The sequence below is a fragment of the Actinomyces culturomici genome (assembly GCF_900499005.1).
GTDB classification, from domain to species: Bacteria; Actinomycetota; Actinomycetes; order Actinomycetales; family Actinomycetaceae; genus Pauljensenia; species Pauljensenia culturomici.
Genome location: NZ_LS991316.1, coordinates 746,876 through 804,546, shown reverse-complemented (window position 1 = coordinate 804,546; position 57,671 = coordinate 746,876). Strand labels below are relative to the sequence as shown.

General features: G+C 67.8%; 49 protein-coding genes and 2 pseudogenes (2 of these 51 running past the window's edge). 13 read left to right on the top strand and 38 right to left on the bottom strand.

Going from position 1 to position 57,671, the window contains the following annotated elements; translation table 11 throughout:
- From sufD to DY157_RS03435, 5 genes are all read right to left on the bottom strand, one after another.
- Positions 1 to 707, bottom strand: the 5' portion of a protein-coding gene (gene sufD / locus DY157_RS03455; protein ID WP_115727232.1) for a Fe-S cluster assembly protein SufD. Its footprint begins 472 nt before the window's first position; only the first 707 of its 1,179 coding nucleotides appear in the window; the start codon lies at positions 705 to 707; its stop codon lies off the left edge, out of view.
- Between the two features lie 2 nt (positions 708 to 709).
- Positions 710 to 2,158 carry a Fe-S cluster assembly protein SufB gene (gene sufB, locus DY157_RS03450; RefSeq protein ID WP_115727231.1) on the bottom strand — a complete coding sequence of 483 codons (1,449 nt, stop codon included), beginning with the start codon at positions 2,156 to 2,158 and terminating at the stop codon, positions 710 to 712.
- A 14-nt stretch (positions 2,159 to 2,172) separates the two neighbouring features.
- Positions 2,173 to 2,886 carry a helix-turn-helix transcriptional regulator gene (locus DY157_RS03445; protein WP_115727230.1) on the bottom strand — a complete coding sequence of 238 codons (714 nt, stop codon included), beginning with the start codon at positions 2,884 to 2,886 and terminating at the stop codon, positions 2,173 to 2,175.
- Between the two features lie 134 nt (positions 2,887 to 3,020).
- Entirely contained in the window at positions 3,021 to 3,671 is a 651-nt protein-coding gene (locus DY157_RS03440) for an NUDIX domain-containing protein (RefSeq protein WP_115727229.1), read from the bottom strand.
- On the bottom strand, positions 3,668 to 5,389 hold the full coding sequence (locus DY157_RS03435) for a CTP synthase (protein ID WP_407923452.1): 1,722 nt from the start codon (positions 5,387 to 5,389) through the stop codon (positions 3,668 to 3,670). Before DY157_RS03435 ends, DY157_RS03440 begins: the two co-directional genes overlap by 4 nt.
- 240 nt (positions 5,390 to 5,629) lie before the next feature.
- On the opposite strand from DY157_RS03435, the gene DY157_RS03430 reads away from it, so the two are divergent.
- The 4 genes from DY157_RS03430 (at position 5,630) to DY157_RS03415 (ending at position 11,396) form a co-directional block, all read left to right on the top strand.
- Positions 5,630 to 6,991: an ABC transporter substrate-binding protein gene (locus DY157_RS03430; RefSeq protein ID WP_115727227.1), complete on the top strand. Its 1,362-nt coding sequence runs from the start codon at positions 5,630 to 5,632 to the stop codon at positions 6,989 to 6,991.
- Between the two features lie 113 nt (positions 6,992 to 7,104).
- Positions 7,105 to 8,001 (top strand): carbohydrate ABC transporter permease, encoded by an 897-nt coding sequence (locus tag DY157_RS03425; RefSeq protein ID WP_115727226.1) that lies wholly within the window; start codon positions 7,105 to 7,107, stop codon positions 7,999 to 8,001.
- Between the two features lie 43 nt (positions 8,002 to 8,044).
- The gene (locus tag DY157_RS03420; protein ID WP_218938047.1) at positions 8,045 to 8,863 is read left to right on the top strand and encodes a carbohydrate ABC transporter permease; all 819 of its coding nucleotides are present in this window, start codon (positions 8,045 to 8,047) and stop codon (positions 8,861 to 8,863) included.
- A 4-nt stretch (positions 8,864 to 8,867) separates the two neighbouring features.
- Positions 8,868 to 11,396 carry a GH116 family glycosyl hydrolase gene (locus DY157_RS03415; protein WP_115727224.1) on the top strand — a complete coding sequence of 843 codons (2,529 nt, stop codon included), beginning with the start codon at positions 8,868 to 8,870 and terminating at the stop codon, positions 11,394 to 11,396.
- A gap of 18 nt (positions 11,397 to 11,414) precedes the next feature.
- Here DY157_RS03415 and DY157_RS03410 read toward each other — a convergent pair whose 3' ends face one another.
- Positions 11,415 to 12,272 carry a substrate-binding domain-containing protein gene (locus tag DY157_RS03410; RefSeq protein WP_235827056.1) on the bottom strand — a complete coding sequence of 286 codons (858 nt, stop codon included), beginning with the start codon at positions 12,270 to 12,272 and terminating at the stop codon, positions 11,415 to 11,417.
- A 33-nt stretch (positions 12,273 to 12,305) separates the two neighbouring features.
- Positions 12,306 to 12,434: pseudogene (locus DY157_RS11965) on the bottom strand (LacI family DNA-binding transcriptional regulator); the annotation flags it as partial.
- A gap of 96 nt (positions 12,435 to 12,530) precedes the next feature.
- Between DY157_RS11965 and DY157_RS03405 the strand changes: the two are divergent.
- The 3 genes from DY157_RS03405 to DY157_RS11910 all read left to right on the top strand — a co-directional run bounded on the left by DY157_RS03405 (position 12,531) and on the right by DY157_RS11910 (position 15,840).
- Positions 12,531 to 13,673, top strand: a complete 1,143-nt coding sequence (locus DY157_RS03405) for a glycoside hydrolase family 172 protein (protein ID WP_115727914.1) — start codon at positions 12,531 to 12,533, stop codon at positions 13,671 to 13,673.
- A gap of 583 nt (positions 13,674 to 14,256) precedes the next feature.
- Positions 14,257 to 15,213, top strand: a complete 957-nt coding sequence (locus DY157_RS11875) for an IS1634 family transposase (RefSeq protein WP_268876488.1) — start codon at positions 14,257 to 14,259, stop codon at positions 15,211 to 15,213.
- Positions 15,214 to 15,249: 36 nt separating this feature from the next.
- The gene (locus DY157_RS11910; protein ID WP_328587396.1) at positions 15,250 to 15,840 is read left to right on the top strand and encodes an IS1634 family transposase; all 591 of its coding nucleotides are present in this window, start codon (positions 15,250 to 15,252) and stop codon (positions 15,838 to 15,840) included.
- A 350-nt stretch (positions 15,841 to 16,190) separates the two neighbouring features.
- Here the strand turns inward: DY157_RS11910 and DY157_RS03395 are convergent, their stop codons facing one another.
- Genes DY157_RS03395 through DY157_RS03370 form a run of 7 tightly spaced genes read right to left on the bottom strand, consistent with a single transcriptional unit; the run spans position 16,191 to position 23,710 of the window.
- Positions 16,191 to 17,102, bottom strand: coding sequence for a copper transporter (locus DY157_RS03395; protein WP_115727222.1), 912 nt, complete (start codon positions 17,100 to 17,102; stop codon positions 16,191 to 16,193).
- Positions 17,103 to 17,112: 10 nt separating this feature from the next.
- A complete protein-coding gene (gene steA / locus DY157_RS03390; protein WP_235827055.1) occupies positions 17,113 to 18,306 on the bottom strand; it encodes a putative cytokinetic ring protein SteA in 1,194 nt (397 codons plus the stop codon).
- Positions 18,303 to 19,973, bottom strand: a complete 1,671-nt coding sequence (gene recN, locus DY157_RS03385; RefSeq protein WP_115727221.1) for a DNA repair protein RecN — start codon at positions 19,971 to 19,973, stop codon at positions 18,303 to 18,305. The genes steA and recN overlap by 4 nt, the downstream gene beginning before the upstream one ends.
- Positions 19,970 to 20,818: an NAD kinase gene (locus DY157_RS03380; RefSeq protein ID WP_174232123.1), complete on the bottom strand. Its 849-nt coding sequence runs from the start codon at positions 20,816 to 20,818 to the stop codon at positions 19,970 to 19,972. The genes recN and DY157_RS03380 overlap by 4 nt, the downstream gene beginning before the upstream one ends.
- Complete coding sequence (locus DY157_RS03375; protein ID WP_115727220.1) at positions 20,815 to 21,645, bottom strand: TlyA family RNA methyltransferase; 831 nt, start codon at positions 21,643 to 21,645, stop codon at positions 20,815 to 20,817. Before DY157_RS03375 ends, DY157_RS03380 begins: the two co-directional genes overlap by 4 nt.
- On the bottom strand, positions 21,642 to 21,794 hold the full coding sequence (locus tag DY157_RS11320) for a hypothetical protein (RefSeq protein ID WP_218938046.1): 153 nt from the start codon (positions 21,792 to 21,794) through the stop codon (positions 21,642 to 21,644). The genes DY157_RS03375 and DY157_RS11320 overlap by 4 nt, the downstream gene beginning before the upstream one ends.
- Positions 21,795 to 21,814: 20 nt before the next feature.
- Positions 21,815 to 23,710 carry an HAD-IIA family hydrolase gene (locus DY157_RS03370; protein WP_235827054.1) on the bottom strand — a complete coding sequence of 632 codons (1,896 nt, stop codon included), beginning with the start codon at positions 23,708 to 23,710 and terminating at the stop codon, positions 21,815 to 21,817.
- On the opposite strand from DY157_RS03370, the gene DY157_RS11315 reads away from it, so the two are divergent.
- Entirely contained in the window at positions 23,627 to 24,538 is a 912-nt protein-coding gene (locus DY157_RS11315) for a hypothetical protein (RefSeq protein ID WP_160159434.1), read from the top strand. The genes DY157_RS03370 and DY157_RS11315 overlap by 84 nt on opposite strands.
- A 250-nt stretch (positions 24,539 to 24,788) precedes the next feature.
- Here DY157_RS11315 and DY157_RS03365 read toward each other — a convergent pair whose 3' ends face one another.
- The 13 genes and pseudogenes from DY157_RS03365 to pheS form a co-directional block, all read right to left on the bottom strand.
- Positions 24,789 to 25,325 carry an IS1634 family transposase gene (locus DY157_RS03365; RefSeq protein WP_328587399.1) on the bottom strand — a complete coding sequence of 179 codons (537 nt, stop codon included), beginning with the start codon at positions 25,323 to 25,325 and terminating at the stop codon, positions 24,789 to 24,791.
- Positions 25,262 to 26,363, bottom strand: a pseudogene (locus DY157_RS03360) (IS256 family transposase); the annotation flags it as partial. The pseudogene DY157_RS03360 and the gene DY157_RS03365, both read right to left, overlap by 64 nt.
- Positions 26,364 to 27,100: 737 nt before the next feature.
- Positions 27,101 to 28,363, bottom strand: a complete 1,263-nt coding sequence (tyrS, locus tag DY157_RS03355) for a tyrosine--tRNA ligase (protein ID WP_115727219.1) — start codon at positions 28,361 to 28,363, stop codon at positions 27,101 to 27,103.
- Between the two features lie 44 nt (positions 28,364 to 28,407).
- Positions 28,408 to 29,838: an argininosuccinate lyase gene (argH, locus tag DY157_RS03350; protein WP_115727218.1), complete on the bottom strand. Its 1,431-nt coding sequence runs from the start codon at positions 29,836 to 29,838 to the stop codon at positions 28,408 to 28,410.
- The gene (locus DY157_RS03345; RefSeq protein WP_115727217.1) at positions 29,835 to 31,241 is read right to left on the bottom strand and encodes an O-antigen ligase family protein; all 1,407 of its coding nucleotides are present in this window, start codon (positions 31,239 to 31,241) and stop codon (positions 29,835 to 29,837) included. Before DY157_RS03345 ends, argH begins: the two co-directional genes overlap by 4 nt.
- 78 nt (positions 31,242 to 31,319) lie before the next feature.
- Positions 31,320 to 32,543 carry an argininosuccinate synthase gene (locus DY157_RS03340; protein ID WP_115727216.1) on the bottom strand — a complete coding sequence of 408 codons (1,224 nt, stop codon included), beginning with the start codon at positions 32,541 to 32,543 and terminating at the stop codon, positions 31,320 to 31,322.
- A 36-nt stretch (positions 32,544 to 32,579) separates the two neighbouring features.
- Positions 32,580 to 33,092 (bottom strand): arginine repressor, encoded by a 513-nt coding sequence (locus DY157_RS03335; protein WP_115727215.1) that lies wholly within the window; start codon positions 33,090 to 33,092, stop codon positions 32,580 to 32,582.
- Complete coding sequence (locus DY157_RS03330) at positions 33,089 to 34,327, bottom strand: acetylornithine transaminase (RefSeq protein WP_115727214.1); 1,239 nt, start codon at positions 34,325 to 34,327, stop codon at positions 33,089 to 33,091. The genes DY157_RS03335 and DY157_RS03330 overlap by 4 nt, the downstream gene beginning before the upstream one ends.
- Positions 34,324 to 35,493, bottom strand: coding sequence for a bifunctional glutamate N-acetyltransferase/amino-acid acetyltransferase ArgJ (gene argJ, locus DY157_RS03325; protein WP_115727911.1), 1,170 nt, complete (start codon positions 35,491 to 35,493; stop codon positions 34,324 to 34,326). Before argJ ends, DY157_RS03330 begins: the two co-directional genes overlap by 4 nt.
- Before the next feature lie 20 nt (positions 35,494 to 35,513).
- On the bottom strand, positions 35,514 to 36,581 hold the full coding sequence (gene argC / locus DY157_RS03320) for an N-acetyl-gamma-glutamyl-phosphate reductase (protein ID WP_115727213.1): 1,068 nt from the start codon (positions 36,579 to 36,581) through the stop codon (positions 35,514 to 35,516).
- A 63-nt stretch (positions 36,582 to 36,644) separates the two neighbouring features.
- Positions 36,645 to 37,139 carry a flavodoxin domain-containing protein gene (locus tag DY157_RS03315; protein ID WP_115727212.1) on the bottom strand — a complete coding sequence of 165 codons (495 nt, stop codon included), beginning with the start codon at positions 37,137 to 37,139 and terminating at the stop codon, positions 36,645 to 36,647.
- A 99-nt stretch (positions 37,140 to 37,238) separates the two neighbouring features.
- Positions 37,239 to 39,887, bottom strand: coding sequence for a phenylalanine--tRNA ligase subunit beta (pheT, locus tag DY157_RS03310; RefSeq protein ID WP_115727211.1), 2,649 nt, complete (start codon positions 39,885 to 39,887; stop codon positions 37,239 to 37,241).
- Between the two features lies 1 nt (position 39,888).
- Positions 39,889 to 40,974 (bottom strand): phenylalanine--tRNA ligase subunit alpha, encoded by a 1,086-nt coding sequence (gene pheS, locus DY157_RS03305; RefSeq protein WP_115727210.1) that lies wholly within the window; start codon positions 40,972 to 40,974, stop codon positions 39,889 to 39,891.
- A gap of 177 nt (positions 40,975 to 41,151) precedes the next feature.
- Between pheS and map the strand changes: the two genes are divergently transcribed.
- The gene (gene map, locus DY157_RS03300; protein ID WP_115727209.1) at positions 41,152 to 42,039 is read left to right on the top strand and encodes a type I methionyl aminopeptidase; all 888 of its coding nucleotides are present in this window, start codon (positions 41,152 to 41,154) and stop codon (positions 42,037 to 42,039) included.
- An 82-nt stretch (positions 42,040 to 42,121) separates the two neighbouring features.
- Positions 42,122 to 42,883: a polyphosphate--glucose phosphotransferase gene (gene ppgK / locus DY157_RS03295; protein WP_115727208.1), complete on the top strand. Its 762-nt coding sequence runs from the start codon at positions 42,122 to 42,124 to the stop codon at positions 42,881 to 42,883.
- Positions 42,884 to 43,185: 302 nt separating this feature from the next.
- Here the strand turns inward: ppgK and DY157_RS03290 are convergent, their stop codons facing one another.
- The 7 genes from DY157_RS03290 to DY157_RS03265 all read right to left on the bottom strand — a co-directional run bounded on the left by DY157_RS03290 (position 43,186) and on the right by DY157_RS03265 (position 53,032).
- Entirely contained in the window at positions 43,186 to 43,971 is a 786-nt protein-coding gene (locus DY157_RS03290) for a hypothetical protein (protein WP_160159433.1), read from the bottom strand.
- Positions 43,972 to 43,990: 19 nt separating this feature from the next.
- A complete protein-coding gene (locus DY157_RS11310; RefSeq protein WP_160159432.1) occupies positions 43,991 to 44,629 on the bottom strand; it encodes a DUF6318 family protein in 639 nt (212 codons plus the stop codon).
- Positions 44,630 to 45,038: 409 nt separating this feature from the next.
- Positions 45,039 to 47,729, bottom strand: coding sequence for an aconitate hydratase AcnA (gene acnA / locus DY157_RS03285; protein ID WP_115727206.1), 2,691 nt, complete (start codon positions 47,727 to 47,729; stop codon positions 45,039 to 45,041).
- Between the two features lie 189 nt (positions 47,730 to 47,918).
- The gene (locus DY157_RS03280; protein ID WP_115727205.1) at positions 47,919 to 48,515 is read right to left on the bottom strand and encodes a GNAT family N-acetyltransferase; all 597 of its coding nucleotides are present in this window, start codon (positions 48,513 to 48,515) and stop codon (positions 47,919 to 47,921) included.
- Positions 48,512 to 49,504 carry an alpha/beta hydrolase gene (locus DY157_RS03275; RefSeq protein ID WP_160159431.1) on the bottom strand — a complete coding sequence of 331 codons (993 nt, stop codon included), beginning with the start codon at positions 49,502 to 49,504 and terminating at the stop codon, positions 48,512 to 48,514. Before DY157_RS03275 ends, DY157_RS03280 begins: the two co-directional genes overlap by 4 nt.
- A 55-nt stretch (positions 49,505 to 49,559) precedes the next feature.
- The gene (locus DY157_RS11570; RefSeq protein WP_235827052.1) at positions 49,560 to 51,011 is read right to left on the bottom strand and encodes a class I SAM-dependent RNA methyltransferase; all 1,452 of its coding nucleotides are present in this window, start codon (positions 51,009 to 51,011) and stop codon (positions 49,560 to 49,562) included.
- A gap of 8 nt (positions 51,012 to 51,019) precedes the next feature.
- Positions 51,020 to 53,032, bottom strand: a complete 2,013-nt coding sequence (locus DY157_RS03265) for an APC family permease (protein WP_115727909.1) — start codon at positions 53,030 to 53,032, stop codon at positions 51,020 to 51,022.
- A gap of 200 nt (positions 53,033 to 53,232) precedes the next feature.
- On the opposite strand from DY157_RS03265, the gene DY157_RS03260 reads away from it, so the two are divergent.
- Together DY157_RS03260 and DY157_RS03255 are read left to right on the top strand one after the other, a co-directional pair.
- Complete coding sequence (locus DY157_RS03260) at positions 53,233 to 53,883, top strand: potassium channel family protein (RefSeq protein ID WP_115727908.1); 651 nt, start codon at positions 53,233 to 53,235, stop codon at positions 53,881 to 53,883.
- Between the two features lies 1 nt (position 53,884).
- Positions 53,885 to 54,604: a potassium channel family protein gene (locus DY157_RS03255; protein WP_115727203.1), complete on the top strand. Its 720-nt coding sequence runs from the start codon at positions 53,885 to 53,887 to the stop codon at positions 54,602 to 54,604.
- Positions 54,605 to 54,682: 78 nt separating this feature from the next.
- Here the strand turns inward: DY157_RS03255 and DY157_RS03250 are convergent, their stop codons facing one another.
- The 4 genes from DY157_RS03250 to DY157_RS03235 are packed head-to-tail and all read right to left on the bottom strand — an operon-like array spanning position 54,683 to position 56,715.
- Positions 54,683 to 55,375, bottom strand: coding sequence for a DUF3159 domain-containing protein (locus tag DY157_RS03250; protein WP_115727202.1), 693 nt, complete (start codon positions 55,373 to 55,375; stop codon positions 54,683 to 54,685).
- Positions 55,372 to 55,746, bottom strand: a complete 375-nt coding sequence (locus DY157_RS03245; protein WP_115727907.1) for an OB-fold nucleic acid binding domain-containing protein — start codon at positions 55,744 to 55,746, stop codon at positions 55,372 to 55,374. Before DY157_RS03245 ends, DY157_RS03250 begins: the two co-directional genes overlap by 4 nt.
- Positions 55,747 to 55,762: 16 nt before the next feature.
- A complete protein-coding gene (locus DY157_RS03240) occupies positions 55,763 to 56,407 on the bottom strand; it encodes a DUF3710 domain-containing protein (RefSeq protein WP_115727906.1) in 645 nt (214 codons plus the stop codon).
- Positions 56,408 to 56,412: 5 nt separating this feature from the next.
- Positions 56,413 to 56,715, bottom strand: a complete 303-nt coding sequence (locus DY157_RS03235; protein ID WP_115727201.1) for a DUF4193 domain-containing protein — start codon at positions 56,713 to 56,715, stop codon at positions 56,413 to 56,415.
- 175 nt (positions 56,716 to 56,890) lie between these two features.
- Here DY157_RS03235 and sepH point away from each other — a divergent pair, with 175 nt between their 5' ends.
- Positions 56,891 to 57,671, top strand: partial view of a septation protein SepH gene (sepH, locus tag DY157_RS03230; protein ID WP_115727200.1) — the 5' portion only. Its footprint extends 425 nt past the window's final position; the window shows 781 of its 1,206 coding nt (coding positions 1–781); the start codon lies at positions 56,891 to 56,893; its stop codon lies off the right edge, out of view.

Below are 57,671 nucleotides of genomic sequence, written 5' to 3'. Positions count from 1 at the left end.
ATCGTGAGCTCGCCGCCGGTGCCGCGGAAGTCGGTGTCGGAGCAGATCCTCACGGTGTCGCCGCCGAAGGTGACGACGATGTGGGTGAGCTTCGCGTCCTTGCCGAGGGCGAGGCGGTGGTTCGACGCGTGGAGGGTCGACTCGTCCCACTCCTGGATGGAGACGAGGGTGACGTTCGAGGCGTCGCCCGCGGAGAACTCGATCGTCTGGTTGAGGGCCGCCTCGGGCGAGCCCCGGTGGGAGACGATGATCGTCGCCTCGGCGAGTTCGCCGACGTCGATGCGCAGGTGCTGGGGGCGGGTGCCCTCGACGGCGTCGACCGCGATGCGGATCGGCTCGGCGAGGACGGCTCCCTTGGGGACGGTGACGACGGTCGAGCTCGTGAACGCGTTCCACGCGACGACCGAGGTGCGGTCGCCGGGGGCGAGGACGGTGCCGAGGCGCGCGTCCTCGCGGGAGACGGTCTCGACGCCGACGCCCTCGGGGGCCTCGACGGCGATGGGCGCGTCGCCCTCGTCGTAGTTGGCGGGATCGAAGAGGCGCTCGACGCGGCGCATCGGGGTGAAGCGCCAGTCCTCCTCGCGACCGCGGGGGACGGGGATCGCGTCGAGGTCGAAGGAGACGGGGCGGTCGGCGCGCGAGGCGTGCCCGCCCTTTTCGACGGCTCCGTGGGAGTGCGGCTGGGCCATAGCGTGTTCGGTCGTCATTTTCAGCCGACGGATCCTTCCATCTGGAGTTCGATGAGGCGGTTGAGCTCGAGGGCGTACTCCATCGGGAGCTCCTTGGCGATCGGCTCGACGAAGCCGCGCACGATCATCGCCATCGCCTCGTTCTCGTCGAGACCGCGGCTCATGAGGTAGAAGAGCTGGTCGGCGGAGACCTTCGAGACCGTCGCCTCATGGCCCATCTCGACGTCGTCGGTGCGGACGTCGACGTAGGGGTAGGTGTCGGTGCGCGAGATCTTGTCGACGAGGAGCGCGTCGCACAGGACGTTCGACTTCGAGTGGCGGGCACGGGCGTTGATCTGCACGAGGCCGCGGTAGGAGGTGCGGCCGCCGCCGCGCGACACGGACTTCGAGACGATCGACGAGGACGTGCGCGGCGCCATGTGGACCATCTTCGCGCCGGTGTCCTGGTGCTGGCCGGGGCCGGCGAAGCCGATCGAGAGGGTCTCGCCGCGGGCGTGGTCGCCCATGAGGAAGCACGCGGGGTACTTCATCGTGATCGCGGCGCCCATATTGCCGTCGATCCATTCCATCGTGCCGCCCTCCTCGACGATCGCGCGCTGCGTGACGAGGTTGAGGACGTTCGTCGACCAGTTCTGGATCGTCGTGTAGCGGACGCGGGCGCCCTTCTTGACGAAGATCTCGATGACGCCGGAGTGGAGGGAGTTCTCGTCGTAGATCGGGGCCGTGCAGCCCTCGACGTAGTGGACGTAGGAGCCCTCGTCGGCGATGATCAGCGTCCGCTCGAACTGGCCGAGAGCCTCGGTGTTGATGCGGAAGTACGCCTGGAGGGGGATGTCGACGTGGACGCCCGGCGGCACGTAGACGAAGGAGCCTCCCGACCACGCGGCGGTGTTGAGGGCCGCGAACTTGTTGTCGCCGGAGGGGACGGCCTTGCCGAAGTACTCCTGGAAGATCTCCGGATACTCCTTGAGGCCGGTGTCGGTGTCGAGGAAGATGACGCCCTGGCGCTCGAGGTCCTCTTGGATCTGCTGGTAGACGACCTCGGACTCGTACTGGGCGGCGACGCCGGCGACGAGACGGTTCTTCTCTGCTTCTGGGATGCCGAGCCGATCGTAGGTGTTCCGGATGTCCTCGGGGAGGTCCTTCCAGTCCTTCACCTGGCGGTCGGTCGGGCTCACGTAGTACTTGAAGGCGTCGAAGTCGATGCCCGAGAGGTCGGGGCCCCAGGTCGGCATGGGTTTGCGGTCGAAGATCTCGAGGGCCTTGAGGCGGCGCTCGCGCATCCACTCGGGCTCGTTCTTGTGGTCGGAGATGGAGCGGACGACGTCGGCGTTGATGCCGTACTCGGCGTTCTTCGAATAGTCGTCGTTGTCGCGCCAGCCGTACTCGTAGGCGCCGATCGACTCGATGATCTCGTCATCGGTCAATGGACGGTCATCGAGGTCAGCGACCTGCGGTGACTGGGTCATATCGTGTCAACCTCTCATTCATGGGTGGACGGCTGCTTGCGCAGCGCCGCCCTCGTGGCCGGTCGGAGCACGGGCGCGCCCACGGGGATGTGGGTCGTGCAGACGTGCTCGCCCCCGGCGAACGTGGCGAGCCTCTGGACGTGGACGTCGAGAAGCCGGGCGAAGGCCTGGGTCTCCGCCTCGCAGAGCTGGGGGAAGTCCCCGGCGACGTGCTGGATCGGGCAATGGCCCTGGCAGAGCTGGACGGCGAGGCCGCCCCCGCCGATCTCGCGCACGGTCGCGGCGTACCCGTCCTGCGTGAGCGCGTCGGCGAGCGCCTGCGCGCGCACGCGCGGATCGGATCCGGCGGCGCGGACGATCGGCGCGTAGCGCCTTTCGATCTCGCGCGAGCGCGCGGCGGCGAAGGAGTCGATGGCCTCGCCCCCGCCGACCTGCCCGAGGTAGCCGAGGGCCTTGACGGCGAGCTCGGAGTAGCCGTCGGGAAGCTTCGAGTGGGCGGCGTCGGTCGCGACGTAGTGGCGCGCGGGCCGCCCCCTCCCCCGCTTCCCGATGAGGCCGGGCTCGTGCTCGACGATCTCGCGCGAGTCGAGGAGCAGCGTGATGTGCCGTCTCACGGCCGCCGTCGTGAGCCCGAGGATCCTCGCGATGACGGTCGCCGTCACGGGGCCCTTCTCGACGATGAGGTCGAGGACCTGCTCACGGGTGCACGCGTCCTGTTGCTCCGACACAGCGCCTCCGATCGTCTCGACGGGTTTAGACTCCCAGAGTCTACGTCTCTTTTCGTGCGACCCGCTTCACGAAATTACATCGTGAGCCGAATCCCACGGCCGAGATCGGAACGAGGCCGGGACGGGGCGCTTGGTCAGCGGAGCCAGTCGGCGTCGAGCGGGCGGAGATCCGTCCATCCCCTGGCGCGCGCGGCGTTCGCCGCGAGGATGCCGAGGGTCGCCGAGGGGTTATGGATCCTCCCGGCGAGGACGTGGCCGACGGCCTCGTCGAGGGGGATCCACGCGCACACCATGTCCGCCTCCTCGTCGAAGCGCTCGAACACCTCGTCGGCGTCCGAGATGCCCCGCGCGAGGTAGATCCGCAGCGACTCGACCGAGCCGCCCGGCGAGGTGAAGAAGTCGACGAGGACGTCCCATCGCTCGGCAACGAGGTCGGTCTCCTCGGCGAGCTCGCGCGCGGCGGCCGCGACCGGGTCCTCCCCATCGATGTCGAGGAGGCCCGCGGGGATCTCCCAGAGCTCGGCGCCGACCGGATAACGGTACTGGCGCTCGAGGAGGATCTCCTCGGCGCCGGGCTCGCCGCGCAGGGCGACGACGGCGACGCCGCCCGGATGGTCGGTGTACTGCCGGCTGATCGGCTTTCCCCCGTCGACGAGGCGCACGAGATCGTCCTCGACGGAGATGATCCGCCCCTGCCAGATGTGGCGGCGCTCGACGACCTCGCGCTCGACCTTCCGGTCGGCGAGCTCGCGCTTCTCGTCTTCGCTGATCTCCCGCAGGCTCATCGGTTCTCCCCTTCGCCCTCGACGGCCTCCTTGCGCGAGGAGTAGCGACCCTTGTGACGGGCGAGCGCGGCGGCGACGAGCCCGGCGAACAACGGGTGCGGGCGCGTCGGGCGCGACTTGAACTCGGGGTGGGCCTGCGTGGCGACGTAGTACGGGTGGAGCGATTCGTCGAGCTCGACGAACTCGACGAGGCCGCCGTCGGGCGAGGTGCCGGAGATCCTGAGGCCGACGGACTCGAGGCGATCGCGGTAGGCGTTGTTCACCTCGAAACGGTGGCGGTGGCGCTCCGACACGGACGTCGACCCGTAGGCGCGCGCGACGATCGAGCCCTCGGCGAGGACCGCGTCGTAGGCGCCGAGGCGCATCGTCCCGCCGAGGTCGCCCTCGCCCGAGACGATCTCGCGCTGGGAGTCCATCGTCGCGACGACCGGATCGGAGGTCTCCGGGTCCATCTCGGTCGAGGACGCGCCCTCGAGCCCGAGGAGATTGCGCGCGGCCTCGATGACCATGCACTGGAGGCCGAGGCAGAGGCCGAGCGTCGGGACGCCGTGCTCGCGTGCCCAGCGCAGGGCGCCGAGCTTGCCCTCGATGCCGCGGACGCCAAAACCGCCGGGCACGACGATCGCGTCAACGCCGGCGAGCTCGCGGCTCGCGCCCTCGGGCGTCTCGCAGGTGTCGGAGGCGACCCAGCGGATGTCGACGCGCGCGTTGTTCCCGAAGCCGCCGTGGCGGATCGCCTCGGAGACCGAGAGGTAGGCGTCGTGGAGGTCGACGTACTTGCCGACGAGGGCGACCTCGACGCGGTACTTCGGGGAGTGGACGCGCTCGAGGAGCCCGTTCCACTCGGTCCAGTCGACGTCGCGGAAGGAGAGGCCGAGGCGCTGGACGAGGTAGGCGTCGAGGCCCTCGCGGTGGAGGGTCGGCGGGACCTCGTAGATCGACGAGACGTCCTTGCACTCGACGACGGCGTCGCGGTCGACGTCGCACATGAGCGCGACCTTGCCCTTGATCCCCTCGGGGAGCGGGCGGTCGGTCCGCAGGACGAGGGCGTCGGGCGCGATGCCGATCGAGCGGAGGGCGGCGACGGAGTGCTGGGTGGGCTTCGTCTTCAGCTCGCCCGCGGCCGGGAGGAAGGGGATGAGGGAGACGTGGACGAAGGCGACGTTGTCGCGGCCGAGGTCGGCGCGGACCTGCCGGGCGGCCTCGAGGAAGGGCTGGGACTCGATGTCGCCGACCGTGCCGCCGATCTCCGTGATGATGATGTCGGGGACGTTCCCGTCGGCGTCCGGGGTCGCCTGGGAGCGCATGACGCGCTTGATCTCGTCGGTGATGTGCGGGATGACCTGGACGGTGTCGCCGAGGTACTCGCCCCGGCGCTCCTTCGCGATGACGGTCGAGTAGACCTGTCCGGTCGTCGCGTTCGCGTCGCCGGAGAGGTTGACGTCGAGGAAGCGCTCGTAGTGGCCGATGTCGAGGTCCGTCTCGGCGCCGTCCTCGGTGACGAAGACCTCGCCGTGCTGGAAGGGGTTCATCGTGCCCGGATCGACGTTGATGTACGGATCGAGCTTCTGCATGACGACCGAGAGACCGCGGGAGCGGAGAAGGCGGCCCAGGCTCGAGGCGGTGAGCCCCTTGCCGAGAGAGGAGACGACGCCGCCGGTCACGAAGATGTGCTTGGGGACCATGTGATCTGCACCCGAGGTGCGCATTGAACTCATCACCATGGAACTCCAGCATATAGGACGGTGCACATCCTGACGCCAATTGTTCCACTGGCCAAGAGCACATCTCGACCAGCTCAGTTGGCCGGATGAGGCACATCTGCACTCAAGATGCTTGCGAATGTAATCGATTACTTGTAGTCTCAATCACGTCGGCGTAACTGAGCGACGTTGCAAGATCGCCACTCGCGCCGCCTCTTCTTCTAGGGCAATCGCTTGGTAGTCAAGGAGGACACCATGAAACGCTCAGCGCATCCCCGCGCATCAGCTCTCGTTGCGATCGGCATCGGCCTTTCCCTAGCGCTCTCCGCTTGCGGATCCGCAACGCCGGGTCAGTCAGCGACGCAGAGTACAGATACGAGTGGAGCGACGACGATTGAATTCTGGCATCGCACTTTCACTCCAGTGGAAAACGAGTGGTACAAGAATATCGTTCAGCAGTTCAACTCATCCCAATCGGAAATCGTCGTCAAGGATACAGAGATCCCAGCGGATTCATGGGATCAGAAGCTCAAGGCCGCCCAAGCCGCAGGGAACGCGCCCGACGTCTACACTCATTCAGGATCCCTCGACGACGCCGTGAACGCTCAGCAACTTCACGACCTCGATTCGATCGTTTCAGCGGACTCACTTGGTCAGATCATCGACTCAGCAAAGTCGATCTCGCAGAAGAATGGAAAGTTCTACGCCTATCCTCTTCTTCTCGAGCCCCAAGCAGCACTCTTCTCGAATTCTTCAATTCTTGAGAACGCGGGCCTTCCCGCCGACTATGCCCCCAACAGCTGGGATGACTTGCTTAGTGCCTGCGCAAAGATTAAGCCGACACTATCCGAAGGGCAGTACTGCATCGCTCCCGCCCAAGATGCCCAAACTTTTGCTTGGGCCTCCGTCGGCCAGCAATACAACTTCCAAGGCCACACAGCACTCACCGACGACTGGACAGCACCCAACATCGACAATGCTGGTTTCCGCACACTGATGAACTACTACAAGCAGCTTTGGGACAACGGTTATATGCCCAAGCAGCTTCTCAATCCCTACGTTGAAGGAAAGGAATTCGGCCAAGGAAAGGTTGCCTTCAAGGTTTCCGGATCGTGGATGTTCTCGGAGATCGCCTCAGACTATCCTGACACGCTACCGGTAACGAAGATCCATCCGTTCCCGTCGGCACCTGCCGCTCTGGGTGACACAACAACTACACTTGGAAACTTCACGTGGGTTGTTGACGCCAAGTCCGACAACGCGGACGCTGCCGGCAAGTTCATCGAGTGGGCAATTGGCGGCGATCCCCAGAATCTTGTTCCCTTCTTCGTCAACACCCAATTCACCAAAGTTCCGGTTCGCGAATCTGTCCAAACAGCAGTCAAGGCTTCTAAGAAAGCTGCTGCCGCGCCATGGCAGGACACAATCGTCAACGAAATCGCACCCACAGCAATTCCCGAACCGACCTATCCATGGGACATCTCACTCGCTGTTGGCACTGCAATCGAATCTGTCATGACCGGCGCATCTTCCCCTGACGACGCCATCAAGACAGCCGATACCGCAATTCAGACGGTCATCGACCGCGAGAATCTCCCGAACAAGGCCGCAAACTAGTCGAACCGTTGGTGGTGGGCACCGAGCTCGTTCGGTGCCCACCACCGACTGAGACTCATCTTCATCATCCAATCAACGAGGAATACATAGGATTCATTGAACGGAGCAGTGGCATGACACACTATCCCCGCGTTGTGACGCATAAGCCACAGGACAAAATCGCCTATGCCTTCCTCGCCCCAGCGCTTATACTCCTCGGAATCTTCGTCATTTGGCCCGCCATATATGCCGCCTATCTGTCGCTCCACAACTGGAGTTTCTACACTCCACCGACCTTTGTTGGGCTCGACAACTTCGCTGCCGTCCTGCATGACGAACTCTTCTGGAAAGCCGTAAAACGAGGCTTGATCTTCGTACTTCTTACAGTGCCTCCAATGATGATACTCTCTTTTCTATTCGCTTCACTTACTGTCTCCGTATCTTCGCGGTTGGCAACGGTACTCAAGGTTTCAATCTACATTCCAACGATCATTTCGACCGTCATCACGTCCATCGTGTTTGCACTCATCTACAACTACTCGGGAGGAATCCTCAACTGGTTCATTGCCCACTTCGGAGTATCACCAATCGCTTGGATCGGCGACCCGAAATGGGCGCTCCTCGCCATTGCGGTGCCCGCGATTTGGCTCGGCATGGGTCTTATGTCTCTCATCATGGTCGCCGCAATGCTCGACATTCCGAACGAATTCTTCGAGTCGGCCGCCCTTGATGGCGCAAACTGGTGGCAGAAGACCATCTACATCACCATTCCTCAGATGAAGAACATCCTGCTGTATCTACTCGTTACAGGATTCGTGACAGCCATCCAGCAGTATGAGCTCCCTCTCGTCATGACCGGCGGCGGCCCAGTCGATTCAACAACACTCCCCAACTTGTTCATTTTCAACCACTTCAGGAACGACATCAACGTCTCATATTCGGTGGCGGCTGCGCTTGTCATGTTCGTCGTCCTCGGGAGCATCTCAGCATTGGTTTTCAGATTCGTGAACTCAGAAAGGTCGGTGGATTGAAATGTCGAGTGGACCAAGGCGCAATTCATCGGCGAAAACTATGTTGGCAAGTGTCATCCCACATGCCGCCAAAGCCATTGCCATCGCAGCAATTCTCTTCTCAGCACTCTTTCCTCTACTGTGGATGCTGATCGCCGGATTCAAGTCTAAGACTGAGGTAATTGAAACCCCCTTTCAGTTCTTTCCAGAAGTTTGGAAGTGGCAGAATTATCGGCAGATTCTCGCCGACCCAACTTTCGTTCGGACAATGGTGTGGACGTTTGTCGGCGCTGTTCTGTACACAATCCTATCCCTTACCGTCAACTCTCTTGCAGCCTACGCGTTCGCACGACTTGACTTTCGTTTCAAGCGATTGCTCTGGGTAGTCACCATCACCACCATGTTCATCCCGGGAATGACGATTCTCCTCACGAGCTTCATCGTAGTTACCAAGCTGGCGATGCTCGACACCTTAGCCGTGCTCGTAATCCCAGGTGCAGCAAACGCCGCATCAATATTCTTCATTAGACAGTTCTATCTGAACATCCCGCAGAGCCTCGAAGAGGCAGCAATGCTGGATGGTTGCGGCCGCTTCAAGATTTTCCTAAAGGTCTTTCTTCCACTATCGCGCCCACCTTTTGTCGTTCAAGGAATCACCGCATTCCTCGCCTATTGGAATTCCTATGTTTGGCCTATCCTTACAATTGCATCGCCGAAAAACTTCGTAATCCAGCAGTATTTGGCCGGCTTCCGATCGGAGCGGACCACGGAGTTGGGCCTATTGATGGCTGGCTCGGTACTTGCAGCCGCTCCGGTGGTCATCATCTTCCTCATTTTCCAACGCCAGATCATTGGCAACATTAAGATGTCTGGGATGAAGTGAGTCGATGGTTCATAGTTTCGGAAAGCACGGTTCGGAGGAATTCGGAGACGTTTCTCGGCCGATCTACTCGTCGAGCGATACGACCTGGCGATTTCCACTTGGGGGCGTCTGCACGGGGGGCGTGTCATTCGGCCCGCGGTGTGAATTGACAGATTGGCAACTTTGGAACGGCCCTCGCTTCGGCGGGAAGAACGGATATTCGTTCTTCGCTATTCGAACTACAAACCCGATCGGCGTTCCGACGTCGAGGATCATTGAGTCACAATACTCGGCCCCGTTCGACTGGCAAGGCGGATCTCCATTTGCAGAGTTGGCGGGTTTACCGCGTTTCACCACCGGAACGGTCTCCGCGTTGTTCCCGTTCGCGTTCGGGGAACTCGCCGACCCGGAGTTCCCTGCAAGCGTGCATATTCGCGCAGTCACGCCCTTCATTCCACTCGATCTTGATTCTTCGTCGCTCCCGCTGGTCGAGTTCAGAATCAGCGTGGAGAATACGTCCGCCACGCCTTTGTCATTTTCGGTTGTTGGAACAACGAGCTACGATCCATCGCTCTTCGCCGACACTGTCGATTCAGGTCTGGCGGCTCCGTGCTCGACTGTCATTCGAGAGCATGGGTGGTCAGGAGTAGAGCTGGCGGGGGCAGCGTCCGGTGGGAAGTACTCGTCGATTGCCCTTGCGATTGGCGACGAAGGTGCAGAGGTACTTCCCGCTTGGAGTGTCGACTTCTGGCCGGATGCTTCAGAGCAGTTCTGGACGGAGTTTACGACTACCGGTCGACTTCCGAGCGAGGGCTTGCCAACACACGAGTCGGAACCGCTACCGCTATTTTCCTCAAACTTTGATCCAGCGCACCATGACATTTGGGACGTACTGCCAAAGGAGAGGACCGCTTCCGTGGCCTCCACCCAAGAAATTGCTCCTGGTGATATTGGAGAGTTCGTATTTGTACTCGCGTGGCTGGTTCCATACCGATTGGCAGAGTGGAATGGCAACATCGGGCTCGAGGGAGGAGAGACTCACCGGAGAGTCTTGAATTCCTACGCCGAGAGATGGGCGAACGCGCATGAAGTCATCGCGCACTATTTCGGCCATCGTGACGACCTCCTCGCTAGTTCTTCGCGATTCGCGGTCACGCTGTGTGACTCGACGATTCCAGCAGCATCCCAGAGGTCAATCGCGGCTTCTCTTGCAGCGTTGCGCACCCCGCTCGTCTTCGCAATTGAGGATGGTGCCCGACAAGGTCCCGTACTTGGAGCTTGGGAAGGTCTATTTGAAAGTGTCGGTTCCTGCGAGGGAAGCTGTACACACGTATGGTCATACGCGCAGACGCTCGCCTGGGTCTTCCCCGAGCTCGAGCGCAGCGCTCGAGAGCTTGAGTTTGACGAGGAAACTTCCCCGGAGGGCTCCCAGCGCTTCAGATCCAATGCACTATTCAGAAATCCCCAGTGGTTCATGGCTCCGGCAGTCGACGGTCAGCTCGGCACCATCCTGCGCCTATATCGCGAGTGGCGCTTTGCGGGTGATGACACATGGCTCTCCCGCCGATGGCACTCCGCGGCCCGCGCCCTCGACTTCGCACTAACCAATTGGGTCGATCCAGAGACCGGCCTTGTCAATGCTCGGGTCCACAACACATACGACATCGAGTTCGAGGGAAGTGAGCCGCTCGCAAACTCCATGCTCATCGCCGCTCTCGACGCGGGTGAGCGCCTCGCAAGACGTATGCATGACACTATTCACGCTGATACCTGGAAAGAAGCGCGCCTGCGATGTCGAACCGCATTCGGTGAGCTTCTCTTCAATGGCGAGTACTTCCAACAGATCGGATGCTCCGAGGCCGCGCGCCACCAGTTCGGTAGTGGTGTGCTTTCAGATCAACTTCTTGGACAGTTCCACGCGCTCGTGAATGGCCTTGAGCAGATTACGAACAACGCGTCACTTGATTCTGCTCTCGACGCGATCTTCACCCACAACTTCGTTGCCGACCTTTCCTGCGTCCCCTCCACGAGGCGCGCCTTTGCTCTTCCCAGGGAAGCTGGTCTTCTGTTGGCATCTTGGCCCCACGGGGACCGACCCCAAGTGCCATTTGTTTACTCGGACGAAGTTTGGACGGGAATCGAACATGAAGTTGCAACGCTGTTGCTTTCTCGCGGTCGCATTGCGCAATGCGACCGTATCGAATCGGCAATTTCCGAACGCTACGACGGCGTGAAAAGAAATCCATGGAGCGAGATTGAATGCGGGCGATACTATGCCCGGTCAATGTCTTCTTGGGCTCTCCTGTTAACCGAATCCGGGCAGCAATGGGACGCTCCTCATAGACGGCTAGATTTTCATCCAGCTCGACCTGACGGCTACTCGGGACTCTTCATTACCAATAGTGCCTGGGGGCGCGTGACGATCAATCCAAATGAGTTCAAGATCCGTGTACTCCAGGGCACCCTTGACAAGGTCACAATTGTTTGCAATGGATACGTACTCTGGCACAACATCACCCTCGAACGCGAGCAGTATCTTCACACCTTCAGGTGATGAGCCGTTTCGAGAGCATCATCTAGTTCCACGGAGCCCTTCCTGTTGCTGCTTCGGCATAGACCTCAGCGAACCAATATCGTCGCCAACTTCAACTATCAGCGCACGCGGTTCGACGCGCGAGCCCCTAATCCGATCGAGGAGCAACTCAGCTCCTTCCCAACCGATTCGGTATTCATGTAGATCCACTATCGACACGTTTCTAAGAGACAATGTCGAATAGGGAAGATTGCCGATCACAGCCGCCCCAATTCGCGGCGGAAGGATCTCCCGTTCGGTCAACGCCTGCAGCATACCTACACCAATCAGACTGTTGGCGGCGACTATCGCCTCTGGAGGATCCGCTCTATCGAGAAGCTCAAGGGTCGCTCGATATCCGCCACCGACCTTAAAGTCAGTTTCAACCTCAATCACAGTGGAGAGAGAGCCCTTGGCTTCGCTCATCGCATCCATCCAACCCCGACGGCGCTGGCTCGCAGTATCGATGTAGCCCGGCCCACCGATGAAGGCGATTCGCCGATAGCCCTGATCAATTAGCGACTTCGTCGCAATCCGACCGGCATCGGCGTTTGCGGAGATCACAGAATCAACGGCGATGTCGGGTGCACGGTCCACCACGACTACTGGCATACCAAGCCTCTCAAGCTCTGCAGGAGGATGCGCAGTGTCAGCGACCACCATCATTAGACCCGCCATTTCTTGGGCACGCGAAATTCGCAAATAGCTCCGCTCCTTCTCTTTGGAATCGTCAGTATTGCAAAGCACGAGCGAGAAGCCGTCTCTAATCACTCGATCCTCAACGCCTCTTGCCAACTCAGTGAAGTATGGGTTCGCAAGATCAGGAATGATGAGAGCGATCAGGTCCGATCGACGCATACGGAGATTCCGAGCTGCCCGATTCGGAGTGAATGAGAGCTGCTCGGCGGCAGCCAGGACTGCGCGCGTCCGAGCGTCGGACACTCGTGCCCCATTGAAGACTCTCGAGACAGTCGCTACAGAAACATTGGCCAGGCGCGCAACGTCCGAAATCGTCGCCATTCATTTCCCTTCGATACACGATCATCTTGCCGACGCCAACTGTAATCGATTACACTGGCGGCGGAACACCAATCCACGTCGTCGATGAGGTCGCTCATGGATCTGTCATCCCTGTACATCCTGCCCGAATCCGGTAGCGTGCACACGCGTTCGATCAGTCCGGAAAACTTTGATGGCTCGAAGGGAGGTGGTGCAAGGGCCACGTCAGGTACCGGTGCTGGTTGTGCTCGAGATCTCGGGCCCGGCTGGAAAGTGTCACCGAGCGTTGACATCGATCCAGGAGCTACGTTTGTTGTCGCAGACATCGAAGGGGCTGGCTGCATCTCCCACATTTGGGCAACGACACATACGGACAACTGGCGCACACTCGTCTTGCGTATGTACTGGGACGGTGATCCGGAGCCTGCAGTGGAGGTTCCTTACGGCGACTTTTTCTGCAACGGATGGGGAGTCTTCTCCCAAGTGAATTCGCAGACGGTTGCAGCCAATCCGCATGGCGGATTCAATTCATACTGGCCGATGCCCTTTCGAAGAGGTGCTCTCATCACACTCGAGAACACCTCGGAAGCATCCGCCAGAGTCTATTATCAGGTGACATATGAACTACGGGCAGTTCCACCTACAATAGGCTACTTTCATGCGCAGTGGCGTCGATCGAATCCTCTTGAGGAGAAGAAGCCACACGTCCTCCTGGACAAGATCACCGGACACGGTTCGTACGTTGGGACCTATCTGGCCTGGGGAGTGAACTCAAATGGCTGGTGGGGCGAGGGTGAGATGAAGTTCTACTTCGATGGTGATCGCAAATATCCAACGATCTGCGGCACTGGCACCGAAGACTACTTCGGAGGTGCATGGAATTTTGACGTTCCCGGTCATGGGTACACTGAATACTCAACTCCCTATCTCGGTATGCCACAGGTCATCAGACCGGATGGCCTGTACAGCTCTCAGCAGAGGTTCGGACTCTACCGCTGGCACATTTTGGATCCGATCCGTTTTGACGAAGAGATATCCCGAGTTGAAATTCAAGCCTTGGGATGGCGCGCGGGATGGCGTTATCTCCCACTTCGAGACGATATCTCCTCGACGTCATTCTTCTACCTTGATCACAGTTCCACGTCGCGACCGACTTCGCCAACGTCGGAATCCATGGAGATTCACTTGGGAACGCTGCCTGTCCCCGATCTTGGCGCATGTCCGGCGAGAGCGGAAACCCACTTCAGCCTTGATCGATGATCCTTCGAGCCCCGTCTCAAGTAATGGAGCATACCTACCGAAAATGCAGGCTGAAACGCTCGAGAAGAACTGGAACGAAACTGCAGGTATTCCTAGGTGTACTTGCCCGAAAAGATGTGAACGGGTTCAGGGGTGAGGACCTAGATGGTCAGGATGTGGGTTATCGCGCTCGCATCCTGACCACGGAGGTCCTCGTGATTCACGCAAGCGTCCCTTTGACACGTCTGAGAAGCATCGTCGCCTGGCTGTTCGTCGTCGAGCTGCGCTGTTCCTTGTAGCCCGCCCCGGAACGGTTCAGGTGCTCGCTGGCGACGGCGAAGCGGTTGGCGGACCGGTAACGGTTCGGGCTGTCAGTGACCGATCAAGACTCAATCTAAGCCATGCTCTTCCCCGCAGCGATCGCCGCGCAAGGTGCTGCGGTTTGCATGCCGGTCGGGTCGTCACCGGAGAGGTATTCACCTGCGGTTCGACCTGAGTTGCACAGTTGGGTCTGATTTCGGCTCTTTGTGAGTGTGTTTTGCCTGGTGGGGTTGTGTTTGGTTTTCGTGGATGACACACCCCGCGGGCTGGGTATTGTGGGCTCGTGGTGTTCGTTCGCAAGGTGCCAGGGCGTAATGGTGCGGTCAAAGTGCAGATCGCTGAGCGCCGCGATCGACGCGATGTCGTGCTGGAGCATGTCGGTACTGCTCACAGCGACGGCGAGCTTGCCGCGCTGCTTCGCATCGCGAACGATCATCTGCACCCTGGCCAGGAGACGCTGCCGTTGGACACCGACTCGGGGAAGATGCCGGGTCAGGCGGTTGTGGTCGCCCAGGAGTCGCGTCTGCTCCTGGAGGCGATCCGTAGCGTCTACAGGTTCCTCGGGTTTGAAGAAGCATTGGGTGATGAAGGGTTCTTCCAGCTTGTCGCCGCCCGCCTCATCGCTCCCGGATCCGTCAGGGCTGCCGGGCTTGTCCTTGAAGAGCTCGGCGTTGCTGCGCGCCACCGCAACTCCTTGCAGTCTGCTCTGGAGCGGGCCAACAGGGATGACTATCGGAACCGGATCGCCACAGCGTGTTTTCGCCACGCCCTGTCGGGCGGGGACCTGTCTCTGGTCTTGTACGACGTGACGACCTTGTATTTCGAGGCGGAGAAGGAAGACGAGCTTCGAAAGGTGGGGTATTCGAAGGAGCGGCGCGTGGACCCCCAGATCGTGGTGGGCCTGCTCGTCGACCGGCAAGGCTTCCCCCTGGAAGTCTCGTGTTGGGAGGGGAACAAGGCGGAAACCCAGACGATCCTGCCGACCGTCAAAGCTTTCCAGGAACGCCACGGCGCCCACGACATGGTGGTGGTCGCCGACGCTGGCATGCTCTCGGCCTCCAACCTGCGCGAGTTGGATGAGGCGGGCTTGCGGTTCAATTGTGCGGGGCCCGCCAAACACGAGCACCCCATGATCTGGAAGCCCACTTCCACTGGCACGGCGACGCGTTCGCCGACGGGCAGCTGGTTGACACCATCACCCCGCGCGGGAACGCCCGTGCGAATGCCTCTTCGGACCTGAAGGTGAAGGCGGAGCCCGTATGGGACCCCAGGACGCATGAGCAGTCGTGGCGGGCTGTCTGGGCCTACTCGGCGAAACGGGGGGCCCGCGACGCGAAAACCCTGCGCCTGCAAGAAGAACGCGCCCGCGACATCGTCGAGGGATGCCGGCAGGCGAAGAAGGCGCGCTTCGTCGCCCAAGCCCGCGGATCAGCCAGCCTTCGTCGCCCAAGCCCGCGGATCAGCCAGCATCGACGAAAAGGGTATTGAGCGGGCGCGAATGCTCGTGGGATTGAAGGGCTACGTCACCAACATCCCCAAACACCTCATGCCCGCCTCGGAGGTGATCACCTCGTATCACGATCTCTGGCACGTCGAGCAGTCCTTCCGCATGAGCAAAACCGACCTCAAAGCCAGGCCGATCTTCCACCACACACGCGACGCCATCGAAGCACACCTGACCGTCGTCATCACCGCCCTCGCCGTCGCCAGGGACATTCAACGCCGCACCGGAACGACCCTCAAGAGCGTCGTCAGGCAACTCCGGCCCCTGCGTCACGTCACCATCCGCATCGCCGGACACAACATCACCGCCCAACCCACCATCCCACCAACCGCGAAAACCATCCTCGACAGCCTCGCCACGTGACACACCCCAACTGTGCAACTCAGGTTGAACTACGAGCACGAGGAGACCGCGGTCGCTCTATTGCCGCGAGCGAACGCCTCGGAGTCACCGTCACCGTCGTAAAGGGCGCCCGCTACCGCTCATACGCCTTCGCAGATACTCTCGGGTCCGTCAAGAGCGCAGTTGGGCCAAGCCCTACCGACCCGTTGAGCAACGGCAAGTTCGAGCACTACACCGCGCTCGTGTCGCCGAGTGGACCTACTTCGCTGCCACACGACCTGCCTGTCTCACAGCATTCGCCCCTATCCCCAAACTGGAATCGGCGGCAAGCCCCCTCAGACAGTGTTCACATTATTACGGGAGATACACAATCAGGGCAGGTCGGGGAGCACCTTCTCCGCGCCCTCGCCGACGCCGAAGGCGCGTGCGGCCGCCGATGCGTCGCGCAGGGCCGCGACCGCGGAGACGTTCGCGAGTGCGGTTCCAGGCGAGTCGATCGTCGTCACCTGGGCGCCAGTCGAGCGCAGCGAGGCGACCATCGAGGTCGAGTCGTGCGCGTCGCCGACGACGACGCCCGACTTCGGAGCGGCGGCGACCGCGCGGGCGAGGCCCGCCCAGGCGTCGGGGCTCGCCGCAGAGGCCGCGGACTGGGAGTCGGAGGCCGACTGCGCGGAGTCGCGGGCGCCGATGACGACGATCGCCTCGGCGCCGCCCTTCGGGTCGGAGTCGAGGGAGAGGATCGGCGTCGACTGATCGGTGAGGATCTCCTTCACGAGGTCGGTCTCCGAGCCCGTCGAGGTGAGCACGGAGACGACGCCGAAGCCGATGATCGCGTCGCCGCTCGCGTCCGAGGGGAGCGAGGGCAGGTGCGTCGCAAGGGGGGTCGACAGGGTCTCGCGGTACTGGGACATCGAAGCGGACTCCCAGTTGTCCGTGAGCGATGCGGCGCCGACGACCTCGGCGCCCGCGGACTTGAGTGCCTCGGTCGCCGTCTTGACGTCATCGGCGTTCGCGCCCGGAAGGGATACGGTCGCGACCTTGAGACCGGACAGCGATCCGGAGAGCTTCGCGGAGGCGAGGGCGTTGAGGCCGGCGGCGTCCGCGTCGGCGATCCGCTGGGCGTCGGCGAGGCTCGCGGCATCGGCCGCGGAGGTCGATGCCTGCGAGGACGAGAGGGCGGAGGCGAGCCTCGACTGGAGGGGGCCCGCGCCGAGGACGACGCCGATGGCGAGGGCGGCGAAGACCGCGATGAGCGAGACGATGTGGTAGCGGAAGTTCAGCATTCTCAATTCCTCAGGCGAGCGCGGTCAGGGGGCCGGTGAGCGGGTGGGCGCCGGGCGAGGCGGTCACGAGGCCGTGGGCCCATGCGGCCAGACCGGTGAAGAGATCGCGGCCCCACGGCGTCGACCAGAGCGCGGCGCCGAGGCACGCGAGGACGACGAGGAGGAGGAGCGCGAGCCAGCCGCCGGAGATACGCGGCCTGTGCGAGGCGGCGACGGCCTTCGCGGAGACGAGGGCGTCGCCGGCGGCGAGCCGCGTGAAGAAGGAGGGGGCCATCGCGGAGCGTCCGCGGTCGATGAAGTCGTCGAGGTCGTGGGACCCGCCGGCGACGACGATCGAGGAGGCGCCGGAGTGGGTGGCGACGAGGATCGCCGCGTCTTCCGCGGTGCCCGACATCTCGAGGGCGTCGCAGTGGAGGCCCATGCGGTCGAGCCGCTCCTTGCCCGGGGCGATGCCGTCGTGACCGCGGACGACGATGCGGCGCTTCGCGCCGCGCAGGGCCTTCTCGTCCATGCGCTCCATGTCGCCGACGACGAAGTCGGGGGCGATTCGCGCCCTTCGCGCGGTGTCGGCGCCCGCGTCGACGGCGATGACGACCGGGGCGGCGTCGCCGATCCACCGGCGCAGGGACTTGAGGTCGGCGTCCGCGCGATCGTCGTCGAGGACGAGGAGGACCGTCTTCCCCTCGAGCGCCTTCGGGTAGACGGGGACGCCCTCGCCGCGCAGGACTCCCCCGTCGCGATCGAGGTACTCGTCGATCGAAGCGGCGAACGAGCCGATCTGCGTGGAGATCATGCGGCGCTGCTCGCGCTCGTCGCGCTCGAGGTCGGCGGCGTCGAGGAGGTGGCCGCTCGCGATCACCGCCCCGTCGCGCAGGACCTCGGAACCGCGGATCTCGAGGGTCTCTCCCTCTCGCACCGCCATGACGTCCTGCCCGAGGTCGTCGATGACGATGATCCCCGCGTCGAGGAGGATCCTCGGGCCGAGGACCCGGTGGCGACCGGAGGTCGACGGCGAAGCGTTGAGCACCGCCTTCGGGCTCCTCGAGGCGAGGGCGTGCGCGGACGCCCTGTCGAGGTCGATCTGGTCAACGACCGCGATCTCCCCCGGTTCGATCCGCGAGGCGAGATTCCTGATCCTGCCGTCGACGCGGGCGAGTCCGCGCGCGTCGACGCCCTGGGCGCGAGAGTTCTGTTCCTCTATCATCCCTGCGATTGTGACACGCCCGAGGTGAGGACCTCGATCGCGTGTCGGCGCGCCGCCGGGGAGTGAGGATCTCCACCCATCATGCGGGTGAGCTCCCCATCGCGCTCCTCGCCCTCGACGCGGCGGACGCTCGTGCGGCCGTCCTCCTTCGAGACGACGAGGTGAGTGGTCGCGAAGACCGCAACCTGCGGGAGGTGCGTGACGACGACGACCTGCCGGTTCGCGGCGAGGCGGGCGAGCCGCGCGCCGACCTCATTGGCGGTCCGTCCGCCGATGCCGGCGTCGACCTCGTCGAAGACGAAGGTCTCGGCGCGATCGTGCTCTCCGAGAATCACCTCGAGCGCGAGCATGATGCGCGAGAGCTCGCCGCCGGAGGCCCCCTGGCCGAGGGGCCGCGCTTGGGCGGAGGGATGAGGGCGCAGGAGGATCGCGATGTCGTCGAGCCCGTGCGAATTCGGTTTGGCGGGACCGACGGAGATCTCGAGGGCGGCGTCCTTCATGGCCAGGGCGTGGAGCTCGACGTCGACCGCGGCGGCGAGGCGCGAGGCGAGACCCCTCCGGGCTGCGCTGAGGCGTCCGCCGACCTCGAGGACGCGAGCCTGGGCCTCGTGGAGCCGGTCGCGAACGAGCGCGGGGTCGGTTCCCGCCCCCCTCAGTTCGCTCAGGCGCGCGCGGGCGCGGGACGCCCAGTCGAGGAGCTCGGCGGCGTCCGCGGCCCTCCCCTCGAGAAGGGACTTGAGAGCGGCTCGGCGCGCGTGGACGGCGGCGAGCCGCGCGGGATCGGCGTCGAGCGAGCGCGCATAGGCGCGCACGTCGTCGGCGAGGGTTTCGACGTCGATGATCGCGGCGTCGAATCGGGAGGCGAGGTCGGCGAGCGAGTCGTCGAGGCGCTCCGCCCCGCGCACCTGCTCGAGGGCCATGCGCAGGAGTCCCGCCGCCCCGTCGGCGTCCTCGGTTCCGGCGAGCATCTGACCCGCCGCGCCGGCGAACCGGCGGAGGTCCTCGACGTTCATCAGCCTGCGGGCCTCGGCGCGCAGCTCCTCGTCCTCGCCCGCGTGGACGTCGAGCGCGTCGATGGCCCCGAGTGCCTCTTCGAGCTCGGCGGCCTCGCGCTCCCTGTCGTCGGCGCCGGCTTCGACCTCGTCGAGCAGTCGCTTGAGGGAGACGGCCTCGCGCCACGCGACCGCATACTCCTCGAGGAGCGCGGTGTGAGGGGCTCCCCCGAAGGCGTCGAGGAGTTCGCGCTGGGCGGCGGGTGCTTTGAGGCGCATCTGCTCGGCCTGACCGTGGACCGTGAGGAGCGGCGAGACGACCTCGGAGAGGATCGACGCGGGGACCGGCCGACCGCCGAGGCGCGCCCGCGAGCGGCCCTGGGAGGCGACCGTGCGCGAGACGATGAGCTCGCCGTCCTCGACCTCTGCCCCGGCCTCGCGCGCCCGCTCGGCGTCGGACTCCCCGACGACGATCACGCCGTCGATCTGCGCGCTCGCCGCCCCGGCGCGGACGAGGGCGGGGTCGGCGCGCCCTCCGAGGAGGAGATCGACGGAGGTGAGGACCATCGTCTTGCCGGCGCCGGTCTCGCCGGTGAGCACGGTGAGGCCGTCGCCGAATTCGAGGACCGCCCGGTCGATGACGCCGAGCCCGGAGATCTCGATCGAGGAGATCATCCGGCCTGCGTCCTCGGATGTCCGGAGCGCCACCCGCGGACCGGAAGATTGAAGCGCTGGACGAGTCGCGCGGAGAAGGGAGTGTCGTCGAGGCGGACGAGGCGAACCGGACGCTCCCCGACGGTCGTCGAGACGATGGAGCCGGCGGGCAGGACGGTGCGGCGGGAGCCGTCGCACCACATCTCGGGATCCGCCCAGGTCTCCTCGAGGACGAGGACGTCGAGCGTCGAGGAGGGGCCGACGACGAGGGGGCGGGTGAAGAGCCCGTGCGCGGCGAGGGGCGCCATGACGATCGCCTCCGTGTCGGGCCAGACGACAGGTCCGCCAGCGGAGAAGGAGTAGGCGGTCGACCCGGTCGGGGTCGCGAGGACGATGCCGTCCGCGCCGTAGGTCGAGACGTCCTGCCCGTCGACGGCGAGGGCGAGGTGGACCGGGTGGGCGACGTTCGTGTGGATGACGACGGCCTCGTTGAGGGCCCAGTCCCTCGCGGTCGACCCGTCGGGGAAGTGGACCGCGACGTCGAGCGTCATGCGGTTCTCGAGGTGGAAGTCCTCGGCCGCGATCCGCTGCGCGATCTGAGAGAGCTCCTGGCCGGAGGCCTCGGCGAGGAAGCCCATGTGGCCCATGTTGACGCCGAGGAGGGGGACGTCGCGGCACCGGGCGTGCTCGGCGGCCGCGAGGATCGTCCCGTCGCCGCCCATTGCGAGGACGAAATCGGCCTCGGCCTCGGGTCCCTCGTCGACGACCTCGACGCCGAGCGCCTCGAGCTCCTCGCGGACCACGGACGCCGCGGTGATCGCGTCGGGCCTGTGGATGTGCCGGACGAGCATCACCGTGCGGATCATCGCTCCCCCTCTCCCGCCGGTCCCCTCTTCACGGCATCGACGATACGCGAGTGGAGGTCGTCGGGGGCGATGGCGTGCGGGTGACCGGCGCGCATGGAGAGGAAGTACTCGACGTTGCCGGACGGCCCGGGCAGGGGCGACGCCTCGACGGCGGCGATGTCGAGGCCCTCCGCGAGGGCGCAGCGCGCGACTTTCTCAACCGTCTCGACGTGGTGCTCGGGGTTGCGGACCACTCCCCCGTGCCCGAGCCGGTCCTTCCCGATCTCGAACTGGGGCTTCACCATGAGGAGGAAGTCCGCGTCCGGCGCGGCGACCGCGACGAGGGCGGGGATGACGAGTTCGAGGGAGATGAAGGACATGTCGCCGACGACGAGCTCGGGCGCGGGCACGACGTCGCCCGCCTTCATCGTCCGCACGTTCGTGCGGTCGCGGACCTCGACGCGAGGGTCCGCCTGGAGTCTCCAGGCGAGCTGCCCGTAGCCGACGTCGACCGCCACGACCGACGCGGCGCCTCGGCGCAGAAGGACGTCCGTGAACCCGCCGGTCGAGGCTCCCGCGTCGAGGCAGCGGCGTCCCTCGACCCTCGGGGCCTCGTCGCCGAGCGCATCGAGGGCGCCCGCGAGCTTGTGGGCGCCGCGCGACACGTACTCGTCGTCCTCGGACTGGGCGATGACGATCGCCTGCGCGGGGTTCATCTGACGGGCCGGCTTGAGGACGACCTCGCCGTCGAGCTTGACGCGCCCCGCCGCGATCATCTCCTGCGCCTGGGTGCGCGAACGCGCGAGCCCCCGACGCACGAGCTCGGAGTCGATCCGGCGGAGCTTCACAGCAGCTCCGGAGCGTCGAGACCCGCGCGCAGGCGCGCGTCGAGCGCGGAGAGCATCTCGATGCGGACCTCGAGGGGCGCCTCGTCGAAACCGGCGAGGAGCGCCTCGGCGTCACCGCCCCGGTCCGGTCGACCCCCCTCGGGGGTCACCGGACCAGGAAGGGGGGCGCTCACTTGGCGTCGTCCTCGTCCGCCTCGTCGGCGGTCTCGGCGAGGAGCCGCTCGAGCTCCTCCTCGCCCGGGAGGAAGGCGGGGGTGTCCTCGGCCGGATCGAGCGCGTCGGCGTCGACGGCGAGCGCCTCGTCCGTCGCGTCGAAGGCACCGGCCGCAGGGGTCTCGGGTGCCTCGGGCGCCTCCACGATTCCGGCGGGGTCGTCGTTCGCGACGACGACGAGCTCGGGGCAGCGCGGGGCGTCCCCGGCCTCGTCGGCGCGCTCCCAAGCGGCCGCTGCCATGGCGCGGTAGGTGTCGAGCGTGACCGTGTAGGTCGCGGAGGCGTCGAGCTCGACGTCGTCGATCATCAGCGAGCCGTAACGGGTCGCCTTGACGACCTGCGAGTCGCCGCAGGTCCACGTGCCGTCGCGGTGGTGCTTGGCGCGCGGGTGGGGCTCCAGGAGGCCGCGCATGTCGAGCGCGAGGAAGCTCGGGCGCTGGCCGCGCGGGGCGCGGACGATGTCGCGGGCGCCGTGGACGCCGGTGAGAACGTGCATCGCGGGAAGGCCCGCAGCGACGGCGCCCATGATGTCGGTCTCGAGACGATCGCCGACCGCGATCGGCTTGGCGCCCTCGACGAGGGCGGCCCCGCGCAGGTAGATCCCGGGCTCGGGCTTGCCGGCCGCGATCGGACGCTTGCGCGTGGCGTGCTGGATCGCCCGGACGAGCGAGCCGTTACCGAGGGCGAAGCCGCGCTCCTGCGGGAGGGTCGCGTCGAGGTTCGTCGCGAAGAACTGCGCGCCGCGCTCGATCGCGTAGGCGCCCTCGGTGAGGAGCGCCCAATCGACCGACTTGTCGAGGCCCTGGACGACGGCCGCGGGCTCGTCGTCCGCCGAGTCGACGAGGACGTAGCCGGCGCCCTCGAGCGCCTCGCGGAGACCGGCCCCGCCGATCGCGAAGATCTTCGAACCGTCCTCGATGTTCTCCTTCATGAGGGCGATGACGTCCATCGCGGAGGTCATCACCATCGAGGGATCGGTGTCGAAGCCCATCGAGTTGAGCTTGTCGGAGACCTGCTTCGGCGTCCGCATCGCGTTGTTCGTCACGAAAACGGTCTTCATGCCGGCCTCGCGCGCCTCCGCGATCGCCGGAGCGGCGTGATCGAGCGGGACGTCGCCGTTCCACGCGGTGCCGTCGAGGTCGAGGAGCGCGCAGTCGAAGGCCTCGACGAGCGGGGTCTCCATGCCGCGCAGCGCGGTCCGCTTGTTGTCGACGTCCGCGTCCGCGTAGAGGGAGATGTCGACGATCTCGGGATCCTCAATCTCCTCGGGGAGGTGCGCCTCGACTTCGTCGGCCTCGGCATCGCGGCCGAGCTCGCGCAGGCGATCGATCTTCACCTCCATGAGGCGCCCGAGAAGCGCGGGATCGGTGTCTGCGGGAAGGGCCGCGAGGGCGTCATCGACGATGAGCAGTCCGACCTCGTTCTGCCCGAGGTCGGCGCGCGCGCCGGAGGAGACGAGGACGAGCTCGACCTGCTCGGAGAGCTCCATGCCCTGGGTGCTCGTCTGGTCGATGATCTCGACCGCCTTCTCGGGATGACCGAGGCCGCGCTCGCAATCGGCCTCGACGGCCCGCAGCGAGTCGTCGCCGCGCATGCGGCGCACCGCGCGGACCTCGCGGAGGGCCTCCTCGTAGCGGCCCGAGGCGTAGGCGGTGAGGGCCGCGGCCTCACGGACGACGTCGACCCGTCCGGCGCGCGAAGCGGCGGCGGCGGCGTGCTTGTACGCCTCCTCGGGGTCGAGGTCGATGAGCTGGCCGGCCATGACGAGGTGACGGGCGACGATGTCCTTGTTCGGGCCCGACAGCGTGTTGAGGGCGCGCAGCGCCGCCGCGTCGAGCTCCTCGGCGGACACGCCGCCGGGGATCATCGGCTCGTCCGGGTTCGGGGAGATGTACTCGTCGGTCGACGAGAAGTTCTGGTAGTCGGCGTCCCGACGCTGGCCGCGACGGTCGTCGCGATCCTGGAAGCGCCCGCCCTGCTTGCGATCGTCACGACCCTGGAAGCGCCCACCGCGCCGGTCGTCGTCGCGCCGCGGACCACGACGATCGTCGGACTGGAACCGACCACGGGACCCGGAGCGGTCGAAGCGGCCTCCGCGGTCCTCGCGGTTGAATCCGCCGCGGTCGCCGTACGAGCGCTCGCCGTAGGAACGGCCGCCACGGCCGCCGTCCTGACGACCCCGGAAACCGCCTTCGCGACGCTCGCCTCGATCGAAGCCGCCCTCGCGGCCCCCACGATCATTCCGACGATCCGAGAAGTCGCGGCCGCCGCCGTAACCACCCTCGCGGCCTCCGCGGTCCTCGCGGTTGAATCCGCCGCGGTCGCCGTACGAGCGCTCGCCGTAGGAACGGCCGCCACGGCCGCCGTCCTGACGACCCCGGAAACCGCCTTCGCGACGCTCGCCTCGATCGAAGCCGCCCTGACGATCCTGACGCTCGAAACCGCCCTCGCGGCCCCCACGATCATTCCGACGATCCGAGAAGCCGCGGCCGCGGCCGTAACCGCCCTCGCGGCCCCCACGATCATTCCGACGATCGGCCCCGTCGCGCCAGTGCTGGCGGCGCTGGAATCCACCACGGCCCTCGTTCGATCGTCCGCGCTGCTCGTCTGCCATGGTGATTCCTCTATTCCGCGCCCAATGCGCTTGTTCGATCGCGGGCCGTCGCCTCGCACGTCGTGAAACTGTTGATTCCCGTCAATCCTAGCCAAAGCACCCAAGGGCACCAGGCCTCCCCGGGTCGAGTGTGCCCAGCGGCACGGGGAGATGCGCCACACCCTCCCCGTCGAGAGCATTACGTTGGCGCGTCGAGGGGATCTCTTCGACCCTGGTGTCGTTGTCCGGTGGTGGTGGTTGTTGGGGTTGTGCGCGCGCGTGTGGGTGTGTGTGGGTGTGCGTCTGGCCTGACTCGTGCAGTTTAAGTGACCCAGATTTATGGTGTGGGGTCGATGTGGAGGCTGGTGAGGATTCTTCGGGCGGTGTCGTTGAGGGGGTCTGCGGCGGTGGCGGTGTGGTTGCCGATTCGTATGGTGATTTCTTGGAGGGGACGCAGGGTCCGCACGAGGTTCTTGATGCTCATTCCGGTTCTGGTCTGAAGGTGGCGTGCGACGGCGAGGGCGGTGATGACGACGGTGAGGTGTGCTTCGATGGCGTCGCGTGTGTGGTGGAAGACCGGCCTGGCTTTGAGGTCGGTTTTGCTCATGCGGAAGGACTGCTCGACGTGCCAGAGATCGTGGTACGAGGTGATCACCTCCGAGGCGGGCATGAGGTGTTTGGGGATGTTGGTGACGTAGCCCTTCAATCCCACGAGCATTCGCGCCCGCTCAATACCCTTTTCGTCGATGCTGGCTGATCCGCGGGCTTGGGCGACGAAGGAGCTTGTCAATTGTTTTGTGTAAGCGGTGGTTAGAGATGGGGGGTGATGCGTTCGGGGTAGGCGGCGGCGAGTTGGGCGAGGGCTTGTTTCCAGTTGGTGGTGAGGCGGCCTTCGACGAGCCGGTTGGTCGCGCGCCGGGAGGGTTTGCTGGTGGGGGTTGTGGCGCGTTCGGCGGCTCTGCGGTCTTCGATGTTGCAGATCGCCAGCCACAGCAGCTTCACGGCCGCCGCGTCGGAGGGGAAGTGGCCCCGGTTCTTGGTGACTTTGCGCAGCTGGTAGGTCAAGGATTCGATGGCGTTGGTCGTGTACAAGACGCGCCGGAGCATGGGCGGGAAGGCGAGGAAGGGCGTGAACCGTTCCCAGGCGCGCTGCCAGGTGCTCAGGGCGTCAGGGTACTTGTCCGCCCATCCGGCGGCGAACTCGGCGAGGGCGTCCAAGGCGGCGTCCTCGTTGACCGCGGTGTAGACGGGTTTGAGGGCGGCGGCGACCTTCCTTGCGATCCTGGTAGGCGACGAACCTCATCGAGGAGCGGATCAGGTGGACGACGCAGGTCTGGACCATCGAGTCGGGCCAGGTCGCCTCCACCGCCTCAGGAAGGCCTGCCAGCCCGTCGCAGCACACGAACAGGACGTCCCTGACTCCCCGGTTGGCGAGCTCGGCGCACACGTGCGCCCAGAAGGAAGCTCCCTCTTCGGACTGGATCCAGATCCCCAGCACGTGCTTGACGCCGTCCATGTCGACCCCGACCGCCAAGTGGGCCGCCCGGTTCGACACCCTCCCCTGGTCGCGGATCTTCACGCGGATCGCATCCAGGTAGATGATCGGATAGAACTCGTCCAGGGGGCGCTGCTGCCACTCCAGGACGGCATCGCACACGGCGTCGGTAATCGTGCTGATCGTCCCGGCCGACAGCTCCACCCCCAGCGTGGACTCCAAGTGGTGGCGGATCTCGCGCACCGTCATCCCACCGGCGTACAAGCTGATAATCATGCCGTCCAGGCCGTCCATGCGCCGCTGGCCCTTACGCACCAGGCGAGGCGTGAACGTGCCGGCACGGTCGCGGGGGACCTCGATCTCGAAGCTGCCGACCTGCGAGTCGATCACCTTGGTCGAGGTGCCGTTTCGGGCGTTGCCGCGCGCTACCGGCGCNAGGTTACTCCCGTGTTACTCACCCGTTCGCCACTCACCAACCCAAGGCCGAAACCCCAAGCCAGTCCGTTCGACTTGCATGTGTTAAGCACGCCGCCAGCGTTCGTCCTGAGCCAGGATCAAACTCTCCGAACAAAACCATTCGAAAAAACCCACACACCCCACACCCAACAAACAACAGGCACAAGACACGCAGGCAATCCCAACAAAAAACAACTCAAAAACAAAAAACAGGCATAAAAAACAAACACACTATCGAGTTCACAAACAACACCCACACACCAGCCACCCCAACACACAAACGCACCAGGACAAGCCAGAAGAGGCCACACGCCAAGAACCCACAACCCCCAGCCACAAGGAAAAACCCCACGACCACAAGGCCACTGCCGTTCGGCGCAACGACCAAAACACTACCCACCCCCCACCACACCGTCAAATTCGGGCGCCGTGAGCGTCGACACAAGTCGAGTTTCCCGCAGAATATGGCGGAAACCGTGAGCGTGCATGCGGCTGCTTCCCCCGAGGCGACGACGTCGACGACCAAAGAGGGAGGCTTGGGGACGACGCCGACGGGACCGGAATGAGGCTCGATTCACTCTCGACGCTTCGCCGGCACTCGAGGGAACCCGATGCATCCGCGCCCGCGCCCGCGGAGGCGCCCGTCGCCCCCGCCGAGGCGATCGGCGGGGGCGACGAGATGAAAGCGATGCGACGGCTCAGGAAAGCTCAACGACGGCGAGGTTCCGGCGGCCCTTGCGGATGAGGACGCGCGAGCCGGCGAGCAGATCCGCCTCGGCGATCGGGGCGTCCTCGTCCTCGACCTTGACGTTGTTGAGGTACGCGCCGCCGGAGGCGACCGTGCGACGGGCGGCACCGCGTCCCTTCTCCAGGCCGGTCTCCACGAGCGCGTCGACGATGGTCGACGCGCCGAGCGACAGGGAGGCGCGGGGCAGGTCGGCGGTCGCCGAGACGAGCGTGCGCTCGTCGATCGCGCGGAGATCTCCGCCGCCCCAGAGGGCGTCGGTGGCCGCGAGAACGCGGGCGAGCTCGTCCTCCCCGTGGACGAGGCGCGTGACCTCGGCTGCGAGGGCCTTCTGCGCGGCGCGGGCGTGCGGGCGCTCGGCGACCTCGACCTCGAGGGCCTCGATCTCCTCGCGGGGCAGGAAGGTGAAGATCTTGAGGAACTTGACGACGTCGGCGTCCTCGACCTGGAGCCAGAACTGGTAGAAGGCGTAGGGGCTCATCATCTCCGGATCGAGCCAGATGGCCCCGCCCTCGGACTTGCCGAACTTCGTTCCGTCGGACTTCGTGATGATCGGGGTCGTGAGGACGTGCGCGGTGGCGCCCTCGACCTTGCGGATGAGGTCGACGCCGCCGATCATGTTGCCCCACTGGTCGTTGCCGCCCGTTTCGAGCGTCGCGCCGTGGCGGCGGTAGAGCTCGAGGAAGTCGTTCGCCTGGAGGATCTGGTAGGAGAACTCCGTGTAGGAGATGCCCTCGTCGGAGGCGAGGCGGCGGGCGACGATGTCCTTCCCGAGCATGGTGCCGACGCGGAAGTACTTGCCGATCCCGCGCAGGAGGTCGATGGCGGAGAGCTCGGCCGTCCAATCGAGGTTGTTCACCATCGTCGCGGCCGCCGGCCCTTCGAAGTCGAGGAAGTGGGCGATCTGCGAGCGCAGGCGCTCCGCCCACCCGCGAACGACCTCTGTCGGCTGGAGCTGGCGCTCGCCGGACTGGCGCGGATCTCCGATCTGGCCGGTGGCTCCGCCGACGAGGGCGAGGGGCCGGTGCCCGGCGAGCTGGAGGTGACGCATGAGGAGGATCTGGACGAGGTGCCCGTGGTGGAGGGACGCCGCCGTCGGATCGAACCCGCAATAGAAGGTGACCGGTCCCGCAGCAAGGTGCTCGCGCAGAGCATCGATGTCGGTGTGCTGGGCGATGAGGCCCCGCCACTGGAGTTCGTCCAGGATGTCGGTCACGGAATTGTCCTCTCTTCGTGCGGCCCGGACGGGCCGGGGAAAGTCTAGCGGGTGGGCGTCGCGGCCCATTCGCGGGCGGCCGCGACGCGGACGGCGGCGGCCTCGAGCTGCTCGGCGACGCGCACGGGCGCGGTGCCGCCCTTGCCGAGTCGCGCGGAGACGGAGCCGGCGACCGTGAGGACTTCGCGGACCTCGGGGGTGAGGGCCGGCGAGGCGGAGGCGAGTTCGGCGTCGGTGAGGTCGGCGAGCTCCACTCCCCTGCTCTCGGCGATGCGGACGCAGGCGCCGGAGATCTCGTGGGCCTCGCGGAAGGGAATGCCCTTGCGGACGAGCCATTCGGCGATGTCGGTGGCGAGCGAGAAGCCCTGGGGCGCGAGCTCGGCCATCCGGTCGAGGTGGAGGGTCATCGTCTCGATCATGCCGGCGACGGCCGGGAGGAGGACGTCGAGCGTGTCGAGCTGGTCGAAGACGGGCTCCTTGTCCTCCTGGAGGTCGCGGTCGTAGGCGAGTGGGATGCCCTTGAGGACGGTGAGGAGCGCCGTGAGATCGCCGATGAGGCGCCCGGCCTTGCCGCGCCCGAGCTCGGCGACGTCGGGGTTCTTCTTCTGCGGCATGATCGAGGAGCCGGTGGAGAACGAGTCGTCGAGGGTGACGTAATCGAATTCCTTCGTGTTCCACACGACGATCTCTTCGCACAGTCGCGAGACGTCGACGCCGATCATCGCGAGGACGAAGGCCGCTTCGGCGACGACGTCGCGCGAGGCGGTGCCGTCGATCGAGTTGTCGACGGAGTCGGTGAATCCGAGCTGGTGGGCGACGGCGACGGGGTCCATGCCGAGGGTGTTGCCGGCGAGCGCGCCCGAGCCGTAGGGCGAGATCGCGGCACGACGGTCCCAGTCCTCGAAGCGCTCGACGTCGCGGATGAGGGGCCAGGCGTGCGCGAGGAGGTGGTGGGCGACGAGGACGGGCTGGGCGTGCTGCATGTGCGTCCGTCCGGGCATGACGGCGTCGCCGGCGGCGCGCGCCTGCCCGATGATCGCCTCGGCGACGTCGAGGACGAGGTTCGCGATGTGGCGGGTCTCGTCGCGCAGGTACATGCGGATGAGCGTGGCGATCTGGTCGTTGCGCGAGCGGCCTGCGCGGAGCTTCCCGCCGAGGGTCGCGCCCGCGCGCTCGAGGAGTCCCCTCTCGAGGGCGGTGTGGACGTCCTCGTCGTCGGGGGCGGGCGCGAAGGCGCCGGAGGCGACGTCGGCGTCGAGGGCGGCGAGGGCCTCGTGCATGGCGACGATCTCCTCGTCGGTGAGGAGGCCCGCGGCGTGGAGCGCGTCGGCGTGCGCGTGGGATCCGGCGATGTCGACGTGGGCGAGCCGCCAGTCGAAGTGCGTGGAGACGGAGAGCGCGGCGAGGGCCTGCGCGGGTCCGCCGGCGAAGCGGCCGCCCCAGAGGGAGACGTGCGGTGAGGAGGGAGTCGTCATGGGACGATCATGCCCCGCTCGCCCTCGTTCGTCGAACCGCTGTTCGCCCGGCGGACGGGCTCGCGGAAGCGCGCCGGCCCGTGCCTGCGGAGGTAGCCGAGGAAGGGCCGCTCGGAGGCGACGAAGGAGGCGAGGACGACGAAGAGCAGCCAGTTCCCCTCGAAGAGGAGGCGCGACTCGACCGTCGACTGGACGACGAGCGCGGTCGCGAGGAGGGCGGGGAGGACGAGGAGGCGGTCCTCGTCGATGCGGTGGACCGCGGTCGCGTAGGTCCCGATGAGGACGGTCGCGACGGCGAGGACGATGAGGACGGCGCCGACGACGCCCGTCTGGAAGAGGGCCTCGATGTAGGCGTTGTGCGCCTGCGTGGTCGGCGTCCCGTCCTCGCGCGGGATGAAGTGGGCGAAGACGGCGACGTCGCTCGGATAGCCGATCACCCATCCCCATCCGAGGACGGGATGCTCGCGCCACATCGGGAGGAGCGCCTTCCAGATCTCGGCGCGCCCCGTCATGTCGGGCGACTTCCCGAGGGCGGCGGTGATGTAGATCCTGGCGGAGGCGGCGAGGACCCCGAGGACGAGGGCGAGTCCGCACAGGGACATGACGACGCCGGGGCGCGCGCGCTTCGGCACGGATCCGACGAGGATGAAGGCGGCGGCGGCGCCGAGGGAGACGATGAGGCAGACGGTGACGGTGCCCGAGCGCGTGAGCGCGAGGGTGAGCACCGCGACTCCGATCCACACGAGTGTCGAGACCGTCCGCGTCCGCGTCTGCGCCCATCGGACGAGGAGGCAGAGGGCGAGGAGGAGCGCGACAAATGCGAGGGGGTTGCGGTTCCCCATGAATCCCTGGATCGGGCCGCCGTCGAAGAGGTCGTTCTGCGACCAGTTGAGGAGGTTCGGGACCTTCTTCTGGCCGAGCATCGTGAGCGGCGGGAACTTCTTGCGCCACACGAGCGCGACGAAGAGCTCGAACACGTAGGAGGCGATGAGGATCGCTTGGAAGGCGCGGATGAGGAGGTCGGTGATCTCGTCGACGCTCCTGGAGGCCGCGAGGGCGAGGCCGCAGGCCGTGACGCCGAGGGTGACGACTCCGGCGGTGAGGGTGTGGAAGGGGTAGACCGACCACGCGAGAGAGGCGGCGCACAGGAGGACGAAGAGGAGGGTGGCGACCGGCTGGGGCCGTCGGCGGACCGACGCGCCCGACAGGGCGAAGGACCACGCGAAGAGGGCGAAGAGGACCGCCATGACAACGCCCGAGCCGTAGAAGCCGACCATGTTGCGCACGCCCTGCCCGGCGAATCCGAAGAAGAGGATCGCGATCGCGAGGACGTCGAAGGTCCGGTGGCGGGTCATCAGTTCGCGGATATTCATGGACGAGGGCGGAGCGGTGCGCGTAGTCATCGGAACGACTCTACCGGCACGCCGGTCGGATCCGGGAGCCCTCGGTCCCGAGGCGGCGCGTCGAGTGGACGGGTTCGATCAGTAGCCGGTCCCCTTGCCGAGGCGGACGTCGCGCGCGGCGGCGAGCTTCGACTGGAGGCCGTAGATGTCGATGAATCCGCGGGACGAGGACTGGTCGAAGGTGTCGCCGGTCTCGTAGGTCGCGAGGTTGAAGTCGTAGAGCGATGCCTCGGACTTGCGGCCGTTGACGGTGGCGCGTCCGCCGTGAAGGACCATGCGGATGTCGCCGGACACGTACTCCTGGGTGTCCTCGATGAACGCGTCGAGCGAGCGCTTGAGCGGCGAGTACCACTGGGCCTCGTAGACGAGCTCGCCCCAGGTCTGCTCAAGACCGCGCTTGAAGCGGCGCTGGAGGCGCTCGAGGGTGACGGACTCGAGGGCCTGGTGGGCCTCGATGAGGGCGACGGCGCCGGGGGCCTCGTAGATCTCGCGGGACTTGATGCCGACGAGGCGGTCCTCGACCATGTCGATGCGGCCGATGCCCTGGGCGCCGGCGCGGCGGTTGAGCTCCTGGATCGCCTCCAGCGGGGTGACGGGACGGCCGTCGATCGCGACCGGGACGCCCTTCTCGAAGGTGATGACGATCTCGTCGGGGAGCGGCGGGTAGGTGGGATCGTCGGTGTAGACGTAGACGTCCTTCGTCGGTGCGTTCCACAGGTCCTCGAGGAAGCCGGTCTCGACGGCGCGGCCCCACACGTTCTGGTCGATGGAGAAGGGGTTGTGCTTCGTCGTCTCGATCGGAAGGTGGTGCTTCTCCGCGTACTCGATGGCGACGTCGCGGGTGAGGGCGAGGTCGCGGACCGGGGAGATGCAGTCCATGTCGGGGGCCATCGAGGTGATGGCGACTTCGAAGCGGACCTGGTCGTTGCCCTTGCCGGTGCAGCCGTGGGCGACGGTCGTCGCGCCGAACTCGCGGGCCGCGCGGACGAGGTGCTTCGCGATGACGGGTCGCGAGAGCGCGGAGACGAGCGGGTACTTCCCCTCGTAGAGGGCGTTCGCCTTGAGGGCGGGCATGCAGTACTCGTTCGCGAACTCGTCGCGCGCGTCGGCGACGTACGCCTCGACGGCGCCGCAGTCGAGGGCGCGCTGACGGATGACCTCGAGGTCCTCGCCGCCCTGGCCGACGTCGACGGCGACGGTGACGACGTCGCGGCCGGTCTGCTCCTTGATCCAGCCGATGGCGACGGACGTGTCGAGGCCGCCCGAGTAGGCGAGGACGACCCGGTCGTTGTGCGCTGTCATTTCATACCTCCGTGAGTGGGGTGGGTCTTCGGGCGGTCAGTCGTCGGACGACTGGCCGGGTTCGGCGAGCTCCATGAGGAGCTTCTGGGTGGTGGCCGCGTCCTTCGTGGAGCGGCAGATGACGAGGATCGTGTCGTCCCCGGCGATCGTTCCGGCGACCTCGTCGAGGCGGACGGCGTCGATCGCGGAGCCGAGGAGGTTCGCGGCGCCGACCGTCGTCTTGAGGACGAGCTGATGGTCGACGAGGATCGAGGTGACGAGCAGGGCCTGGCACCACTTCTGGAGGCGGACCTGCCCGGCCTCACCCTCGTGCGTGAGCCCGCCGTCGATGTCGGGGACGGAGTAGACGCGCGAGCCGTCGGCGGTGCGGATCTTCGTCGCGCGCATGTCGACGAGGTCGCGCGAGAGCGTCGCCTGGGTGACCTCGACTCCCATGTCGGCCAGCCGGTCGCGCAATTCCTTCTGCGAACCGATCTGCTCGGAGGCGAGGAGGTCGCGGATCGCCTCGCGGCGGGCCGTCGGCGTGGCGGGGATCGGGGTCGGGGTCATGCCGTTCCCCCGTTCCGGGCGGCCGCGAGGAGTCCCGGCAGCGCGGCGGTGAAGGAGTCGGCCTCCGCCTGCGAGAGGACGAGCGGCGGGGCGAGGCGCAGCGTCGCGGGGCCGGTGGCGTTGAGGATGAAGCCGGCGGCGCGCCCCGCGGCGACGACCTTCTCGGCGATCTCCGCATCGAAGTCGACGCCGATGAGGTAGCCGCGCCCGCGGACCTCGGCGACGCCGGGGACCCGCGCCAGCTCGGCGCGCCAGTGCTCGGAGATCGCGGAGACCCGCGCGAGGAGTCCGGCCTCCTCGATCTCGCCGAGGACGGCGAGGGCCGCCGCGGCGCAGATCGGGTTGCCGCCGAAGGTCGTCCCGTGCATGCCGGGGCCGAGGACGGTCGCCGCCGATCCGAGTGCGACGCACGCGCCGATCGGCATGCCGCCGCCGAGGCCCTTGGCGAGGGTGACGACGTCGGGGAGAACGCCCGAGGCGTGGTGGCCCATCCAGTCGCCCGTGCGGCCGATGCCGGTTTGGACCTCGTCGACCACCATGAGCGCGCCGTGGGCGCGCGTGAGCGCGCGCACCGCCTCGAGGTACTCGGCGGAGAGCGGGTGGACGCCCGCCTCCCCCTGGATCGGCTCGACGAACACGCCGGCGACGTCCTCGTCCATCGCGGCCTCAAGCGCGGCGACGTCGTTCGCGGGAACGAACTCGACGCCGGGGACGAGCGGGGCGAAGGGAAGGCGGTACTTCTCCTTCCACGTGAGCGAGAGCGCGCCGATCGTCCGCCCGTGGAAGGCGTGGTCGAGGGCGATGATCCGGGTCTTCGACTCGGAGATCGCGACGCCGTGCGCCTTGACGAGCTTGAGCGCGCACTCGTTCGCCTCCGTGCCCGAGTTCGCGAGGAAGACGCGCGATCCCTCGGGGGCGCCGCCGGGTTCGACGATCGAGAGGAGTTTCTCGGCGAGGCCGATCTGCGGGGGCGTCCCGAAGTAGTTGGAGACGTGGCCGAGAGTCCGCGCCTGCGTCGTGATCGCCTCGACGACCTTCGGGTGGCACTGGCCGAGGACGTTGACGGCGATGCCCCCGAGGAGGTCGAGGTAGGTGTTCCCGTCGGCATCCGTCACGCGCGTCCCCTCCCCCTCGACGAGGACGAGGGCGGGCGCGCCGAAGGTGTTCATCACCGTGCCGGCGTACCGGTCGGCCCACTCCGCCTGCGAGGCGGTCGCGGAATTCTCGACGCTCATGAGGAGTACGCGCTGTTCTCGTGGACGTAGTCGTGCGTGAGGTCGTTCGTCCAGAGGACGACCTCCTCGGCGCCGGCCTTGAGGTCGATGAGGACGTGGACTTCGCGCGGCGTCATGTCGACGAGCTCGCGGTCCTCGCCCACTCCGCCGCCTCGGCACACCATGACGCCGTTGATGGAGACGTCGACCTCGGCCGGGTCGTAGGGGGCGACCTCCTCGGGGACGGTGCCGACCTCGGAGAGGATCCTCCCCCAGTTCGGGTCGTTGCCGAACACGGCCGTCTTGAAGAGGTTGGAGCGCGAGACGGCGCGGGCGACGGCCTCGCCGGCGTCCTGGCTCGACGCCCCGACGACGCGGATCTCGATGTCGTGGCTCGCGCCCTCGGCGTCGGAGATGAGCTGGCGCGCGAGGTCGGCGCAGGCGGCGCGCAGGGCCCCGGTGAACTCGGACTCGTCGGGGACGATCCCGGAGGCGCCCGAGGCGAGGAGGATCACCGAGTCGTTCGTCGACATGCAGCCGTCGGAGTCGGTCCGGTTGAAGGTGGTCCGCACGGCCTCGGCGAGGCACCGCTGCGCGGTCGCGTCGTCGAGGACCGCGTCGGTCGTGAGGGTGCAGAGCATCGTCGCGAGCCCGGGGGCGAGCATGCCCGCGCCCTTCGCCATGCCGCCGATCGTCCATCCGCCGTGCGTCGACGCGTGCGTCTTCGACACGGTGTCGGTCGTGCGGATCGCGTCCGCGGCGGCGGCCCCGGCCTCGGGCGTCGAGGCGAGCGCGTTCTTCGCGGCGGCCGCTCCCGCGAGGATCTTCTCCATCGGGAGGCGCATGCCGATCATGCCGGTCGAGCAGACGCCGATCTCGGACTCGTCGAGTCTGAGGAGAGCGCCGACGTGCGCGGCCGTCGACTTCGCGTCGACCATGCCGGGGGCCCCGGTGCAGGCGTTCGCGCCGCCGGAGTTGAGGATGACCGCCTTGAGGGTTCCGGCCCGAAGGTGGGCGCGGGTGAGGGTGACGGGGGCGGCGACGATCCGGTTGGAGGTGAAGACTCCGGCCGACGCGTACGCCGGGCCCTCGTTGACGACGAGGGCGAGGTCGCGCGCGCCCGCGGTCGCCTTGATCCCGGCGACGACGCCCGCGGCCGAGAATCCCGCGGGCGCGGTAACGCCGATCAGCTCGTTCGGTTCAGTGCTCATGGTGCGACTCCGATCATCGGAACGCCCGCGTACTCGTCGAGCCCGAGGGCGATGTTGGCGCTCTGGACCGCGGCGGCCGCGGTCCCCTTGCCGAGGTTGTCGATCGCCGCGAGGGCGACGAGGACGCCGGCGCGCTCGTCGATGACGGCGCTCACGCGGGCGCACCCGGTGCCGGTGACGGGCGCCGTGGTCGGCCACGTCCCGTTCCGGGTGACGGTGATGAGGGCCTCGTCGTCGTAGACGCCGTAGGCGACCTCGACCTCGTCGGCGCCGACGCCGTCGGCGAGCGGGGCGACGATGGTCGCGAGGATCCCGCGGGAGGTCGGGACGAGGACGGGGGTGAAGGCGACCTTCAGGGCTTCGGGATCGCCGCCCGCGACCGCGAGGTTCTGGATGATCTCGGGGATGTGACGATGGGTGCCGCCGACGCCGTAGGGCGCCATGTTGCCGAGCGCCTCGGAGGCGAGGAGGTGGGGTTTGAGGGACTTGCCGGCGCCGGAGTATCCGACGGCGAGGGTCGCGACGATGCGCGAGACGTCGACGAGGCCGGCGGCGACGGCCGGCTGGAGTCCGAGGGTGACCGCGGTGACGTTGCATCCGGGAACGGCGATCCTGCGGGCATCGGAGAGGAGGGCGCGCTGCGCCTTGGCTGCGCTCTCCCCCGCGTGGAGGAGTTCGGGCATGCCGTAGGTCCAGGCGGGCGAGTACTCGCCGCCGTAGTAGTCGGCCCAGGCTGCCGGGCTCGTCAGCCGATGGTCGGCGGCGCAGTCGAGGACGAGGGCGTCGGTTCCGCGCGCCTCCAGTTCGGCGGCGAGAGCGCCGGAGTGCCCGTGCGGGAGGGCGAGGACGACGACGTCGTGCCCTGCGAGGGTGTCGACGGTCGTCGGCTGGACGACGAGGTCGGCGAGCGGGCCGATGTGCGGGTGGAGGTCGCCGAACCTCTGGCCGACCGTCGAGGCGGCGGTGAGGGTCGTCACCTCGATCTCCGGATGGGCCGCGAGGAGTCGGGCGACTTCACCGCCGGCGTAGCCGGACGCGCCGGCGATCGCTGCTTTCGGACTCATATGCATGATTATACAGAGTCATGCATATTCTTCCATCGTGTCCGCAGTGCGAACACTCGGGACTCAGGCGCGGCGGGCGAGCTCCGCGACGATCGAATCCGTCCAGGTCGCGATCTCGTTCCAATCCCGGAAATCGCCCTCGACGACGCCCGCGAGGCGCGCGACGGAGCGCTCGCGCAGGGAGAGGAGCGACGGGTTGTAGCGCCCCGCGAAGGCGTGGAGATCGATCGCGGCGACGCGGGTGAGAAGCGGGCCGACGCGGGTCGGATCCTGCGGCGCGTGCTTGGGCACGCCGTTCATGCCGACGGAGAACGCCCACACGGGCTTGGACTCGAGCTCCGAGGCGAAACGCTCCATGAAGTCGAGGGCCTCGTCCATCCACTGGAGGATGTAGACGGCGGATCCGAGGACGACCGCGTCGTACTCGGCGAGGGAGGTCACGTCCTTCGGGGCCACCCGGTCGACCAGGTGCCCCGCTTCCCGCAGTCGCTGCGCGATCGCGTCGGCGACCTCATCGGTGGATCCGTGCTTCGAGGCGGCGGTGACGAGGATGTGCATGTCCCCAGTATGACGGACGACCGGGCCGCCTTCCCGTCCGATGGTCCCACTGAGTCGGGATCCACAGGGCGGGCGGCGGCCCGGCCGGCGCGCGCGTTCTCAGGAGCGGAGCGACGCTCCGAGCACCTTCTCGGCCTTCTTCACGACGTCCTCGCGGACCTTCGCGGACTCCTTCGCGGTGAGCGTCCGGTCGGGGGCGCGGAGCTTGAGCGCGAACGCGAGGGAGCGCACGCCCTCGCCGAGCTGCTCGGACTCGAAGACGTCGAAGAGGGAGATCTCCTCGAGGAGCGGGCCGGCGCCCTGGCGGACGACCTGCTCGACGCGGGAGACGGGGATCGAGCTCGGGACGACGAGCGCGATGTCCTCCTTCGCGAGCGGGTAGGTCGACACGGGCTTCACCTGGATCGGGTGCTCCGCGATCGCGCCGATGAGGGCGTCGAGATCGATCTCCGCGGCGCACGAGCGCGCCGGGAGGCCGAAGGACTTGCAGACGCCGGGGTGGAGCTCGCCGACGAGGGCGATGTCGACGAGGTCGCGGCCGCGGCGCACGAAGACGCGAGCGACCCGGCCGGGGTGCCAGGGGGCGACCTCGGCGGGATCGGCGGCCGGAGTCGGCATCGGGGCGCCCTTGAGCGCCGGCGGCTCAGGATCCCACGCGCGGCAGGTCTCGACGCGCACCCCGAGGACCGAGGCGAGGTCGAGGACGAACTCGAGGGCGTCGGACCACGCGAAGGGGCGCGGCGCCTCGGCGACCGGGGAGCCGGACGCGCGGCCGGCGAGGACGAGTCCGATGTGCCACGGCTGGGCGGGCGTGCCCGCGCGCAGGGCGGCGAGCTCCTCGTCCGAGGGACGCTTCTCGGCGGTGAGCAGGCCGGTCGGGACCGTCCCCTCGGGACGGGCGACGAGGCCCGACTCGAAGATCGCGACCCGATCGGCGCCGCGGGCGACGTTGCGCGAGGCCGCGTCGAGCAGGGTGTCGAGGATCGAGGTCCGCAGCCACGGCGCGTCGTCCGCCAGCGGGTTGCGCAGACGCAGCGCCCTCCTGCGGGGATCGGCGGGCGCGAGGCCCTGGCGGTCGAAGGAGTCGGAGACGAAGGGGTAGCTCAGCACCTCGACGAGGCCGGAGGCCGCGAGGAGCGAGGCCGCCTGACGGCGGGCCCGCTGCGCCTGCGTGAGACCGGTGCCCGCGGGCGCGGTCGGGAGGATCGAAGGGATCTCGTCGTAGCCGTCGAGGCGGGCGATCTCCTCGACGAGGTGCGCGCGGCCGACGAGGTCGGGGCGCCAGCTCGGCGGGACGACCTCGAAGGCGCCGTTCGCGTCCTCGGACACCTCGCAGCCGATCGCCTCGAGGAGCTCGCGGACGCGCTCCTTCGGGTAGTCGACCCCCGCGAGGCGCGCGGCGTCCTCGTAGTGGAAGAGGATCGGCGCGGGCGCGGTCGTCTCGTCGAGATCGGAGACTGCGGCGTCGGCCACTCCCCCGCCGTACTCGACGAGGAGGTCGACGGCGCGCTGCGCGGCGACGGCCGGCAGGCGCGGGTCTGTTCCGCGCTCGAAGCGCTTAGAGGCCTCGGACGGGAGGCGGTGACGGCGCGCGGTGCGAGCGATCGACACGGCGTCGAAGTGCGCGGCCTCGAGGAGGACGTCGGTCGTCGAGTCCTCGACCTCGGAGTAGCGGCCGCCCATGACGCCGGCGAGGCCGATGATCCGGCTCCCCTCGCCCTCGGGCGAATCGGTGATGAGGAGGTCCTCCGGATCGAGGGGGCGCTCGACCTCGTCGAGGGTCGTCAGCGACTCCCCCGCCTGCGCGCGGCGCACGACGATCGGGGCCGCGAGGGCGGCGAGGTCGTAGGCGTGCATCGGCTGGCCGAGGTCGAGCATCACGTAGTTCGTCACGTCGATCGCGAGCGAGAGCGAGCGCATGCCCGCGGCCTCGAGGCGCTCGACCATCCAGCGCGGGGTCGGGGCCGTCGGATCGACGCCGCGGACGATCCGGGTGACGAAGCGGTCGCAGCCGACGTTCCCGTTGATCGGGGCGTCGTCGCGGACCTCGACGCGGAAGCCGTCGGCCGTCGCCTCGGGCACCGAGGCGACCAGATTCCCGGGAAGGCCAGGATCGGTGAAGGCAGCGCCGGTCGAGTGGGAGAACTCGCGGGCGACGCCACGCATCGAGAAGCAGTAGCCGCGGTCGGGCGTCACGTTGATCTCGAGGATCTCCTCGCCGAGGCCGAGGAAGGCGAGGAGGTCCGAGCCCGGCGCGGGGATCTCGCGGTCCGGGTAGACGCGCGGAAGGACGATGATGCCGTCGTGATCGGTGCCGAGGCCGAGCTCGCGGGCCGAGCAGATCATGCCGTCGGAAATGTGACCGTAGGTCTTGCGGGCGGCGATCGCGAAGTCGCCGGGCAGGACCGCGCCGGGCAGGGAGACGACGACGAGATCGCCCGCCTCGAAGTTGTGGGCGCCGCAGATGATGCCGCGGCTCGGCAGATCCGAGGGCTCCTTACCGGTGCCGGGGGCGTCGTTGTACTCGCCCACGTCGACGCGGCAGTAGTTGACGGTCTTGCCGTTCGACGCGGTCTCCTCGACGCGCGTGAGGACCTTGCCGACGACGAGGGGGCCGGTCACCTTCGCGGGGTGGATCGCCTCCTCCTCGAGCCCGACCTTGACGAGGGGCGCGGCGAGCGCCGTCGCGTCCGTGCCAGCGGGCACCTCGACGTGATCGGCGAGCCAGCTGATGGGAACCATCGGCATGTCAGTGTCCCCTTCCGTGGAGTCCGAACTGCTGGGAGAAGCGCACGTCGCCCTCGACGATGTCGTGCATGTCGGCGATGCCGTGGCGGAGCATGAGCGTCCGCTCGATGCCCATGCCGAAGGCGAAGCCCGTGTAGACCTCGGGGTCGATGCCGTTGGCGCGCAGGACGTTGGGGTTCACCATGCCGCAGCCGCCGACTTCGATCCATCCGGCGCCGCCCTTCTTCTGCGGGAACCAGATGTCGAGCTCGGCGCTCGGCTCGGTGAAGGGGAAGAACGAGGGGCGCAAGCGCGCCTTCGCCTCGGGCCCGAACATCGCGCGGGCGAAGTGGTCGAGGACGCCCTTGAGATGCGCCATCGTGAGGCCCTTGTCGACCGCGAGGCCCTCCACCTGGTGGAAGACCGGGGTGTGCGTCGCGTCGAGGGCGTCCGAGCGGAAGACCTTGCCCGGGCAGGCGACGTAGAGCGGGACGCCGCGCGAGAGCATCGCGCGCGACTGCACCGGCGACGTGTGGGTGCGCATGACGAGGCGCCCGTCCTCCGGGCTCACGCCGCCCGCCGTCGTCCCGTCGACGTAGAGCGTGTCCTGCATCTGACGCGCCGGGTGGTCGACGTCGAAGTTGAGGGAGTCGAAGTTGAACCACTCGTGCTCGATCTCCGGACCCTCGGCGATCTCCCAACCCATCGAGGTGAAGAAGTCCTCGATCTCCTCGATGAGGGTCTCGATGGGGTGACGGGCGCCGATGACGCGGCGCTCCCCGGCGGCGGTGACGTCGACGGCCTCCTCGACGAGGACGCGCGCCTCGTGCTCGGCCTCGAGGACCTCCTGGCGGGCCGCGAGGGCCTGCGAGATCCGACCGCGCGCCCCTCCGAGGTTCTTGCCGGCCGTTCCGCGATCCTTCGGATCGAGCGCGCCGATCGTCCTGTTCGCGGTCACGAGCGGCGCGGCGTCGCCGAGGACCGCGGATTTCACGGACTTCAGCGCGTCGAGGTCTCGGGCCGCCTCGATGTCGGCGAGCGCGCGGGCGACGAGGTCGTCCACGGCCGACGAGTCGAGGGGGTTGAGGTCAGGGGCGAGATCGGCCATGTCCTGCTTCCTCCGTCGGGATTGAAAACGTGCGCGGTGCGCGCCCCGCCATGATAGTCCGTCGCCCGGAACACCCCTCGACCGGTCCACGGCCCCGGCCTCGTTCCCGATGGGGCTGCCGCCCCGCCCTCGTCGCCCGCGGGCCGGGGGAAGAGCCGCCGGGACTAGGGTGGGGGCATGACACATGCAGAAGATCTCGCGGCGCGCGCCCCCCTGGGGGACCTGCGCCCCGGCCGCGTCTCCGCGATCCGCGCCGTCCCCGAGCACATCGAGCGCCCCGAGTACATGTTCCACTCGGGCCCCGAGGTCGTCACCGCCTCCGACGTGAAGAACGCCGAGACCGTCGAGCGGATCCGGACCGCCGGCCGCATCGCCGCCCAGGCCCTCGAGGTCGTCGGCGCCGCCGTCGCCCCCGGCGTCACGACCGACGAGCTCGACCGCATCGGGCACGAGTTCCTCATCGCGCACGACGCGTACCCCTCGTGCCTCGGCTACCAGGGCTACCCGAAGTCCCTGTGCACCTCCGTCAACGAGGTCATCTGCCACGGCATCCCCGACGACCGTCCGCTCGAGGACGGCGACATCGTCAACGTCGACATCACCGCCTACATCGGCGGCGTCCACGGCGACACCTGCGCGATGTTCGAGGTCGGAACAGTCGACGAGGAGTCGCATCTCCTCATCGAGCGGACCCGCGAGGCGATGATGCGCGGCATCAAGGCCGTCGGGCCCGGCCGTGAGATCAACGTCATCGGCCGCGTCATCTCGAAGTACGCGAAGCGGTTCGAGTACGGCGTCATCCGCGACTACACGGGCCACGGCGTCGGAGAGGCCTTCCACTCCGGCCTCATCGTCCCCCACTACGACGCGGCGCCCGCGTACTCGACCGTCATGGAGCCCGGCATGGTCTTCACGATCGAGCCGATGCTCACCCTCAGCGGCGTCGAGTGGGAGCAGTGGGACGACGACTGGACGGTCGTCACCGCCGACCGCTCGCGCACCGCGCAATTCGAACACACGATCGTCGTCACCGAGGACGGCGCCGACATCCTCACGCTGCCGTGATCGCCTGCGGGGAAGGGCCCTCGAAGGCCGCCCCCGTGGGATACGATTCCGTCACAATCGCTTCACAATCCCTGGAGGGGTCATGACACAGATCGCATGCGGAATCGATATCGGCGGCTCGGGAGTGAAGTCGGCCCTCGTCGACCTCGAGACGGGCGAGTTCGTCGGAGAGCGCATCCGCATCGAGACGCCCAAGCCCGCGACCCCGGACGCCGTCGCCGGCGTCTGCCGTCAGCTCCTCGAGCAGCTCGAGGTCGGCCCCGAGATCCCGGTCGGCATCGCCTTCCCCGCCCCCGTCATCCACGGGACGATCCCCTTCATGGCGAACCTCGACGACTCCTGGGTCGGCATCGACGTCAACGAGCTCATGAAGAAGCACCTCGGCCGCGAGGTCGCCCCCCTCAACGACGCGGACGCCGCCGGCCTCGCCGAGGTCGCATACGGAGCGGCCAAGGGCGTCGAGGGCCTCGTCATCCTCACGACCCAGGGCACGGGCATCGGCTCGGCGATGATCATGAACGGCGTCCTCGTCCCCAACTCCGAGCTCGGCCACCTCGAGATCGACGGCTACGACGCCGAGAAGCGCGCCTCCTCCGGCCAGAAGACCCTCCAGGACCTCACGTGGAAGAAGTGGGCGAAGCGCCTCCAGCGCTACTACTCGCACGTCGAGATGCTCTTCTCCCCCGATCTCTTCGTCGTCGGCGGCGGCGTCTCGAAGAACCACGAGAAGTTCATGCCGCTCCTCGACCTCAAGACCCCGATGGTCCCGGCCAAGCTCTTCAACACCGCCGGCATCGTCGGCGCGGCCTGGTACGCGGCCTCGAAGACCCCGAAGGCCGAGTGAGGCTCCGGGCTGATCGGCCCGATCCCCCGTATCGGGGGGCTGAACGACGAAGCGGCGGCCCGCCGGACCCTCGAGGTCCGGCGGGCCGCCGCCGTTCGAGCCGGGCCTGGCCCCTCTTCGCGTGGTCGCGCGCCCGCGCCCTCCCCCTCCGCGTCGAGAGCATCACGTTGCCTCGTCGAGAGCATCACGTTGGTGCGTCGAGGGGATGCGCGCGGCTGTGGGTGTGTGGGCGTGCGGGTGAGTGACGAGGCCGGGCCCCGGGTGGGTTCGGCGGGGAAACCTGTCCGGGCGGCGGGGCGGGTTCAGTCGGCGACGAGGTCGATGCGGGCCCGGCGCACATCGAACGGCGCCGACGACTCGCTCGTCGTCACCACCCCGTCAACGGTTGCGGTCTCCCCCGTGAAGGGACTAGTCACCGTCCCGGCCCACCTGGTCGTCAACACGACCACCACGCCCTCCTGCTCGGCCGTATACGTGTGAGCCAAGCGCGTGACCGGATACGGGGCCGACGGATCCGACGTGACCAGCGGCGCGGTGCCGTCCCCGAAATCGTAGGAGAAGCCCGTCGCCTCCAAAGACACGACCACGCGCGCGCCGAACAGGCTCGTCTCCAAGGTCTGGGCGGGGGTGGCGGCGTGGACGAGGCTCGGGATCCCCACGAGCGCGTCTCCTGCGGGTTGGACGGTGAGTCCGGACCCGCCGGCGGTGACGGTAGCGACCGCGTACTCGATGATCTCCTCCGGCGTGGGGACCGGCATGGCGGCCCCCGGCTCTGGAGCACCCGGGGAGGGGTTCGCCATCAACTCCGGGCCATTGGGACCCGGCAACCAGAAGTAGGTCTCGCACTCGGGAACCAACGGATCCCCCACAGCCCACGACACCTCCAAACACCGCAACAAGCCCACCTTCGGAGGAGGAGAAGGTGTCGTCGCGGCGACACCAGGAATTCCGAAGCCGCCCTCTTTGGCGTGCTTCCAGCCGGTCAGACTCAGGGTGTCTCCACTAGCCACCGATGTCCAGTTGGCGATCTGGCTCTCCGCCGCGCGAGCTGCGCTGGTCAACGAAGCTTGGATGAGCAGGGCAATCATGAGTGCGGAAAGGAGTCGACTAAGCAAGCTCATTGGCGGCTTCATCGAGAACTTCCCATCGTGAACCTAGCCAGTGCATGAATAGAGTCATAATCGCCCCAGACTGCCCTGTGCGAGAGAGTGTCTCTCCGGCATAGACGTCATATGCGGTGTTGTTGATGACAAGGTCAATGCCGAAAGTGGCATCAATACCATCGACTTGGTCGACTCGGGTCACCTCGGCTATTTCATACCTGACTCCGTTTGTCCATCCGTTGGCTTCATAGAGCCGATCTATGTTTCCTGCCATTTCGAGACACGGTTTGCAGTCCGCAGAACTGAAGTTCCTCATGGGTTGGGTGTCGCCGGTGGCCCAGGCGTACTCGGTGAGCGCAAGGAAATGACGTGCGGCGAGTTCGGCTCCTTCCGGGGTGAACTGGAGAGCCGCCGGATTCAACTTCGGCACCGTCGCATTCGTCTCGGGCTGTTGGAGAGTCCCGTCCTCGTTCATCACGTACCCGCCCGACATCCGCACCCGCGCCGACTGAGAGGAGCCGGTCGACGGCAAGGACTGGCCGGAGGCCAACGAAGCATCGGTCGAGCACGCGGCAACGCCGAAGACGGCAGCGGTACAGACCATGAGAAGCGTGGCGCGTCGTCGCGCAGGCCGGTGCGTCATGCCTCACACCGTACGAGACGAACCGGCGAACGCGCCAGGACCCCGGCATCACCTGTGGACACAACACCCACGCACACCGCGACAACACACCCACCCACAGCAACACGCCGAAACGGCGCACCCACATCCCCTCGACGCACCAACGTAATGCTCTCGACGCACCAACGTGATGCTCTCGACGNGGCATCACCTGTGGACACAACACCCACGCACACCGCGACAACACACCCACCCACAGCAACACGCCGAAACGGCGCACCCACATCCCCTCGACGCACCAACGTAATGCTCTCGACGCACCAACGTGATGCTCTCGACGAAGGGGGTCGGAGCGCACCGACCTCCGGGGAAACGGCGGCGGCCCGCCGGACGACGAAGGGCCGGCGGGCCGCCGCCGTTCGAGCCGGGCTCAGCCCCTCTTCGCGAGGTCGCGGAGCACGTACTGGAGGATGCCGCCGTTGCGGTAGTAGTCGGCCTCTCCGGGGGTGTCGATGCGCAGGCGCGCGTCGAAGACGACGGAGGAGCCGTCCTCGCGCGTCGCGGTGACGCGCAGAGTCTTCGGGGTCGTGCCCACGTTGAGCGCGGTGACGCCCTCGATGTCGAACACCTCGTCGCCGGTGAGGCCGAGCGAATCGCGGGTCTCACCCTCGGAGAACTGGAGCGGGAGGACGCCCATGCCGATGAGGTTCGAGCGGTGGATGCGCTCGAAGGATTCGGCGATGACGGCCTTGACGCCGAGGAGCGAGGTGCCCTTGGCGGCCCAGTCGCGAGACGAGCCGGAGCCGTACTCCTTGCCGCCGAGGACGACGAGGGGCGTGCCCGCGGCGAGGTAGTCGACCGAGGCGTCGTAGACCGTTGTCGTCGGCGCGCCCTCGCGGGCGAAGTCCTTCGTGAAACCGCCCTCGACGCCGGGGACCATCTCGTTGCGGATGCGGATGTTCGCGAAGGTGCCGCGGATCATCACCTCGTGGTTGCCGCGGCGCGACCCGTACGAGTTGAAGTCCTTGCGCTCGACGCCGTTGGAGATGAGGTATTGACCCGCCGGGGTCTCGGGCTTGAAGGCGCCGGCCGGCGAGATGTGGTCGGTCGTCACGGAGTCGCCGAGCTTGAGGAGGACGCGGGCGCCGCGGATGTCGGCGACCGGCTCGGGCTCGAGGCCCATTCCCTCGAAGTACGGGGGCTTGCGGACGTAGGTGGAGGCGCCGTCCCAGGCGAAGGTGTCGCCCTCGGGGGTGGCGAGGCCCTGCCAACGAGCGTCGCCGGCGAACACGTCGGCGTAGTCCTTCTCGAACATCTCGCGGTCGATCGACGAGTCGATCGTCGACTGGACCTCTTCGGGGGTCGGCCAGATGTCGCGGAGGTAGACCCCGGAGCCGTCGGCGGGATCGATGCCGAGGGGCTGGGTCTCGAAGTCGAAGTCCATCGTGCCGGCGAGCGCGTAGGCGATGACGAGCGGCGGGGACGCGAGGTAGTTCATCTTCACGTCCGGGTTGATGCGGCCCTCGAAGTTGCGGTTGCCGGAGAGGACCGAGACGACGGCGAGGTCGTTCTCGTTGACGGCGGCCGAGACCTCGGGCGCGAGCGGACCGGAGTTGCCGATGCAGGTCGCGCAGCCGTAGCCGACGAGGTTGAAACCGAGGGCGTCGAGGTCCTCCCAGAGGCCGGCCTTCTCGTAGTAGTCGGTGACGACCTTGGAGCCGGGGGCGAGCGAGGTCTTCACCCACGGCTTCGACTTCAGACCGCGAGCGACGGCCTTGCGGGCGAGGAGGCCCGCGGCGAGCATGACCGAGGGGTTCGAGGTGTTCGTGCACGACGTGATGGAGGCGATCGCGACGTCGCCGTGGTTGAGGCGCGTCGTCGTGCCGTCGGCGAGCGTGAGGGCGACGTCCTCGCGCGCACCGTCCGGCGCGTAGGTCGGGATCGCGCTCTCGAAGGCGGCCTTCGAGTTCGAGAGCTCGATGCGGTCCTGGGGGCGCTTCGGTCCGGCGATCGAGGGGACGACCGTCGAGAGGTCGAGCTCGAGGTACTCGGAGTAGCGAGCCTCCTTCGAGGGATCGTGCCAGAGGCCCTGCGCCTTCGCGTAGGCCTCGACGAGGGCGATCTGCTCCTCGTCGCGGCCGGTGAGGCGCAGGTAGTCGAGGGTGACGTCGTCGATCGGGAAGATGGCTGCGGTCGAGCCGAATTCGGGCGACATGTTGCCGATGGTCGCGCGGTTGGCGAGCGGGACGGCGCCGACGCCGGTGCCGTAGAACTCGACGAACTTTCCGACGACGCCGTGGGCGCGGAGCATCTGGGTGATCGTGAGGACGACGTCGGTGGCGGTCGCGCCCGCGGGGATCGCGCCGGTGAGCTTGAAGCCGACGACGCGCGGGATGAGCATGGAGACGGGCTGGCCGAGCATGGCGGCCTCGGCCTCGATGCCGCCGACGCCCCAGCCGAGGACGCCGAGGCCGTTGACCATCGTCGTGTGCGAGTCGGTGCCGACGCAGGTGTCGGGGTAGGCGGTGACGGTGCCGTCGGCCTCGGGCCTCGTGAAGACGGTCCTCGCGAGGTGCTCGATGTTCACCTGGTGGACGATGCCGGTCGAGGGCGGGACGACGCGGAAGTTGTCGAAGGCGCCCTGGCCCCAGCGGAGGAACTGGTAGCGCTCCTGGTTGCGCTCGTACTCGCGCTCGACGTTCTTCTCGAACGCGATGGGCGAGCCGGCGACGTCGATCTGGACGGAGTGGTCGATGACCATCTCGGCGGGGGCGAGCGGGTTGATGAGGGTGGGGTCGCCGCCGAGGTCGGCGACGGCTTCGCGCATGGTGGCGAGGTCAACGATGCAGGGGACGCCGGTGAAGTCCTGCATGATGACGCGCGCGGGCGTGAACTGGATCTCCGTGTCGGGCTCGGCCTCGGGGTCCCAGGTCGCGAGCGCGCGGATGTGGTCGGTCGTGATGTTGGCGCCGTCCTCGGTGCGCAGCAGGTTCTCGGCGAGGACCTTGAGCGAGTACGGGAGCTTGTCGAGTCCCTCGACGGCGTCGAGGCGGTAGACGGTGTAGGCGCGATCGCCGACCGCGAGTTCGGAGCGGGCTCCGAAGGAGTCGATGCTCGTCATGTGCCCTCCTGGGTGTCCGGATGCGAGGCGCCCTCACCTCACGATTTATCTCGATGTCAAGATAACCATGCGACGGGGCGCGCGCAAGCAGAAACGGCGATTCTCATGAGCGCCGCGCGATTCCGCCGCTCCGCGCGCCCGCTTCTCGATCGACGAGGGCGGGGCGACGCGTCGAACGAGGGGAATTCATCACCGGGTTCTTGCGGAAATCGCCGCCGCGACCTCGTCGATCGACAGGCGGGAGAAGGGAACGAAGGGGACGGGTTCTGGGGTGTGCTCCCCCAGCATCTTCTCCATCCACACCATGTCGTACCAGCGGTCGAACTTGAAGCCGCAGGCGTGGAAGGTGCCGACGAGCGCGTAGCCGCGCGCCTCGTGGAACCGGACCGAGGCGTCGTCGAGGAACTCGTCGGGCGAGGCGGGGAAGGCGATGCACGCGTTGACGTTGAGGACGCCCTGACGGGCGAGGACCGATTCCAGCGCCGCGTAGAGGGCGGACCCGAGCCCCCTCCCCCGCGCCTCCATGTCGCAGTAGACGCTGAGCTCGACCGACCTGTCGTAGGCCGGGCGGTCCTTGAACTCCGAGGCGTAGGCGTAGGCGAGGATCGCCCCATCCTCCTCGGCGACGAGGAAGGGGTGGCGCTCCTCGATCCGGGCGATCTTCGCCTCGAAGTCGACGGGGGTCGGGGCTTCGTAGTCGAAGGTGATCGCCGTGCGCTCGACGTAGGGCGAGTAGATGCGGGCGATCGCCTCGGCGTCGTCGGTCGTCGCGGTCCGGATGATCATGAGGCGCTCCTTCTCGAGGCGGGTGCGGGCGCGCGGAATCTCTCGCGCGCACCGAGGAAGCCGGCCCTGAGGAAGGCCCGGGCGGCGCGGGCCGGCGCGCTCCACGGGGCGATCATGTCGAAGGCGTGGAAACAGCCCTCGTATTCGCGGACGAGGACGGGGACGCCCGCGGCGCGAAGGGCCGCGCAGTACGCGAGGGTTTCCTCGTGGAAGGGCTCGATCGTGCCGACGTAGGTGAGGGTCGGCGGCAGATCGGAGTAGTCGGTCGTGCGCGCGGGAGCGGCGAGCGCCGGGGGCTCCGCGCCCGCGGGGAGCCCGCGCAGGTGGAGGGCCCACGCGGTCCGGTTCGCCGCGGACGACCAGACGGGGGCGTCGTTGTCGCGCGAGGAGGAGGTCTCGCGGTCGTCGAGCATCGGGTAGAGGGGCATCTGGAACGCGATGGGAAGGAAGTCCTCCCCCGCCCGGGCGCGGTCGCGCTCGGAAAGGCACAACGAGGCCGCCAATCCCCCGCCCGCGGACTCGCCGGCGACCGCGATGCGCGCGGGGTCGACGCCGAGTTCGGGGGCGTACGCGTGCAACCACGCGAGGGCGAGCCGGCAGCCCTCGAGGGCCGCGGGGTACGGGGCCTCGACGGAGCGGCGGTAGTACGGGAGGACGGCGAGCGTTCCGCCGTCGGCGAGGAGGAGGTCGAGGAACGACCGATCCTGCTCGGGCGCGCCGATCGCGTAGCCGCCGCCGTGGATCCACAGAAGCCCGGTTCTCGGGTCGCTCCCCCGCCTCGAGCCGCGCCGCGCCTCGACGACGAGGAGCCGCAGGCGCGACCCGTCCTCCCGCGGCGTCTCGACGGTTCGGGCGCGCGTGACGAGAGAGGACCAGCGGCCGACCATGACCCGTTCTTGAACGGCGTTGAGCCGATCGGGCCCGAGGGCCATGAGGTCGGGGACCGCGGCCCGCAGGATCTCCCCGATCACCCGCAGCTGCGGATGCATCGCGGGTCGCGGCGCGCCTCTCCGAGCGTGCGCGCGCCGCTTCCCGATCATCTCCTCAGCGCTCCTCGCGCACGAGGGTCGCGACCGACTCGACGTGATGCGTGTGCGGGAAGAGGTCCCAGGCCCGGAAGGACTCGACCGAGTACCCCGCCTCGAAGAACTCGCGCAGATCGCGGGCGCCCGCGGCCGGGTCGCAGGAGACGAGGACGATCCTGCGCGCGCCGACGCCGGCGATGGCGCGGCAGGCATCGCGCCCGGCGCCGGCCCGGGGCGGATCGAGGACGACGGCGTCGGGGCTCCCGTCGAGCTCGCCGACGAGTTGGCCCACGCCATCGGCGTCGACCCCGCCGACGTAGGCGTCGACCCAGCCGAACCTCGCGGTGTTCTCCGCGGCGTCGGCGACCGCGCCCTCGTCGCCCTCGAGGGAGACGAGGCGCCCGGAGGCGCCGATGCCCTCGGCGAGCGGCGCTGTGAAGAGGCCCGCGCCCGAGAAGAGCTCGATGATCCGGTCGCCGGCCTGCGGCCCGACGGCCTCGAGGACGGCGTTGGCAAGAAGCGAGGCGCCTTCGCGGTGCGTCTGCCAGAAGCCGTTCGGGCGGACCCGGTACTCGAGGGTCTCGCCGGCGACGTCGACGTGCCAGAGGAGGCGCTCGGCGTCGAGGCGCTCCCCCAGCGGGTTGTACGTCGCCTTCGGCGCGACGACGACGGGCGAGAGCCCGTCGGGGGCGACGATCCTCACGCGGTCGCCGGAGCGCCAGCGCTCCGCCCACGCGGAGTCCCCGCCCCACAGGCCGAGCGCCTCGATCGACTCGACGGCGAGGGGCATCGACTCGAGGGCGATGATCTCCTTGCCGCGATAGCGGTGCATGCCGGCGCGGCCGGCGTGGGCGACGACGACCTCGATGCGGGTGCGGCGGTGANCCCACAGGCCGAGCGCCTCGATCGACTCGACGGCGAGGGGCATCGACTCGAGGGCGATGATCTCCTTGCCGCGATAGCGGTGCATGCCGGCGCGGCCGGCGTGGTCGACGACGACCTCGATGCGGGTGCGGCGGTGAAGAAGTGGCCCGGTCTCATCGCCCCGCGCCGGGTCGACCCGGACGCCTCCGGCCTCGTCGATCGCGGCCGCGAGGGCGGGACCGCCGACCCCGCGGAGCTGCCCGCGGATGACGGTCTCCTTCCACGCGCGCTGCGCGGCGGGGCGGGCGTGCGCGAGCTCTCCGCCGCCGACGCCGCCGGGACCGGCCTGCGGCCACACGGACTCGACGCGGTCGTTCGAGGGCTCGAGGATCTCGATGGCGTCGGCCCAGGCGAGGGTGTTGCGCGTCGACGTGACGCGGGCCCGCACGCGCTCGCCGGGCAGGGCGTGGCGGACGAAGACGACGCGGCCCGAGGCGTCCCTCGCGACGCAGGCGCCGCCGTGGGCGGGCTCGCCGACGACGAGTTCGAGGAACTCCTCGGGCGCGTCGGCGCGGCGGGGACGACGGTGGTAGTGGCGCTTCTGCATGGGTCTCCTCAGTCGGCGGCGCCGACTCCGGGCGCGCTCTTCTCGCTCGAGAGGTCGTGCGCGCCGGCCCGGTGGGCCTCGCGCTTGAAGGGGTCGTTGATGAGCTGGCGGCCCTCGACCTCGTCGTCCTCGCCGAGCTTCCACGGGACGGTCGTGATGACGACGCCGGGAACGCCGAGCAGCGCGCGGCGCAGCCTCACCGCCGTCTGGTTGTGCATGGCGTTCTCCCACCAGTGGCGCACGAGGAACTGGGGCATGTAGATGACGAGCATCTCGCCCGGCGAACGGCGCCTGCGACCGCGGACGTACTGGAGGACGACCTGATTGAGGTCGCGGTACGGGCTCGACAGGAGGGTGAGCGGGATCGGCAGGCCCGACGCCTCCCACTCGTCGCGGATGTGCCGTTCCTCGGCCTCGTCGGCGACGACGCTCACGAGCTCGAGAGCCGAGGGCTGGGAGGCGCGGGCCGCGGCGACCGCGCGCATCGACGACTTCGAGAGATTGGAGACGAGGACGAGGGCGCGCACGCGCGTCGGGAGGGCGCGCTTCGCGGACCAGTCCTCGACGCGGAGCTGACCGCGGATCGTCTGGTAATGGTGGTGGATGCCGAGCTGGATCGCGAATACCGCTCCCATCATGAGGAGGGTGATCCACGCGCCGTGGCTGAACTTCGTCACGAGGACGATCGCGAGGACGAGGCCCGTCATCATGAAGCCGATGATGTTGACCGCGCGCGAGCGGAGCACGCGTCCGCGCTCCTCACCGGTCTGGCGCGTGCGCAGCGCCCGGTTCCAGTGGCGGATCATGCCGAGCTGGGAGAGCGTGAAGGAGATGAAGACGCCGACGACGTAGAGCTGGATGAGCCGCGTCGTCTCCGCCCGGAAGCCGACGATGAGGGCGATGGCCGCGAAGGCGAGGACGACGATGCCGTTCGAGTAGGAGAGACGGTCGCCGCGCTTGTACATCTGGTGCGGGAGGAACGAGTCGCGCGAGAGGACCGAGGCGAGCGTCGGGAACCCGTTGAACGCCGTATTCGCCGCAAGGGTGAGGATGAGGCCCGTGACGATCGTGACGAGGAGGAAGAGGATCGACCCCTGTCCGAAGACCGCCGCCGCGATCTGACCAATGACGGGGTCGACGGCCGTCTTCGCGGGCACGGCCGCTCCGTTGAGCGTGAGCTGGGCGGCCGGGTCCTCGACGATCTTCACGCCGGTCGCGCGGGCGAGCAGGAGGATCGACAGCATCATCGACGCCGCGATCGTGCCGAGCATCGCGAGGGTCGCCGCCGCGTTCTTCGACTTCGGGCGCTTGAACATCGGGACGCCGTTGGAGATCGCCTCGACGCCGGTGAGGGCCGCGCAGCCCGAGGAGAACGCGCGCATGAGGAGGAACGCGCCGCCGAGGCCGACGATGCCGTCCGCGTGCGCGGCGGAGGCGACGATCTCGTACTTCGCGGTCGGCGCCTGCCCGAGGTTCCCCGTGAAGAACTCGGCGAGGCCGACGACGACCATGAGCGCGATCGAGAACATGTAGAGGTACGTGGGAACCGCGAAGGCGCCGCCCGCCTCCTTCGTGCCGCGCAGATTGAGCAGCGAGAGGATGACGACGAGGGCGACCGCGATCGGGACCTTGTACGGGAGCAGCGCCGGCGCCGCGGTCGTGATGTACGAGGCGCCCGACGAGATCGAGACGGCGACCGTGAGGATGTAGTCGACGAGGAGCGCCGAGGCGACGACGAGTCCCCAGGTCCGCCCGAGGTTCGTCGTCACGACCTCGTAGTCGCCGCCACCGGACGGGTAGGCGTGGACGGTCTGACGGTACGAGAGGACGACGACCGCGAGGACGAAGGCGACGACGACGCCGACCCAGATCGACTGCATCGCGGCGAGGGAGCCCGCCAGGGCGAGCGTCAGGAGGATCTCGTCGGGGGCGTAGGCGACGGAGGACAGGGCGTCCGACGCGAAGACCGGCAGGGCGATCCGCTTGGGCAGGAGCGTGTGGCCCATCGCGTCGGACCGCATGGGCCGACCGATGAGGAGGCGCTTCGCTCTGCTGAAGACGTTGTACAGCACGGGGGCCAGCCTAGACCGGGGCCGCGGCGTTTCCGAGTCCCGGCCGCCGCCGCGGGCGCCGACGTGCGCGACGACACGTCGCGGCCGCGATCGGCGTCTTGGAGAGGCGCCTCGCGTGCGGGTACTTTGGAGCCGTGCATTTCGTCATCATGGGCTGCGGCCGCGTCGGCTCCCTCATCGCCGCCGCGCTGGACGCGGACGGCCATTCCGTCGCCGTCATCGACATGGATCCCAAGGCGTTCACGCGCCTGCCCGCCGACTTCTCCGGGCGCCGCGTCACCGGCGTCGGCATGGACCGCAACGCCCTGCGTCAGGCGGGCATCAAGGACGCCTACGCCTTCGCCGCGGTGTCGAGCGGCGACAATTCGAACATCATCGCGGCGCGCATCGCCCAGGAGATCTTCCACGTCGAGCACGTCGTCGCCCGCATCTACGACCCGACGCGCGCGCACGTCTACGAGCGACTCGGCATCCCCACGGTCGCGACGGTCAAGCGGACCGCCGACTCGGTGATGCGCCGCATGCTCCCGCCGGACGCCGCCGTCACCTGGACGCACCCGACCGGCGAGGTCTCACTCGTCACGGCGACCCCCGAGGTCGCGTGGTACGGCACGCCGTTCCCCGTCGTCGAGGAGCTCACCGGCGAGCGCATCGCCTTCGTCTCGAGGCTCGGCCTCGTCCAGCCCGCGCGCCCCGACCTCGTCGTCCAGGAGCACGACCAGCTGTACTTCGCGATCGCCGGGGACGATTCGACGCGTCTCCGCTCGATCCTCACCGCCGCTCCGAAGACCGAGGTGTGAAATGAAGATCGTCATCGCCGGCGCCGGCTCGGTCGGCCGTTCCGTCGCCCTCGAGCTCCTCGACCACGGGCACGAGTGCACGCTCATCGACAATCAGCCCGACAAGCTCCGCGTCGCGTCCGTCGCGGACGCCGACTGGGTCCTCGCCGACGCCTGCTCGCCCGACGCCCTCGCGGATGCGGGGCTCGCCGACGCCGACGTCATGGTCGCCGCGACCGGCGACGACAAAGCGAACCTCGTGATCTCGCTGCTCGCGAAGACGGAGTTCGCGGTCCCGCGCGTCGTCTCGCGCCTCAACAACCCGAAGAACGAGTGGCTCTTCGACGCCTCGTGGGGCGTCGACGTCTCGGTATCGACGCCGCGCATCATGACGGCCCTCGTCGAGGAGGCCGTCTCCGTCGGCATCCCGGTTCGTCTCTTCTCCTTCAACTCCGCGGCCGTCTCGATGTACGCGATCGTCCTCCCCGAGGGCTCTGCGGTCGCCGGTCGGCGCATCTCGGAAGTCGACCTCCCGCCGCGCACGGTCCTCACCTCGCTCCTTCGCGACGGCCGACCGCTCACGCCCTCGTCGGATGATCTCTTCGAGACCGGCGACGAGCTGCTCCTCCTCGTGTCCGACGTCGAGCGCTCCGCCCTCGACGCCCTGCAGCGGATCGTCGCCGCGCCCGAGGCCGAGATCTCCGAGGCCGAAGGCGCCGACGCCGATTCCTCGGAGGCCTAGGAGCGCCGCGCCGAACGAGCGACGGGGCCCGACCGCGATGGTCGGGCCCCGTTCCCGTTGCGAGAAGTCGACCGGCGCTCAGTCGTCCGAAGCCGCCCCGGAGTCGTCGCGCTTCCCCGCCCTCATCGCCTCTACGAAGGGGCGCAGGCCGAGCCAGGTGATCCAGCAGACGAGGGCGAAGAGCGGAAGGCCGAGGACGAGCTTCGCGATGCCGAGCTCGGCGACGGCGCCCGCCGCCCACAGCGGCCCCTCGACGCCGAGGCGGATGGCGAAGAGGAGCGCCCACAGCCAGGTGAGGGCCGAGCAGCGCTTCGCGAGCGCGGCGAGTTCGGGCCTCTTCGTCCAGCCCCCGCCGAGCTCCCAGAAGGCGCCAGCGCCGAGGGCGACCGCGGGCCGGCGGACGAGAAGGGAGCCGAGGAGCGCCGCGAGGACCACGACGTTCGTCAGAAGGCCCCAGGTGTAGAAGTTCTCCCCCCGCCCGGAGGCGAGCGCCCAGACGACGCCGATGCCGACGCCGACGAGGCCGGAGAGCGCCTGGGTGAGCGGCTGCCGCTGCACGAGCCGTGCGACGAGGGCGAGGACGGCCGCTCCCGCGGCGATGAGACTCGTGAGGACGACGTCGCGCGTGAGGACGAAGGCGACGACGAAGAGGAGGCCGGGCAGAACGGATTCGACGAGCCCCCGGCGTCCGCCGACGGCCTCCTCCCAGGAGAAGGAGTCATCGTCGAGCTGACGGGCCCAGGCGGGGGCGCGGCGGGGCTCCTCGCTCACGCGCTCTCCGTCGAGATGATCCGGTAGAGCGGATTGATGATCGTCAGGTGATCGCCCTGCATGCCGGCGGTCCCCTCGACCTCGATGTGCTCGCCCACGGAGAGCCCCGGGATCGACCGACGACCCGGCCAGCGCAGCTCCATCGAGCCGGTGCCGTCGTAGAGGGTCGCGATGAGGACGGTCTCGGTCCCCTCGGCCGGGTAGGTCATCGAGAGGAGCGTGCCGAAGAGCGTGACGCGCTGACGGTTCGTCACCTCGCGGATGGCGATGGTGCCGCGACGCTGACGAGTGAGGTCCTCGTCGGCGGCCTCGTCGGCCTGGCGGGAGTCGAACTCCCAGCGCTCCGCGATTCGCGAGAACGCGCCGCGCAGGCGCGCGCCGAGCCCCTCAGACACGGGGGGCCTCGACGGCCTCGTTCGGGACGTGCACGGGGAGGAGGTCGAGCCTCGCGCGCGGCTGATCGTCGCGGACGATGACGATCCGGTCGATGATCCGCTCGATGTCGCGGCCGGCCTCGGGCGACTGCGCCGCCGGGCCGAGGACGTCGATCCGCGAGAACCAGCGCGGCCCTTCGCGTCCGATGATCCGCATCCTCGAGGTCGCGTCGCGGCCGTCGGGGAGTTTGACGGGGATGTCGGCGTAGATCTCCGCGCCGTAGCGGCCGTCGGCCTCCTCGACCTTCGCGCCGTCGGATTCGAGTCCCTCTCGGATCTGGCCGCGGACGTCGTCCCACACGCCGCCGGAGCGCGGGGCCGCCGCCGCCGAGATCTGCAGCCCGGAGTCGCCGAGGACGACGAGGACGCGGAGGACGGACTTGCCGTCGTCGGCGACCTGCGTCCTCAGCTGCATGCCCTTGACGGCGGGCAGGAGGATCGAGCCCATGTCGACGTAGCCGACCGAGGCGTCGATCTCATCGGCCGATCGGGGGCCGGGCTCGTCCCAGACCGGCGACTCGTCGGTGAGGCGAGGGAGGGGCGCCTCCTCGGGCGCCGTCTCTTCGAAGGTCTCCTGATGCTTCTTCCTGCCGAACATCGGGTTCAGCCCGCGCACTCGGTGCAGACGGGCAGACCGGCGTCGTCGACGTAGGCGAGCTGGGAGGCGTGGTGGACGAGGAAGCAGCTCGAGCAGGTGAACTCGTCGTCCTGGCGCGGCACGACGTGGACGGTGAGCTCCTCCTTCGAGAGGTCGGCGCCGGGGAGTTCGAAGTTCTCCGCGGCCTCGGTCTCGTCCTCCTCGATCTCCGCCGAACCCGCGTCGTTGCGGCGCGACTTCAGCTCCTCGATGGAATCCTCGGCGACGTCGTCGTCGTTCTTGCGCGGCGCGTCGTAATCGGTGGCCATCGTCGTCCCCTTCCAATGGGCGGGAGCCTCCGGGGAGCCCCGGTGCTTCTTCGGCGCAGGGAGGATAACACTGGAAGGAGACGAATGCCATTATTCGGGGACACGCGGCGCGGCCTTTCGCGAGCGACCGCCTCCGCCTGAGACCATTCGCCTGGAGTACTGCGAGGAGGACCCAATGATCGAGCTGGAGCTGCTCGGAGTCGGAGCCGACGGGGAGACGCTCGTCTTCACCGACGCCGAGGGCGAGCGATACGCCGCGCCGATCACCGACGAGCTGCGGGGCGCGACGCGCCGCGACCGTCCGCGCATCGAGGCCGCCCCGGACCCCTCCCGCCAATCATTGCGCCCCCGCGACATCCAGGCGCTCCTGCGCGCCGGCCTCACCCCCGAGGAGATCGCGACGCGCCACGGCATGGACATCGCGGCCATCACCCGGTACGAGGCCCCCGTTCAGGCGGAGAAGGACTACGCCCTCCAGCGGGCGCTCGCGACGACGATCGGCTCGGTCTCCGACGGACCGGCCATGGGCGACCTCGTCGTCGACCGCCTTGCGGCCCGCGGCGTCGATCCCTCGTCGCTCGTGTGGGCGGCGCAGCGCGAGGCGAACGGCCCATGGCAGATCCTCCTCACCTTCGTCCAGGGCGCGGCGGAGCACGGCGCGCACTGGCTCCTCCCCTCCTCCGGCGTCCTCGAGGCCGTCGACCAGGAGGCCCAGTGGCTCACGGAGACCGTCTCGACGACGCCCGCCGCGTCGATCTTCACGCCGCTCCCCCAGTCCGACCGCTCCGGCGCCGACCTCGCCGACCTCGAGGAGGTCCGCGCCCGCGAGGCGATCATCGATCAGCTCAACGCGGCCCGCGGGAAGCGCCAGGAGATCGAGTACGACCTCGACGAGGACGAGGCCGCGGCGCTCGCCGAGGAGGAGGCCGCCAAGCCCTCGATTTCGGCGCGCATCT

Coding starts and splice junctions, on each gene's coding strand:
- sufB (WP_115727231.1), bottom strand. CDS start 2,158: ATGACCCAGTCACCGCAGGTCGCTGACCTCGATGACCGTCCATTGACC.
- DY157_RS03440 (WP_115727229.1), bottom strand. CDS start 3,671: ATGAGCCTGCGGGAGATCAGCGAAGACGAGAAGCGCGAGCTCGCCGAC.
- DY157_RS03435 (WP_407923452.1), bottom strand. CDS start 5,389: ATGAGTTCAATGCGCACCTCGGGTGCAGATCACATGGTCCCCAAGCAC.
- DY157_RS03430 (WP_115727227.1), top strand. CDS start 5,630: ATGAAACGCTCAGCGCATCCCCGCGCATCAGCTCTCGTTGCGATCGGC.
- DY157_RS03425 (WP_115727226.1), top strand. CDS start 7,105: ATGACACACTATCCCCGCGTTGTGACGCATAAGCCACAGGACAAAATC.
- DY157_RS03415 (WP_115727224.1), top strand. CDS start 8,868: ATGGTTCATAGTTTCGGAAAGCACGGTTCGGAGGAATTCGGAGACGTT.
- DY157_RS03410 (WP_235827056.1), bottom strand. CDS start 12,272: ATGCGTCGATCGGACCTGATCGCTCTCATCATTCCTGATCTTGCGAAC.
- DY157_RS03405 (WP_115727914.1), top strand. CDS start 12,531: ATGGATCTGTCATCCCTGTACATCCTGCCCGAATCCGGTAGCGTGCAC.
- DY157_RS11910 (WP_328587396.1), top strand. CDS start 15,250: ATGAGCAGTCGTGGCGGGCTGTCTGGGCCTACTCGGCGAAACGGGGGG.
- DY157_RS03395 (WP_115727222.1), bottom strand. CDS start 17,102: ATGCTGAACTTCCGCTACCACATCGTCTCGCTCATCGCGGTCTTCGCC.
- steA (WP_235827055.1), bottom strand. CDS start 18,306: ATGATAGAGGAACAGAACTCTCGCGCCCAGGGCGTCGACGCGCGCGGA.
- recN (WP_115727221.1), bottom strand. CDS start 19,973: ATGATCTCCTCGATCGAGATCTCCGGGCTCGGCGTCATCGACCGGGCG.
- DY157_RS03380 (WP_174232123.1), bottom strand. CDS start 20,818: ATGATCCGCACGGTGATGCTCGTCCGGCACATCCACAGGCCCGACGCG.
- argH (WP_115727218.1), bottom strand. CDS start 29,838: ATGACGACTCCCTCCTCACCGCACGTCTCCCTCTGGGGCGGCCGCTTC.
- DY157_RS03345 (WP_115727217.1), bottom strand. CDS start 31,241: ATGACTACGCGCACCGCTCCGCCCTCGTCCATGAATATCCGCGAACTG.
- DY157_RS03340 (WP_115727216.1), bottom strand. CDS start 32,543: ATGACAGCGCACAACGACCGGGTCGTCCTCGCCTACTCGGGCGGCCTC.
- DY157_RS03335 (WP_115727215.1), bottom strand. CDS start 33,092: ATGACCCCGACCCCGATCCCCGCCACGCCGACGGCCCGCCGCGAGGCG.
- DY157_RS03330 (WP_115727214.1), bottom strand. CDS start 34,327: ATGAGCGTCGAGAATTCCGCGACCGCCTCGCAGGCGGAGTGGGCCGAC.
- argC (WP_115727213.1), bottom strand. CDS start 36,581: ATGAGTCCGAAAGCAGCGATCGCCGGCGCGTCCGGCTACGCCGGCGGT.
- DY157_RS03315 (WP_115727212.1), bottom strand. CDS start 37,139: ATGCACATCCTCGTCACCGCCGCCTCGAAGCACGGATCCACCGATGAG.
- pheT (WP_115727211.1), bottom strand. CDS start 39,887: ATGCCGATGGTTCCCATCAGCTGGCTCGCCGATCACGTCGAGGTGCCC.
- pheS (WP_115727210.1), bottom strand. CDS start 40,974: ATGGCCGATCTCGCCCCTGACCTCAACCCCCTCGACTCGTCGGCCGTG.
- map (WP_115727209.1), top strand. CDS start 41,152: ATGACACATGCAGAAGATCTCGCGGCGCGCGCCCCCCTGGGGGACCTG.
- ppgK (WP_115727208.1), top strand. CDS start 42,122: ATGACACAGATCGCATGCGGAATCGATATCGGCGGCTCGGGAGTGAAG.
- DY157_RS03290 (WP_160159433.1), bottom strand. CDS start 43,971: ATGATTGCCCTGCTCATCCAAGCTTCGTTGACCAGCGCAGCTCGCGCG.
- DY157_RS11310 (WP_160159432.1), bottom strand. CDS start 44,629: ATGACGCACCGGCCTGCGCGACGACGCGCCACGCTTCTCATGGTCTGT.
- acnA (WP_115727206.1), bottom strand. CDS start 47,729: ATGACGAGCATCGACTCCTTCGGAGCCCGCTCCGAACTCGCGGTCGGC.
- DY157_RS03280 (WP_115727205.1), bottom strand. CDS start 48,515: ATGATCATCCGGACCGCGACGACCGACGACGCCGAGGCGATCGCCCGC.
- DY157_RS03275 (WP_160159431.1), bottom strand. CDS start 49,504: ATGCATCCGCAGCTGCGGGTGATCGGGGAGATCCTGCGGGCCGCGGTC.
- DY157_RS03265 (WP_115727909.1), bottom strand. CDS start 53,032: ATGCGGTCCGACGCGATGGGCCACACGCTCCTGCCCAAGCGGATCGCC.
- DY157_RS03260 (WP_115727908.1), top strand. CDS start 53,233: ATGGGCTGCGGCCGCGTCGGCTCCCTCATCGCCGCCGCGCTGGACGCG.
- DY157_RS03255 (WP_115727203.1), top strand. CDS start 53,885: ATGAAGATCGTCATCGCCGGCGCCGGCTCGGTCGGCCGTTCCGTCGCC.
- DY157_RS03240 (WP_115727906.1), bottom strand. CDS start 56,407: ATGTTCGGCAGGAAGAAGCATCAGGAGACCTTCGAAGAGACGGCGCCC.
- DY157_RS03235 (WP_115727201.1), bottom strand. CDS start 56,715: ATGGCCACCGATTACGACGCGCCGCGCAAGAACGACGACGACGTCGCC.